General features: G+C 61.0%; 52 protein-coding genes and 5 pseudogenes. 28 read left to right on the top strand and 29 right to left on the bottom strand.

What is annotated here, in order from left to right; genetic code table 11:
- Window positions 1–10: 10 nt before the first annotated feature.
- The 3 genes from AWB68_RS20920 (at window position 11) to AWB68_RS50815 (ending at window position 2,623) form a co-directional block, all read left to right on the top strand.
- The gene (locus AWB68_RS20920) at window positions 11–1,435 is read left to right on the top strand and encodes an aldehyde dehydrogenase family protein (RefSeq protein WP_087646257.1); all 1,425 of its coding nucleotides are present in this window, start codon (window positions 11–13) and stop codon (window positions 1,433–1,435) included.
- Window positions 1,416–2,129, top strand: coding sequence for a trans-sulfuration enzyme family protein (locus AWB68_RS50820; protein ID WP_200828751.1), 714 nt, complete (start codon window positions 1,416–1,418; stop codon window positions 2,127–2,129). The genes AWB68_RS20920 and AWB68_RS50820 overlap by 20 nt, the downstream gene beginning before the upstream one ends.
- Window positions 2,130–2,200: 71 nt before the next feature.
- The gene (locus AWB68_RS50815; RefSeq protein ID WP_268810934.1) at window positions 2,201–2,623 is read left to right on the top strand and encodes a PLP-dependent transferase; all 423 of its coding nucleotides are present in this window, start codon (window positions 2,201–2,203) and stop codon (window positions 2,621–2,623) included.
- A gap of 68 nt (window positions 2,624–2,691) precedes the next feature.
- Here the strand turns inward: AWB68_RS50815 and AWB68_RS20910 are convergent, their stop codons facing one another.
- Window positions 2,692–3,189, bottom strand: coding sequence for an aminotransferase class I/II-fold pyridoxal phosphate-dependent enzyme (locus AWB68_RS20910; RefSeq protein ID WP_087646253.1), 498 nt, complete (start codon window positions 3,187–3,189; stop codon window positions 2,692–2,694).
- A gap of 99 nt (window positions 3,190–3,288) precedes the next feature.
- Here AWB68_RS20910 and AWB68_RS49565 point away from each other — a divergent pair, with 99 nt between their 5' ends.
- The 3 genes from AWB68_RS49565 to tnpB are packed head-to-tail and all read left to right on the top strand — an operon-like array spanning window position 3,289 to window position 3,968.
- Window positions 3,289–3,426, top strand: coding sequence for a hypothetical protein (locus tag AWB68_RS49565; RefSeq protein WP_235028433.1), 138 nt, complete (start codon window positions 3,289–3,291; stop codon window positions 3,424–3,426).
- A 15-nt stretch (window positions 3,427–3,441) separates the two neighbouring features.
- Window positions 3,442–3,816: a hypothetical protein gene (locus AWB68_RS20905; protein ID WP_235028432.1), complete on the top strand. Its 375-nt coding sequence runs from the start codon at window positions 3,442–3,444 to the stop codon at window positions 3,814–3,816.
- Entirely contained in the window at window positions 3,792–3,968 is a 177-nt protein-coding gene (tnpB, locus tag AWB68_RS51450) for an IS66 family insertion sequence element accessory protein TnpB (protein WP_125482984.1), read from the top strand. The genes AWB68_RS20905 and tnpB overlap by 25 nt, the downstream gene beginning before the upstream one ends.
- Here the strand turns inward: tnpB and AWB68_RS20900 are convergent.
- The 5 genes and pseudogenes from AWB68_RS20900 to AWB68_RS20880 form a co-directional block, all read right to left on the bottom strand.
- Window positions 3,914–4,657 carry an SDR family NAD(P)-dependent oxidoreductase gene (locus AWB68_RS20900; protein WP_087646252.1) on the bottom strand — a complete coding sequence of 248 codons (744 nt, stop codon included), beginning with the start codon at window positions 4,655–4,657 and terminating at the stop codon, window positions 3,914–3,916. The genes tnpB and AWB68_RS20900 overlap by 55 nt on opposite strands.
- Before the next feature lie 29 nt (window positions 4,658–4,686).
- The gene (locus tag AWB68_RS20895) at window positions 4,687–5,823 is read right to left on the bottom strand and encodes an amidase (RefSeq protein ID WP_087646251.1); all 1,137 of its coding nucleotides are present in this window, start codon (window positions 5,821–5,823) and stop codon (window positions 4,687–4,689) included.
- Window positions 5,820–6,338 carry a nuclear transport factor 2 family protein gene (locus AWB68_RS20890; protein WP_087646250.1) on the bottom strand — a complete coding sequence of 173 codons (519 nt, stop codon included), beginning with the start codon at window positions 6,336–6,338 and terminating at the stop codon, window positions 5,820–5,822. The genes AWB68_RS20895 and AWB68_RS20890 overlap by 4 nt, the downstream gene beginning before the upstream one ends.
- Before the next feature lie 4 nt (window positions 6,339–6,342).
- Window positions 6,343–6,720, bottom strand: a complete 378-nt coding sequence (locus AWB68_RS20885) for a hypothetical protein (protein WP_087646249.1) — start codon at window positions 6,718–6,720, stop codon at window positions 6,343–6,345.
- Between the two features lie 37 nt (window positions 6,721–6,757).
- A pseudogene (locus AWB68_RS20880) lies at window positions 6,758–7,192 on the bottom strand (flavin-dependent monooxygenase); the annotation flags it as partial.
- Here AWB68_RS20880 and AWB68_RS20875 point away from each other — a divergent pair.
- A pseudogene (locus AWB68_RS20875) lies at window positions 7,189–7,642 on the top strand (sensor histidine kinase); the annotation flags it as partial. The pseudogenes AWB68_RS20880 and AWB68_RS20875 overlap by 4 nt on opposite strands.
- A gap of 29 nt (window positions 7,643–7,671) precedes the next feature.
- On the opposite strand, the gene AWB68_RS20870 reads toward AWB68_RS20875, so the two are convergent.
- From AWB68_RS20870 to AWB68_RS20860, 3 genes are all read right to left on the bottom strand, one after another.
- Window positions 7,672–8,046 (bottom strand): tautomerase family protein, encoded by a 375-nt coding sequence (locus AWB68_RS20870; protein WP_087646248.1) that lies wholly within the window; start codon window positions 8,044–8,046, stop codon window positions 7,672–7,674.
- A gap of 64 nt (window positions 8,047–8,110) precedes the next feature.
- Window positions 8,111–8,611, bottom strand: a complete 501-nt coding sequence (locus AWB68_RS20865) for an aromatic-ring-hydroxylating dioxygenase subunit beta (RefSeq protein WP_087646247.1) — start codon at window positions 8,609–8,611, stop codon at window positions 8,111–8,113.
- Window positions 8,608–9,891, bottom strand: a complete 1,284-nt coding sequence (locus AWB68_RS20860) for an aromatic ring-hydroxylating oxygenase subunit alpha (protein WP_087646246.1) — start codon at window positions 9,889–9,891, stop codon at window positions 8,608–8,610. The genes AWB68_RS20865 and AWB68_RS20860 overlap by 4 nt, the downstream gene beginning before the upstream one ends.
- A 159-nt stretch (window positions 9,892–10,050) precedes the next feature.
- On the opposite strand from AWB68_RS20860, the gene AWB68_RS20855 reads away from it, so the two are divergent.
- Complete coding sequence (locus AWB68_RS20855; RefSeq protein WP_087646245.1) at window positions 10,051–10,971, top strand: LysR family transcriptional regulator; 921 nt, start codon at window positions 10,051–10,053, stop codon at window positions 10,969–10,971.
- A gap of 1 nt (window position 10,972) precedes the next feature.
- On the opposite strand, the gene AWB68_RS20850 is transcribed toward AWB68_RS20855, so the two are convergent.
- From AWB68_RS20850 to AWB68_RS20815, 7 genes are all read right to left on the bottom strand, one after another.
- Window positions 10,973–11,941: a PDR/VanB family oxidoreductase gene (locus AWB68_RS20850; protein WP_087646244.1), complete on the bottom strand. Its 969-nt coding sequence runs from the start codon at window positions 11,939–11,941 to the stop codon at window positions 10,973–10,975.
- Between the two features lie 490 nt (window positions 11,942–12,431).
- Window positions 12,432–13,739, bottom strand: a complete 1,308-nt coding sequence (locus AWB68_RS20840; RefSeq protein ID WP_087646242.1) for an MFS transporter — start codon at window positions 13,737–13,739, stop codon at window positions 12,432–12,434.
- A gap of 132 nt (window positions 13,740–13,871) precedes the next feature.
- The gene (locus AWB68_RS20835) at window positions 13,872–14,789 is read right to left on the bottom strand and encodes a LysR family transcriptional regulator (protein ID WP_087646241.1); all 918 of its coding nucleotides are present in this window, start codon (window positions 14,787–14,789) and stop codon (window positions 13,872–13,874) included.
- Window positions 14,790–14,837: 48 nt separating this feature from the next.
- Complete coding sequence (locus tag AWB68_RS20830) at window positions 14,838–15,539, bottom strand: EthD family reductase (RefSeq protein ID WP_087646240.1); 702 nt, start codon at window positions 15,537–15,539, stop codon at window positions 14,838–14,840.
- Between the two features lie 2 nt (window positions 15,540–15,541).
- The gene (hpaC, locus tag AWB68_RS20825; protein ID WP_087646239.1) at window positions 15,542–16,045 is read right to left on the bottom strand and encodes a 4-hydroxyphenylacetate 3-monooxygenase, reductase component; all 504 of its coding nucleotides are present in this window, start codon (window positions 16,043–16,045) and stop codon (window positions 15,542–15,544) included.
- 19 nt (window positions 16,046–16,064) lie between these two features.
- Window positions 16,065–17,282, bottom strand: coding sequence for an acyl-CoA dehydrogenase family protein (locus AWB68_RS20820; protein WP_087646238.1), 1,218 nt, complete (start codon window positions 17,280–17,282; stop codon window positions 16,065–16,067).
- A 38-nt stretch (window positions 17,283–17,320) separates the two neighbouring features.
- Window positions 17,321–18,643, bottom strand: coding sequence for an MFS transporter (locus AWB68_RS20815; protein ID WP_087646256.1), 1,323 nt, complete (start codon window positions 18,641–18,643; stop codon window positions 17,321–17,323).
- 380 nt (window positions 18,644–19,023) lie between these two features.
- On the opposite strand from AWB68_RS20815, the gene AWB68_RS20810 reads away from it, so the two are divergent.
- The 11 genes from AWB68_RS20810 (at window position 19,024) to AWB68_RS20750 (ending at window position 31,560) form a co-directional block, all read left to right on the top strand.
- Window positions 19,024–20,226, top strand: coding sequence for a porin (locus AWB68_RS20810; RefSeq protein WP_087646237.1), 1,203 nt, complete (start codon window positions 19,024–19,026; stop codon window positions 20,224–20,226).
- Between the two features lie 704 nt (window positions 20,227–20,930).
- Window positions 20,931–22,088, top strand: coding sequence for a muconate/chloromuconate family cycloisomerase (locus tag AWB68_RS20800; protein ID WP_087646236.1), 1,158 nt, complete (start codon window positions 20,931–20,933; stop codon window positions 22,086–22,088).
- Window positions 22,089–22,134: 46 nt separating this feature from the next.
- Window positions 22,135–23,043 carry a catechol 1,2-dioxygenase gene (gene catA / locus AWB68_RS20795; protein WP_087646235.1) on the top strand — a complete coding sequence of 303 codons (909 nt, stop codon included), beginning with the start codon at window positions 22,135–22,137 and terminating at the stop codon, window positions 23,041–23,043.
- A 61-nt stretch (window positions 23,044–23,104) separates the two neighbouring features.
- Window positions 23,105–23,395, top strand: a complete 291-nt coding sequence (gene catC, locus AWB68_RS20790; RefSeq protein WP_087646234.1) for a muconolactone Delta-isomerase — start codon at window positions 23,105–23,107, stop codon at window positions 23,393–23,395.
- A 1,372-nt stretch (window positions 23,396–24,767) separates the two neighbouring features.
- Complete coding sequence (locus tag AWB68_RS20775; protein WP_087646232.1) at window positions 24,768–25,124, top strand: porin family protein; 357 nt, start codon at window positions 24,768–24,770, stop codon at window positions 25,122–25,124.
- Window positions 25,125–25,482: 358 nt separating this feature from the next.
- Window positions 25,483–26,442 (top strand): LysR family transcriptional regulator, encoded by a 960-nt coding sequence (locus AWB68_RS20770; protein ID WP_087646231.1) that lies wholly within the window; start codon window positions 25,483–25,485, stop codon window positions 26,440–26,442.
- A 288-nt stretch (window positions 26,443–26,730) separates the two neighbouring features.
- Entirely contained in the window at window positions 26,731–28,224 is a 1,494-nt protein-coding gene (locus tag AWB68_RS20765) for an amidohydrolase (protein WP_087646230.1), read from the top strand.
- A complete protein-coding gene (locus AWB68_RS20760; protein ID WP_087646229.1) occupies window positions 28,221–29,681 on the top strand; it encodes a M20 family metallopeptidase in 1,461 nt (486 codons plus the stop codon). Before AWB68_RS20765 ends, AWB68_RS20760 begins: the two co-directional genes overlap by 4 nt.
- A 7-nt stretch (window positions 29,682–29,688) precedes the next feature.
- Window positions 29,689–30,237 (top strand): ethyl tert-butyl ether degradation protein EthD, encoded by a 549-nt coding sequence (locus tag AWB68_RS20755; RefSeq protein ID WP_235028431.1) that lies wholly within the window; start codon window positions 29,689–29,691, stop codon window positions 30,235–30,237.
- Complete coding sequence (locus AWB68_RS49555; RefSeq protein ID WP_235028430.1) at window positions 30,234–30,380, top strand: hypothetical protein; 147 nt, start codon at window positions 30,234–30,236, stop codon at window positions 30,378–30,380. Before AWB68_RS20755 ends, AWB68_RS49555 begins: the two co-directional genes overlap by 4 nt.
- A gap of 25 nt (window positions 30,381–30,405) precedes the next feature.
- Window positions 30,406–31,560 carry a porin gene (locus tag AWB68_RS20750; RefSeq protein WP_235028429.1) on the top strand — a complete coding sequence of 385 codons (1,155 nt, stop codon included), beginning with the start codon at window positions 30,406–30,408 and terminating at the stop codon, window positions 31,558–31,560.
- A gap of 88 nt (window positions 31,561–31,648) precedes the next feature.
- Here the strand turns inward: AWB68_RS20750 and AWB68_RS20745 are convergent, their stop codons facing one another.
- Window positions 31,649–33,112, bottom strand: coding sequence for an amidohydrolase (locus tag AWB68_RS20745; RefSeq protein ID WP_087646227.1), 1,464 nt, complete (start codon window positions 33,110–33,112; stop codon window positions 31,649–31,651).
- 624 nt (window positions 33,113–33,736) lie between these two features.
- On the opposite strand from AWB68_RS20745, the gene AWB68_RS20740 reads away from it, so the two are divergent.
- From AWB68_RS20740 to AWB68_RS20725, 3 genes and pseudogenes are all read left to right on the top strand, one after another.
- Window positions 33,737–34,996: an MFS transporter gene (locus AWB68_RS20740; protein WP_087646226.1), complete on the top strand. Its 1,260-nt coding sequence runs from the start codon at window positions 33,737–33,739 to the stop codon at window positions 34,994–34,996.
- A gap of 231 nt (window positions 34,997–35,227) precedes the next feature.
- Window positions 35,228–35,464 (top strand): annotated as a pseudogene (locus AWB68_RS49550) (hypothetical protein); the annotation flags it as partial.
- 704 nt (window positions 35,465–36,168) lie between these two features.
- Entirely contained in the window at window positions 36,169–37,068 is a 900-nt protein-coding gene (locus AWB68_RS20725) for an NADP-dependent oxidoreductase (protein ID WP_235028428.1), read from the top strand.
- A 137-nt stretch (window positions 37,069–37,205) separates the two neighbouring features.
- Here AWB68_RS20725 and AWB68_RS49545 read toward each other — a convergent pair whose 3' ends face one another.
- The 5 genes and pseudogenes from AWB68_RS49545 to ocd all read right to left on the bottom strand — a co-directional run bounded on the left by AWB68_RS49545 (window position 37,206) and on the right by ocd (window position 41,080).
- Window positions 37,206–37,463 carry a hypothetical protein gene (locus AWB68_RS49545; RefSeq protein WP_235028427.1) on the bottom strand — a complete coding sequence of 86 codons (258 nt, stop codon included), beginning with the start codon at window positions 37,461–37,463 and terminating at the stop codon, window positions 37,206–37,208.
- 16 nt (window positions 37,464–37,479) lie between these two features.
- Window positions 37,480–37,620 (bottom strand): annotated as a pseudogene (locus AWB68_RS51445) (LysR family transcriptional regulator); the annotation flags it as partial.
- A 186-nt stretch (window positions 37,621–37,806) separates the two neighbouring features.
- Window positions 37,807–38,952, bottom strand: a complete 1,146-nt coding sequence (locus AWB68_RS20715; RefSeq protein ID WP_087646222.1) for a branched-chain amino acid ABC transporter substrate-binding protein — start codon at window positions 38,950–38,952, stop codon at window positions 37,807–37,809.
- 65 nt (window positions 38,953–39,017) lie between these two features.
- Entirely contained in the window at window positions 39,018–39,947 is a 930-nt protein-coding gene (ctlX, locus tag AWB68_RS20710) for a citrulline utilization hydrolase CtlX (protein ID WP_087646221.1), read from the bottom strand.
- Window positions 39,948–40,003: 56 nt separating this feature from the next.
- Window positions 40,004–41,080, bottom strand: coding sequence for an ornithine cyclodeaminase (ocd, locus tag AWB68_RS20705; protein ID WP_087646220.1), 1,077 nt, complete (start codon window positions 41,078–41,080; stop codon window positions 40,004–40,006).
- 192 nt (window positions 41,081–41,272) lie between these two features.
- Between ocd and AWB68_RS20700 the strand changes: the two genes are divergently transcribed.
- Window positions 41,273–41,704, top strand: a complete 432-nt coding sequence (locus AWB68_RS20700) for an Lrp/AsnC family transcriptional regulator (RefSeq protein WP_087646219.1) — start codon at window positions 41,273–41,275, stop codon at window positions 41,702–41,704.
- A 342-nt stretch (window positions 41,705–42,046) separates the two neighbouring features.
- Window positions 42,047–42,998 (top strand): annotated as a pseudogene (gene ctlX, locus AWB68_RS20695) (citrulline utilization hydrolase CtlX).
- A 96-nt stretch (window positions 42,999–43,094) separates the two neighbouring features.
- Here ctlX (AWB68_RS20695) and AWB68_RS20690 read toward each other — a convergent pair.
- Window positions 43,095–44,036 carry a LysR family transcriptional regulator gene (locus AWB68_RS20690; protein WP_087646218.1) on the bottom strand — a complete coding sequence of 314 codons (942 nt, stop codon included), beginning with the start codon at window positions 44,034–44,036 and terminating at the stop codon, window positions 43,095–43,097.
- Between the two features lie 305 nt (window positions 44,037–44,341).
- Here AWB68_RS20690 and AWB68_RS20685 point away from each other — a divergent pair, with 305 nt between their 5' ends.
- Both AWB68_RS20685 and AWB68_RS20680 read left to right on the top strand, forming a co-directional pair.
- Window positions 44,342–45,103 (top strand): 5-oxoprolinase subunit PxpA, encoded by a 762-nt coding sequence (locus tag AWB68_RS20685; RefSeq protein WP_087646217.1) that lies wholly within the window; start codon window positions 44,342–44,344, stop codon window positions 45,101–45,103.
- A gap of 140 nt (window positions 45,104–45,243) precedes the next feature.
- Window positions 45,244–46,734, top strand: coding sequence for an amidase (locus AWB68_RS20680; protein WP_087646255.1), 1,491 nt, complete (start codon window positions 45,244–45,246; stop codon window positions 46,732–46,734).
- A gap of 54 nt (window positions 46,735–46,788) precedes the next feature.
- On the opposite strand, the gene AWB68_RS20675 is transcribed toward AWB68_RS20680, so the two are convergent.
- On the bottom strand, window positions 46,789–47,712 hold the full coding sequence (locus tag AWB68_RS20675; protein ID WP_087646216.1) for an HpcH/HpaI aldolase/citrate lyase family protein: 924 nt from the start codon (window positions 47,710–47,712) through the stop codon (window positions 46,789–46,791).
- A complete protein-coding gene (locus AWB68_RS20670) occupies window positions 47,709–48,965 on the bottom strand; it encodes a Zn-dependent hydrolase (protein WP_200828752.1) in 1,257 nt (418 codons plus the stop codon). The genes AWB68_RS20675 and AWB68_RS20670 overlap by 4 nt, the downstream gene beginning before the upstream one ends.
- 134 nt (window positions 48,966–49,099) lie before the next feature.
- Between AWB68_RS20670 and AWB68_RS20665 the strand changes: the two genes are divergently transcribed.
- Window positions 49,100–50,059, top strand: a complete 960-nt coding sequence (locus AWB68_RS20665) for a LysR family transcriptional regulator (protein WP_087646214.1) — start codon at window positions 49,100–49,102, stop codon at window positions 50,057–50,059.
- Here the strand turns inward: AWB68_RS20665 and AWB68_RS20660 are convergent, their stop codons facing one another.
- The 4 genes from AWB68_RS20660 to AWB68_RS20645 all read right to left on the bottom strand — a co-directional run bounded on the left by AWB68_RS20660 (window position 50,060) and on the right by AWB68_RS20645 (window position 53,884).
- Window positions 50,060–50,986: a 2-hydroxyacid dehydrogenase gene (locus AWB68_RS20660; RefSeq protein ID WP_235028426.1), complete on the bottom strand. Its 927-nt coding sequence runs from the start codon at window positions 50,984–50,986 to the stop codon at window positions 50,060–50,062. It abuts the gene before it with no gap.
- A gap of 2 nt (window positions 50,987–50,988) precedes the next feature.
- Entirely contained in the window at window positions 50,989–51,780 is a 792-nt protein-coding gene (locus AWB68_RS20655; RefSeq protein ID WP_087646213.1) for a class II aldolase/adducin family protein, read from the bottom strand.
- Between the two features lie 81 nt (window positions 51,781–51,861).
- On the bottom strand, window positions 51,862–52,509 hold the full coding sequence (locus AWB68_RS20650; RefSeq protein ID WP_200828749.1) for an RraA family protein: 648 nt from the start codon (window positions 52,507–52,509) through the stop codon (window positions 51,862–51,864).
- Window positions 52,510–52,531: 22 nt separating this feature from the next.
- A complete protein-coding gene (locus AWB68_RS20645; RefSeq protein ID WP_200828748.1) occupies window positions 52,532–53,884 on the bottom strand; it encodes an MFS transporter in 1,353 nt (450 codons plus the stop codon).
- A gap of 502 nt (window positions 53,885–54,386) precedes the next feature.
- On the opposite strand from AWB68_RS20645, the gene AWB68_RS48270 reads away from it, so the two are divergent.
- Window positions 54,387–54,566 (top strand): hypothetical protein, encoded by a 180-nt coding sequence (locus tag AWB68_RS48270; protein ID WP_160110040.1) that lies wholly within the window; start codon window positions 54,387–54,389, stop codon window positions 54,564–54,566.
- Window positions 54,567–54,616: the final 50 nt, after the last annotated feature.

Here is a 54,616-nt window from a genome sequence, read left to right as displayed (position 1 = left end):
CGCATTCCCCATTGACGTATCGCCCGGCTTCATCTCGATCACCAATCCCTTCGATGGCGTCGAAGTGGGCACTGTGGTGAACATTCCACCTGAAGGCGCGCAGATGCTGATTCAGACCGCAAAGGATGGCGCGCGCGTCTGCCGCAACCTGCCCCGTCATGAACGGGCCCGCCTGCTCGAGACCTGCGCGTCGCTCGTGGAGCGTGATAAGGACGCGTTTGCCGATCTGATCGTCGCGGAAGCGGGCAAGACGATCCGGCAGGCCAGGAAGGAAGTGCTGCGATGCGCGAACACGCTCAAGCTGTCCGCCGATGAGGCGCGTCGTAGCGGAGGTGAAGTCGTGCCATTCGACGCCTATCGAGGATCGGAGAACCGGCGGGGATGGTTCACTCGGGAACCTCTCGGCATCATCGTTGCCATCACGCCGTACAACGATCCGCTGAACCTGGTTGCGCATAAGCTTGGGCCGGCGATTGCCGGCGGCAATGCCGTAGTGCTCAAGCCGTCCGAACTCACGCCGCTCTCAGCGATCCGGCTCGTTGGATATCTGGTGGCGGCTGGATTGCCATCGAACGTCGTATCGGTCGCGACGGGTGGCGCAGCGCTCGGCGAAGCACTCGTCTCATCGCGGGACGTCAGAATGGTTTCCTTTACCGGTGGTTTCGCAACCGGCGAGAAAATAGCCCGGTCGTCAGGCCTGAAAAAGCTCGCGATGGACCTGGGAGGCAACGCACCCGTCATCGTCCTGAGTGACTGCAACCTCGAGGACGCGGTTGCGTCGTCCGTGTCCGGAGCGTACTGGGCAGCGGGCCAGAACTGTATCGGCACGCAACGGATCCTGATCCAGTCATCCATCTATGACGAGTTCAGGAAGCGCTTTGTTGCCCGCACGCGAGCGCTCAAGTCGGGCAATCCCGCGTTGCCCGACACGGACGTTGGACCGATGATTACAACTCAGTCAGCCATCCGGACGAAACGCGTGGTGGATGCCGCGATCGGTCAGGGAGCTACGCTGCTGTGCGGGAATACGCATGACGGTTCGCTTTACGCTCCGACGGTGCTCAAGGACGTCAGCTTCGAATGTGACCTCTGGAAGCAGGAGATATTCAGTCCGGTTGTCGTTCTTCAACGGATCGAGACACTGGATGAGGCGCTTTCGCTTGCCAACAGCCCCGAGTACAGCCTGCATGCCGGCATCTTCACAAACGATCTGCATGCCGCGCTCAAGGCCGCCGACGAGCTGGAAGTCGGCGGGGTCATGATCAACGACTCATCAGACTACAGATTCGACGCGATGCCGTTCGGGGGGTTCAAGTACGGAAGCCTGGGCCGTGAAGGTGTCAGGTTTGCATACGAGGAAATGACTCAACCGAAAGTCGTGTGCATCAGGAAGATCACATATGGCAATCAGGAACATGCAGCAACGGCCGGATAAGGACCAGCCGGCAAGCCTCGCTTTCGACAGTCAGGCAGTGCACGCCGGTAACGTCATTGACGCCACAACGGGCGCGATCCGTACGCCGATCGTGATGGCGAACTCGTACCGGTTGCCGGATGACCCGTCCTCACTCGACTGGTCGGATTCTCAAACGCTGTTTTATACCCGCAATTCAGGCCACAATCAGCTGTGCCTCGAGCGCAAGCTTGCGGCGATGGAGCGCGGTGAGGAAGCGGCCGTGTTCAGCACGGGCGTTGCCGCGTTGCATTCTATATTCTTCACGTTCCTGAAAAGCGGCGACCACGTCGTCGTCAGCGATGTAACGTATGAGGCGGTTTGGCGTCTTTTCAATGAACTGCTTCCGGAACGGTACGGTATCGAAGCGACCTTCGTGGATATCAGCGACCTCGCTGCAGTACGCGAAGCTGTACGCCCGAACACGAAGCTGATCCATGCCGAGACCATTGCCAATCCGACGACGAAGGTGGCAGATGTCCAGGCGATTGCGAAGATCGCACACGATGCCGGCGCCATGGTGTCGATCGATGCGACATTCACGCCCCCGCCGATGTTTCGAGGCCTCGAACATGATGCGGATCTCGTTGTTCATGCCCTGACGAAGTACATCAACGGGCATGGTGATGCGATGGGCGGAGCCGTGATCGGGCGCGCGGAGCTGTCCGCCGTCTGAAGGGCGATGCGCTTGTCGATGTGGGCGGTTCAATCTCACCTTTTAATGCGTGGCTGATCATGCGAGGTTCAGTGACCTTGCCGCTGCGTCTGGCTCAGCACATATCTACCGCGCAGAAGGTGTCCGAATTCCTCGACAAGGATCCAAGAGTCGCCTTCGTCGTTTTCCCGGGACTGCCTTCCCATCCTCAACATGAGCTTGCGTCGCGCCAATTCGGTGGTATGGGGTATGGCGCTGTCATGGCGTTTGCCGTCGAGGGTGAACCGGAGATACAAGATCGCTTCGTGGCTAGCCTGCGTCTCATTACGTCGGCGGTATCGCTTGGCCACGACGAGTCTCTGATCGTGCACGTTGGTAAGGCAGGACGCGGCGGATCGGAGTGTTATCCCGGGGTGTTCCGGGAATACGGTCACCTGCGTCTGTCGATCGGGCTCGAGGACCCTGCCGATCTGATCGCGGATATCAAGGCGGCGCTCGACGAGACGTTCACCTGACTCGCAATACGCTGAGCAACAGCACGACCTCTACCCTCCGAGATGCGATTGAAAAAGCCGATTGTCTTTTAACTGACCCACGTCACTGGCAACGGTGGAGGGAATTTGCGGCAGGCTACTTTCGAGAGTAACGAAGGTCGGTGCCGGGTCGAGAGTGCGAGCTCGCTGATGCAGGCCTTTTCGATGACATACATGGAGGTGGCGAATGAAATCCGGAAAGCGGGCGAGACGCCGTAAGCCGCTCCCTGCACGGTCGCCACCTTGAAGTCGTCCAGCAGGTACATGACAAAGTCGCTATCGTCCTTGATCAGCTTGCCACCAGGTGTTGTCTTTCCAATCTGGGTGGTGCAGGAGACATAGGCATAGAACGCACCGTCGGGTGTCGGGCAATCAAGTCCTGCTCTTCCGTGCAGCAGCGCGACGACCCGATCACGACGCATCTTGTATGTGTTTCGCCATTCGGCGAAGAAAGACAGTGGGCCATTCAGCGCAGCGACCGCGGCTGCCTGACTGACGGCAGCGGGATTACTGGTGCTCTGCGATTGAAGTTTCGATCTTGTGGAAATTTAAGGCCGCGAATGCGCTTCCTGCATCGTACGCGGTCTTTTAACGACACCCTATCAATGAGCGGCAGAAGGTAGGAGGCTAGGTGTCCGCGTGGACACATGTATACCTACCTCATGGCAGAGAATCAAGATCTTCGAAGCAGGCTGGCGATCGGCCGCAAACGTGACGGTCGACGTCAATTTGATGAGGGCGCGATCGAGGAACTGGTCGAGTGGTGTCTGAAGCCAGGCGTGTAGGTCGCACGCACGGCGATGGACCACGACGTCAATCCGAATCAGTTGCGCAGATGGATAACGCGCTATCAGCAGCGGCAACTTGCGCAGGCAGCACGGGTTGATGAGCCCGAGCCCGCCGTGTTCGACGGCGAGCAAATCAACGTCGCTCTGCGACCCGGACCAGCCTTACCGGAAAGAGCCGCTGCGCCTGCCTTCATTCCCGTTGTTGCTGCCTCACCAGCCGCGGCCGCGACCGTACCGTCGCCGCAGACACGATCAGCCGCACTCGCATTGCATGTGCGATTGCCTAACGGCGTGCAGTTTGACGTGGGCGAGGCTCGTGCGGAAGAGCTGATGCCGATAATCCAGATGCTGGGGAGGCTGGCGTGTTCCGCTTCGACGAAGGACTAAAGGTCTATCTGCATCGGCAACCCGTCGATTTCAGGATGGGCATCGGAAGTCTGTCGATCCTGGTCGAACAGGGCATGCGGCGCAATCCGATGGATCGTCAGCGCATGAACAGGCCGCCATTCACATCCCAGCACGCACCATTTGCGAAATAGGCGTCGGCGGAGGCGAGCAGCACGGCGACATCCGCGACATAAGTTGCGGAACCCAGCTTTCCAACGGGAATGCCCGCGATCACCTTCTGCAACTTGTCCGCGGGAACGCTTTCGTGAACGATCGGCAAATCAAGCGGCCCCGGCGATATGGCGTTGACCGTGACGCCATAGGGAGCGAGATCGCGCGCGAATACTTTGGTCAAGGTAATGGCGCCACCTTTCGCGGCGGCATAGTGGGCGCCCGTGGCGGAGCCGCCGTTCTGTCCCGCGAGCGACGCGATATTGACAATGCGTCCCGTGCCACGATCAGCGAAATACTGGCCGAGAACTTGGCAACCGAACAGGACACTGCGCAGATTCACGTCGATCGCCTGATCGAACTGCTCGGGCGTGATTTCCATTACCGGAATGACCTTCGAGGCGCCGGCGTTGTTGACGAGCGCATCGATCGAGCCCCAGCGTTCGAGCAGCGCATCGCGCGCGGCTTCGAAGTCCGCCTTGAACGTCACATCTATTTTGAACGCGCACGCGGTCGATCCATCATGGCTCAGTTCGCGCGCAAGTGCCTGCGCCGGTTCGATTGCGATATCGGCCAACGCGACCTTGTAGCCCGCGTCATGAAAACGCCGGGCGACGACCGCACCCAGCCCGCGCGCGGCGCCTGTAATGAGGACTGTTCTGTCCGACATGGTGCTAATTCCTTTACTATGTTCGGTGTTCATTCGGCAAGCATCGCCTCGACACGCGCGGCGACCGCGCATACCGTTTCATCCTCGCCTTTGCGTCCGACAATCTGCAACCCCGCTTTGAGCGACGAGTATTCGATCGAAACGGGAAGGGTGAGCGCCGGATGTCCGCTGAGATTGAATGGCCGAATGAGCGATGACATGCCGATGACCGACGTTCCCGCGCGCGCCGCTTCAATCGTAATGGGCAGTGCGGGCATGGTGGGCAGCACGAGTACGTCGCACCCTTCGAGTGCGTGGTCCACTTCATTCGTGAACTTGCGTCTCACGTATTCAGCGGCGCTCAGGTCATCGGCGGTCGTATTCGAGGCGGCACGCAGACGCGATTCGATATCGGTCCCGAGCTTGCCCCTGCCGGCAAGATGACCGAACGCACGCCACGTTTCTGCGTTGATGACCGCGAGGCCCGCCGAGAAAGCATCGGTCATGGAGTGCAGGTTCAGATTGCTGCCGGCGAAGCCAGCGCGTCGAATCGCCTCGGTGACCGCGTTGGCAATGTCTTCGTCCGCATCCACGCCAAGAATGCCCACGCGCGTTTTCGACGCGTCTCGACGAGCCTTGACCACCTGAAACGATGGATCAATAGCCAGCATCACGTCGATGATCGTGTTCATGTCGCGCGCGAACGGCCCCACGCAATCCAGCGTTGTCACGTTTGGCGCCACGCCTTGCCGCGAAACGCGTCCGAACGTCGGCTTCAATCCGATGACGCCGCAACATGCGGCGGGTCCACGAATCGAGCCGCCTGTATCGGTGCCGAGCGCGGCGTCGACGAGCTTCAGTCCCACAGCCGAAGCCGAGCCGCTCGACGAGCCACCGGGAATGCGCGTCGCGTCTTGGGGGTTGGGCGGCGTGCCGCAGAAGTCGTTGATGCCCGTCATGCCGAACGCGAGTTCGTGCATGTTCGTCTTGCCGGTGATTCGCCAGCCCGTATCGAGCAGCCGCTGCACGACCTCTGCATGGTGCGGCGCAGGGGGTGCGTCGGCAAGTGCACGGCTTGCAGCGGTCGTCGGATATCCGGCGATATCGATGCTGTCCTTGATGGCGATCGTCGGCGCGTCTGCGCGGACATGTGCGCTGAGATCGAACTTCTGCAGAAACGCGCTCATGTCGGGACTCCTCTCGCCGGATTGACTTGCCACGGTGCATCGAAAAGGCGTTCGGTGCGCAAATGGCGAATCAACCATGCGCTGTCTCGATCGTCGGGCGCAGGCATGAAGTCGACTTCGAGTCGGGCTGCGATCAGCTCCGCTTTTCCGTCGACATAACCGGATGCCTGCAACATGATCCAACGACCCTTGGCCTTGTCGCCTTCGATGTCGATGTGCTCTGAGGTGAGGAAGTGCACATTGGTGGAGAAATGGGGTGAGGGAGGCAGATAGCGCTTGAGCATGGCGACGATCTGCTCCCGACCCATCAAGCGCCCGAACTTGTCCGCATACTGTGGACCGATGCCTTCCCACACGGCGTCCTCGCTGAATAGCCTGGCGAGCGATTCGCCTTCGAGTACCAATGCTGGCACATCGCACAGCGCCATGTATCGCGAGATTGTCTGACGCACTGCGTTGTGCACTTCCAGTGCGCTGACGCGCGCCTGCAACGTTTCGACGATCGATTGATTCATGGCGTCACGCGTTGTTCGTGACAGCGGGCGGGACGGTCAGCGCGCGACCCACGCGTGCTTCGATCTTGCCATAACGCCAAAGGTTGTATTCGCCCGCGGGCGTCGTGCGATACAGATTGCAGACGGCGACGGCAGTGTCGAAGTCGGCGACATCGGCCATGATGTAGAACGTCCATGGCGCACCATCGGCGTTTCCGACGACGAGCCGGTCATCGTCCATCGCGCCGAGCACGCGCACGTTCTCCATGGCCTCGATCGCACTGAGCATCTTGCCGTACGCTTGCCACACGCCGCCGATTTGCTCGCGCGGCAAGTCGAAGAAATTCTGCGAGACGCCACAGCAGAACAGCACACGAAGCGGTAGTTTTCGAGTATCGGTCATGAGTAGTTCGTTCCTATGTTCGATAGATGGGAGGGGCTCATAGATGGCCCGGAATCAGCTGAACGCCGAAGAACACGGCGCCCGCTCCGTCGTAGTCGCCTTCACCAACGAAGGCGTGGTGCGTGACGACATGGCGTCACGCCTGAGGCGCTGCAGCGGATGGTTTCGATAGATCACTATCGTTCCACCCAGGCGATAGGCGCGACTCACCACTTCTGCACCTTCTCGCGCGATCTGCGTTGCCGACAGGCGCAGCAGGCTGACTTGTTCGGGTGTGACGTCGTTGCCCGCGAGAATCGACTGACAGACTTCATCGGTCGACTCGTAGAAAACGCGCGCGCGGAACGCTCCCGCCTTCGCCAGTTTCGATGCGGTAGTAGGCGGGGTCGGCGAGTTGCGGCGCGCCGGTGGTCGTTTTGCGTCCGCCTGCCATGTTGTTGGCGACGTCGAGCGCCGCGCGCGGAGATGCAAGCCGATTTGCGCGACGTGCTCGCGGAGGTCGCGCACTTCATTCAGCTGCGCGCGCGATGAACGCGTGAGCGTGAACATCGAACAATGGCCGCGCCATTGCCGATTCGTTGCGAACGCGTGCTGATCGGCCAGGTGATACTCAATCTGGCCTTCAATGCCGTCGACGCGTTGACCGAAGCGAAGCAAGCCGGACTTACCGTCACGCTCGCCACATGCCGAAGCGATGGCGCTGCCGAGTTTCACGTCATCGACAATGGGCCCTGGGGTGCGCGACGACGCACTCGACCGCCTGTTCGGCGGCCATTGTTCGTCGAAGGCGGGCGGCAACGGCATCGGCTTGTCCTTGTGCAAGAACATCGTCTCGCGGCACGACGGGCGCATCGGGGCGCAGCGCGCGACATCGGGCGGGCTTGACTGCCGCTTTGCGCTGCCGCTTTCGACGCGTCCATGAGTCCATGAGTCCATGAGTCCATTATCGAGTTAGCGGCCGAGCGCGCGGGCCGTCTGGCCGCCGATACCAAAGTCCGTGTTCGGAATGTCATTGATCATGATGCGCGTGGACGCCAAAGGCACTCCGAGGATCGCGGCGCTCGTTTCGGACAGGTGTGCGATCAACGCTTTCTTTTGTGCATCCGTGCGTCCTGCGATCAGTATCGCGATAATCACCGGCAACGCGGATGGCGTGAGCTTGCCGCCAAGGCCGATGTTCGTCGCGGGCAGTTCGAAAAGCAGGACGCGCACGGACTCCGCGGGCGCGCCGATTGCATCGACGGTCGCTCGCGTCAGCCCTTGAATGAGCGATGCCTTGCGTTCGTCCGTATGGCCTTGCGGCAGATAGACTTCAAGTGTCGGCATGATGGCCTTTTCAGATGGACGAGCGCGCATCGGCGGACAACAAGCGCCGTGGCGCGCTTCTGCATCAAAGCAGGAAGCCGATGGCGCTGAGCGCCTCGGTGGAGTCGATCAGACGGATGACCTTCTCGACCAGACGCGGCTCGCCATTCGCCATGCTGATCTTGTGCGAGAGATCGGCGCCGAAGATCGTCGATACACCGCGTTTGTACGCGATGATGACCTGCGACGATTTCACTTCGATCACATCCGCGCTGTCGCTCGACAGCGTAAACCGCGACACGGTGCGCACGGTACGCGCCGCATCCGACGCGGAAGCGGAATAGCCGGACGTCATGCGTTGCACGCGCTTTTCCCGCATGTCGTGATCGTCGTAAGCGTAGTTCAGCGTCGAGGCGTAGTCGGTCGTGTCGGGATCAATCGGCACGACGTAAAAGCCTTTGAGATCCCACAACTCGAGCCATGCGCCATAGTCGCGACGATCGAGCAGTTCGGCTTCGCCCCAGATGAATTCGATTGCGCGCGCGAAGGTCTGGTGGGAAAAGAGTGCGTTGCGGTCGTCCATCATGCTTGCTCCATCATTGCGCGCCATTGCTTGTAGGCTTCGCGCATGCCGGTCTCATCCGTGGCGTGCGCGGTCTTCTCTCCGTTCGATGCGGTCGTTTCGCGGTTGAGGCCGCGATTCACGAGGATTGGAACTTCAGGGCCCGCGTGCGAGCCGCGCTGCACGCGTTCCCAGGCTTCGGCATCGTCGGGGCTGCCGAAACCGAACGGGCCCTGGAAGTGCTCGTGAATGCGCAAACGCACGCGATTGGCTTCCTCGGGACCGCCATCCATCGCGAGCGCGACGTGGCGGATTTCCGTTTCCTCAGCCGAGATCGGCCGCAAGACGCGGAAAAAGGCCATCGACAGCGCAAGGTTCGGAAAGAGGTTCAGGTTGAAGCCGACACCCATCAGCGAGCGCACGATGCGACGCACTTCTTCCGGCGTGTGCTTTTCCGCGAGTTGCGCGGCGAGTTCGTTGAAGCGCTCCGGCGGCGGTGCACCATCGTCCTGGTCGAGATCGACGATCTCCGGAACCAGTACCGCAAGACTATGGCCATTGCCGAGCGAGCGGCAGAACGCCTGATCGCTCGTCATGAAGCTCGTGATCACCGCGGCGGTTTCGTCGTCGATGGATTTCATCCACGATTTGTGAACGACAGGGAAGTGATAGAGGTCCGTCGTGTTCTCGAGCTGAATCTTCCAGTTGCCCTTAAACTTGAACTTGTGCTCGCCGTTGGCCTTAATCGGATAGCCCGCGCCTTGCTTCATGAACAGATCGATCCAGGGCTTTGCACCGCCGAGAAAGTCTTCGAGCGGTTCGATCGCTGCGTTAAAGCTTGCGAACACGAGTCCTTGATAGATCCCGACGCGCAGCTTCTTCAGCGGCAAATCGCCTTTCTCGCACACACCTTCATAACCGTCGCTGTAAGGCAGGGCGCGCAGCGCACCGTCGAGCGCGTAGGACCAACTGTGATACGGGCACGTGAAGCCCTTCGCATTGCCCTTATGCTCCTCGCAGACGGTCGCGCCACGATGGCGGCAGCGGTTTTGCAGGACGTTCACCGCGCCCGTTTTGTCGCGCACGACGATCACCGGCTGCCGGCCGATGGTCGTCGTGATGAAGTCGCCGGGCTTCGGCAATTCGCTTTCATGCGCGACCCAGATCCATGTCTTGTAGAAGATGCGGTCGAGTTCGGCTTCGAACAGATCGGGATCGTAGTAGAGAGAAGGCGCAATGCGATCGGACTCTGCGCGCTTCGCGAGCGCGCTGGTGTCGATGGTTTGGTAGGTTGGCGTACTCATCGTGGTCGTGGGGAGTAGTTGAGTGGGCTAACACGAGGACGGCAACGAACATTGGCGCATCCCCTCGTTGACATCAGTCTCGCTTTCCGAGGATCATGCGTCAAATCGATTAAAAACAGGTCCTCCAATAAGTGCGGCCGATATCTCGGAGTTCCCACAATGACTTCCATCGACCATGTCGACCTTAATCTCTTGCGCGTCTTTCAAGCCATCGTGGAAGAACGCAGCCTCACGAAGGCAGGGGAACGGCTCGCGCTTTCGCAGCCCGCCGTCAGCTATTCGCTGGGGCGCTTGCGAACGCTATTCGACGACACGCTTTTCATTCGCACGCGCGCGGGCATGCAGCCTACGCCCGTCGCGCTCGAACTCGCGGAGATCGTGGGACGCGCGCTCGATACAGTGCGCCAGGCGTTGCGCTATGCCGAGCGCTTCGATCCGGCAACGAGCACGCGCACGTTTCGCCTTTCTCTCTCGGATGCTGGCGAAATGGCGTTTCTGCCTGCCATCTGCGCGGCGCTGCAGAAAGCCGCGCCACGCGCGAAGCTGTTGGTCGAGCCCTTGCCTGTGGAAGACATCGAAGAGGCGTTGCGCTCGAGCCGGCTCGACTTCGCGATCGGAAACCTGCCTTCCCTGCTGCCGCACACGCGCCATAGCCTGCTGTTCGAAGAGTCATACGTATGCATGACGCGCAAACGCCGTGACTTGCCGACAGGGAACACGCTGAAGCTCGACCAGTTTCTTGGCGCGTCACACGTGCAGGTGCGCTCGCTCGAACACAGTCACCATGCGCTCGACGACGCGCTGCGAGCGCAGGGCGTCGGACGCAATATCGCGCTGGCACTGCCGCACTTCGTTGCCGTGCCAGGCGTGCTCGCTGCAACAGATTTCCTCGCCACGCTGCCCGAGCGGCTCGCGCATATCCTTAATCGAGGCAATGCGTTCCGCATCTATGCGCTGCCGGTGCAGTTGCCGAAGGCCGCGGTCACGATGCACTGGCACGAGCACTTTGACAAAGATGAAGGCATCGCCTGGATGCGCGGCCTCATGGCCGACGTCCTGGCGAACTTCGAGAAGATGTGACTCAGAGGTCGAGCACCAGCACGGGCGAGCGCGAACGTGATACGCAGCAGCAGATCACGCTGTTGCTCGCGCGCTCAGCCTTGCTCAGACAGTGGTCGCGATGTTCCGGCTCGCCGTTCACGACGTCGACCATGCAGGTCCCGCACACGCCTTCCCCGCACGAGGTATCCACTTCGATGCCAATCGAAGCGAGCGCATCCACGATCGAGGTCTTCGCATCCACGCGCACGGTTTGGCCCGTGCTCGCGAGTTGCACGTCGAAGCTATCGAGCAGGTTGTCGCTTGCGGGCGCCGGTTCGGCTTTGAAGCGCTCGAGATGGATGGCCTCCGCCGGCAGGCGCGCCTGCGCTCTGTCGACCACCAGATCCATGAAAGGCGCCGGGCCGCATGTGTAGACGTGCGCGTTCAGACCCGCTTCACGCAGGCATGCATCGAGTTCCGCCGGAAGGCCTTCGCGCTGCACGCCGAAATGCAGCTTGACGTGCTGATCGAATGGCGCGCGCGCGAGGAGCGTCATGAATGCGGCATGTGTTTCGCTACGTGCGAAGTAGTGCAGCGTGAAGCGCGCTTGCCGGGCCGCGAGCCGATAAGCCATCGAGAGCAGCGGCGTGACGCCGATGCCCGCGCCGATCAGGATGTGCTCGCTCGCCCTTTCCTCCAGCCGGAACAGATTTCGCGGTGCGCCGATGGACAGTTCAGTGCCGACGCTCACTTCCTCGTGCAGCGAGCGCGAGCCGCCGCGCGATTCAGCCTCTTTTTTCACGGCGAAGATGTGAGATTCGAGACATTCCGGATCGCCGCACAGCGAATACTGACGCGTAATGCCAGAGGGACTCGTGACGTCGATATGCGCGCCCGGCTCATAGCGGTCGAACGGCAGCCCATCGAGGCGCGAGATGCTGAATGACCGGACGCTATGCGCTTCCTCGCGCAAAGCGTCCACCCGAACTTTCAGTGTCTGAGCTTGCATGGTCAATTGCCTTAGAATGTGTCTTGGGGACGATGTGTCGAGGTTAGCGCCGTCAAACGAATAAGACAAATCGATTAAAAAGCTTTAGATGCATCAGCCGGATTTATTTTTGTGCCGCTTGTCACGTCGATGTCCCGATGCCTCTGCAGTCCCGCTCGATTGAAGCGCCTCGTGTTCGAGGCTCGCGCGGCAGTGTTTGCATCCACGTAAAAGCAGGGCTGCCGCGGGCGCGGTCGCGACGGCGTCGATGAGCGTCATCGACGGCCCGACCGCGAGCGGCGAGCCCAGCATTTTGTCGGCGATGAGCGCGAAAGACGTCGTGCCGAGGCCCAGCCCGATGAGTTCGACAGGAGCACGTATCGGTGAGATGCAGGTCGCGCTTGATCGGCTCGATCATCAACGCGAGCACTTGTCGATCGAGGAAGGAAAAGATGTACGCCAGCCACGCGAATGCAGATCGATGCGTGTTCGGTGGGAAAGGGAGGCCGCGTTACTTCTTATGCGTTTCGTGCGTAAATTTCAACGTTACGACGGTGATCAGACTGAGCGCGATCAGAAACACGGAGACAGGCCAGTAAGCGTGGTAACGCGAGAGCAGCGCTATAGCGATGAGAGGCGACAGGCCGCCCGCGAAAATCGACGCGACTTCATGACCGAGCGCGACGCCGGAATAGCGCACCTCGGTGTCGAACAGCTCGCCGACGAGGGCGGGCAGCGTGCCGATCATCGCGCCGTGACACACGGCCGTGCCGAGCACGAGCGCGAGCCACACAAGCGGAGTGGAACGCGTGTCGAGCAGCCAGAAGAAGGGAAACGCCATCAGTGCGAGCGAGATCGCGCCGATCATGTAGACGGGCTTGCGTCCGATGCGGTCCGAGAGCTTGCCCCATGCGAGCATCGCCCCCATTTCGATCACCATCCCGAGCATGACGCCGATGAGCATCGTCGAGTTGGGAACGCCTGCGAACTTGCCGTAGACGAGCGAGAACGCGAGGAAGATGTAGGCGCCGCCGTTTTCCGCAACACGCAAGCCCATCGCCATCAGAATCTCTTTGGGATGCCGGCGGATTGCCTCGAGCACCGGCATGTGCGAGGTGGTCCCCGCTTTCTCCGCGCTCTCGAACTCACGGCTTTCGGGCAGGCTGCGGCGGATGTACACGCCGATGGCGAAGATCAGGATGCTGGCGAGAAACGGCAGACGCCATCCCCACGAAATGAACTGATCGTGCGGAAGTGCCTGCACAACGAGAAAGGCGGCCGATGAAAGCACGAAGCCGCCGCCCACGCCCAGTTGACTCCACGCCGCGTAATAGCCGCGCTTCTCGGGCGGTGCGCTTTCGCTGATCATCAGCACGCCGCCGCCCCATTCGCCGCCGGATGCGACGCCTTGCAGCAATCGCAATGCGACCAGCGCGGCAGGCGCCCACAGACCGACACGGTCATAGGTCGGCAACAGGCCGATGCCGAACGTCGCAAAGCCCATGATGAGCAGCGTCCACACGAGCGAGGCGCGGCGCCCGTAGCGGTCGCCGATATGCCCGAATGCGACGCCGCCGAGCGGCCGCGCGATAAAGCCCATCGCGAACGCGGCGAACGCGCCGAGTGTGCCGATCAGCGGGTCCGCGTTGGCGGGAAAAAACAACTGCCCGAACACGAGCGCGGCGGCCGTGCCGTACACGAAGAAGTCGTACCACTCCATCGCGTTGCCCGCGACAGACGCCACGACGATACGCCTGAGGGCGCGATCCGGGGTCGCCGTGGCGCGCCTGGCGTTGGCGGAGGATTGAACCGTCGACATCTTTGCTCGCATTGGAAGAAATGGGGCATACGGCCTTTCAGAAGGCTTTGCATGTCACGCAGTGTCGAGTTGACAGATATCGGCGTCAAATTGGCCAAAAAGACCTTCGGATATCAGTGCGGCAAATATGCGCTAGGTGAGTTGATGAAACATCGTGTGGATGGTTTCGCGCAGCCAGGCAAGGCCCGCGTCCGCCGCGAATTGCGTATGCGAGTGCAGCTGAATTTCGATTGGCGGCAGCGCGAACGGCAGCGGCAGTATGCGAAACGCCTTGCCGCGATTGAAGCGCCGCGCGATGCTCTTAGGGAAAATAACGGCGAGATCGGTGTTCAGCACGATTTCCGGCGCGACGACGAAATGTGGCAGCCTGAGCACGACATCGCGCTTGAGGTTGAGCTCGTCGAGCCACTGTTCAACCATACGATGACCAGTTGCATTGGTGCTCGCGTACACATAGCGCAACGCGGAGAGGTCTTCGCGGCTCGGTTTTGCCTTGCGCAGCGGATGACCCGCGCGCACCACGCACACGTGCTCATCGAGGAAGAGCGTCTGGCTCACGCAGCCGGCGTCGAGACCGGGAACATAGCCGAGCGCGAGATCGATCTCACCGGTGCGCATGGCCGCGCTCACCGATTCGATTGGAACATTTGCTATGTCGATGCGAATGCCGCGCGCCTCGCGATCGAGCAGCGCGATGAGCGGGGGCAGGAAGTAGAACTCCGACATGTCCGACATCGATACGCGAAATACGCGCTGAGCGGTCGCCGGATCGAACTTCGCGAGTTGCTGCATCGCTTCGTTGATAATCGCAAAGGCTTGGGCGAGTGGCGGATAGAGACGAAACGCGGCATCGGTCGGCACCATGCCGTTTGGCGTGCGCACGAACAACGGGTCTTCGAAGAGATTGCGCAAGCGGCGAAGCGCGTGGCTCACCGCGGGCTGCGTGAGACCCAGACGATCCCCGGCGGCGGTGAGGCTGCGCAGGTCCCAGATGGCAAGGAACACGCGCAGCAGGTTCAGATCGGCGATGCCGAGATTCGGCTTGTTCATGCGCTTCTCTCGCGAACGAAGGCACATCGCGTCACGCGCGACGGCCGGTCAGTATGTCGCGAGATTAACGTATGTGCTGCGCATTGCATAATGCGGAGTTGCACCGCCGTGGGGCGGTAGCGCGTGAAAGTCGCGCCGCATCGCATCCCGCACGGGGGAAGCGAGTGCGTCGGCAAGCGCGCTGAAGTCGTCGAAAACGACTTTGTTGCGCTGCATGGCTAATGCTTGCCCGAACGGCAAGCCGCTCGTGCTGTCGATGTGCGTGTAGATTTCCAGTTCGCGCAACCCGGGCAATTGCAGCATAAGCGGCGGATGATGCCGCAGATAATGCGCGAGCCACGCATTGAAGTCATCGGCAGGGCCTTCGTAAGCGACGAGGTATGTGCAGCGTTTGATGTGCTCGCGATTCGGGGCGGCGTGCGGCGGCGCCAGCGTGCGCACGGCCATGATCTGTTGCGTGAAGGATGACGCGCTCAGTGCCTCGTGCGCCGCAGAATGCAACGCACGGTGTATCGCACCATCGGCTTCGAGTGCGGCCTCAAGCGGCGCGAGTTCTTCGAAGTACCATTGCAGTACGTACGACGGCGCATCTTGTTTCTGCGCGATACGCGGATCGACCTCGCCGGCGATCGGCTCATGCACGATCAGCCGACGCAGGCCGTTGATTCGAGCCGCATCCTCCTGCAATGCGGACATGTCGAACAAGGCCGCGGCGTCGCGCTCGCCGAAGAGAAAGAGACAAGCTTGCATGATCAGGCGGCCTCGCGAGCGAGTTGATGAAACTGTCTGCCGAAGTAGACGAGTCCATCGCCGTCATCGCGCGTCGCGATGCTTTCGATCTGCACGAAAATTACCGAGTGAGATCCGACAGTCTTGCTGTCGACGATGCTGCCTTCGAGACTTGTTATTGCGTCGTCGAGGACGGGAACGCCGAGCTGGCCGCTTTGCCACGCGCTTCCGTCGAACCGCTCTTCCATCGAGCAGCCGGTCATGCCAGCAAACACGCGCGCCAGTTCCTGAGAGCGCGCACCGAGCACGTTGATGCAGACATGCCCGTTGCCGTGCAGTACATCGTGCACATAGCTCGATTGATTGATGCACACGAGCATGGTCGGCGGCGTATCGGTCACGGAGCAGACCGCGCTCGCCGTGATGCCGCAGCGGCCGTGCGAGCCGTCCGTCGTGATTACATTGACAGCCGCCCCGAGAGATGCCATTGCGTTTCGAAACTGCGTGCGTGTGTCGTCGCGGTTCATGACAGTTGCTCCTAGTCGATCAGGGATAGGGCGTCACCGGCGCAATGCCGACGAATAGTGCGCCCGAAGCGTCATACGTGCCTTCGCCGAGAAACGCATGCTGCGTGACGACGATCGAATCACGCACGAGCCGTTGCATGCGGCTCTCGCGATAGATGGCGCCGATGCCCGCCATCTTGTACGCTTGCATGACGACCTCGGCGCATGTGTGCGCGGCATGCGTGGCGGAGAGACGAAGGAGATTGGCTTCGTCGGGCATGACGGGATCTCCATTCAGCACCGTGCGCCACGACGTTTCCGCGGATTCGAAGAAGAACGCCCGCGCGCTGCGCAGATTCGCTTCGGCTTGCGCGAGGCCGGCGCGGTAGTACGCCCGGTCGGCGAGACGCGGCGCGCCCGTTGTGGTTTTGGTTACGCCGGACATGCCGGTAAGCAGGTTGAGCGCCGCACGCGCGAGGCCGATGTTCACCGCTGCATGCACCTGCGCCTGGTAGGCGACGGCGGGATAGCGATAGAGCGGCTCATCGATCAACGGCGCACCGCCCCGGACGAACGTCCATTGCTCGTCGACGAACTTGTTCGCGAGGCGCAGATCGTGGCTGCCCGTGCCCTGCATGCCAACCACGTTCCAGTTGTCGACGATCTCCACTTCGCTCGCGGGAAAGACTGCGGTGAATGGCTTACCCGCATTTGAATCGCCGGCGTTGCCCGGCGCTCCGCCGATGCCCACGCCGATCCAGTCCGCGCCTTTGCAGCCGCTGGCAAAGCGCCATTGCCCGGAGACCAGGAATCCGCCGGACGCACGCTCCGCTTTTTGCAGCGGATACAGGCCGCCTGAGAAGACCTGGTCCGGCCCGGATGCATAGATGCGCGCCTGGGTTTCGACCGGCAGCGAGGCGAGATACGTGTTCGCGGAACCGAATGCGGCGACCCATGCGGCCGAGCCATCGGCGATCGCGATACGTTCGAGCATTTCCAGAAAGCGCGGCGGCGGCAGGGCATCGCCACCAAAACGCTTCGGCGTGCTCGCGCGAAAAATCCCCGCCCGCTTCATCTTCGCGACCATGTCACGCGGCACGTGCGAGAGTCGATCGAATTCGTCGCGGCGACGCTCGACTTCGACGACGAGTTCGTCCAGAGAGAGCGGGCCCGCGTACTCGGGATAGTCGTCCTGGATATCGATGATTCGTGCGTTGGCGGCGCAAGCGCCGGCGCTTGCGGTATGAACGGCGTTCATGCGCGTTACCTCTTGTTGGTGAATGGGAGTGGGCGATGTCATTTGGAAGCCTGGCGATCTTCGAGACGCATCGATTTCGGATACGTCTCGCGGGCGAGCAGCGTGGCGACGACGGTGATGAGGCCGAGCGCGCCCAGATACAGCGCCACCGGAACGGCACTGCGATAATGCGCGAGCAGCGCGGTGGCGATCATCGGCGAGAGGCCGCCGCCCAGCACCGATGAAATCTCCCGCCCGACGCCGAGTCCCGAGAAGCGCAGATGCACCGGCAGCATCTCGCTGATGAAGGCAGGTTGCGCGCCTTCGAGAATGCCGAGCGTGATGCTGTTGGCGAGCACGAGCGCGGCGACGATCTTCCAGTATTCGCCGGAGCCGATAAGCGCAAAGTAAGGCCATGCGACGAGCACCATCGCGATCGCGCCGGCCAGGTAGACGGGCTTGCGTCCTACCTTGTCCGTCAGGTAACCGAAGAGCAAAGAGACCGGGATCATCAGCAGCATCGAAAGCGTGAGTCCACTGAGTATCCAGCTCGATTTGATGCCGAGAAACTGGCCGTATGCGATCGAGAACGCGAAGAAGAGGTACGACGCGCCGCCTTCGCCGAAACGCAGGCCAAAGATGGTCGCGACTTCACGGGGGCATTGCCGCAATACTTCGATAACCGGCATGCGGCTTTCATGGCGCGTCGCCTTCACTTCAGCGAATGCGGTGCTTTCGCCCACCGAACGGCGCATCCACAATCCGAGCGCGACCAGTGCGACGCTGCAGAGGAACGGAACGCGCCAGCCCCAGCTCAAGAAGTCAACGGACGAAAGATTCTGAACCAGCAGAAACGCGCCTGTCGAAAGCACAAAACCGAGCGCTGCGCCGCATGGACTCCACGCGGTGAGCGCGCCGCGTTTCGATCGGGGCGCATTTTCATGAATGAGCAGGATGCTGCCGCTCCATTCGCCGCCCGCGGCAAGTCCCTGAAGGACGCGCAGCAACACCAGCAGGACGGGCGCTGCGATCCCGATCTGCTGATACGTGGGTAGCACGCCCATCAGCGCGGTGGCAGTGCCCATCGTGAGGAGCGTGAGCATCATCACGACCTTGCGCCCGTATCGGTCGCCGATATGCCCGCACAGAACACCGCCGATCGGCCGGGCGATGAACCCTACGGTGAACCCGCCGAACGCGGCGATGGTTCCGGTCAGCGGATCGCTCCCGACAGGAAAGAACAGCTTGCCGAATACGAGCGCAGCGGCGGTTCCATAAAGAAAAAAGTCATACCACTCGAGTATCTGCCCGAGCACGGCAGTGGTGACCGCGCGCCGTACATTGCTCGTGGAAGGAACGGATCGTTGTGACACGAGCGGCATGCTCAGATCGGAATTCAAGGCGTCAGGATTCATGGAATTGGGGAGCGCAAAGTTTGGGTTCCCGCTTCACGACGAGCCTGGAGGAGCGGGGCGAATCACATCGACACGACATGGCCGAACGATATGATCCACGCCGACGCCAGTCAAATTCGAGCCAAAAATCCGCGATATGAATCTCGTGCATGGGCCGCGCGCGTTAACCCCTACATGAGTACCTGCGTTGGACGTCGCATCAGCGGCGCTTATCGATGGATACGCTTTTGGCTGATTTGCCGCGTTCAATATGGGATCGCAGACTTCGGTGCAAAGAGCTTTCATCCCCGCAATGGTCTTTCATTGCGTCACTTCAACGAAGGACTCGGTAGAAGGACATGGCACGTATGAGACTCACCTTGAGCGCATCGCTCGCGCTGTTGGCCGTGGCAGGCACAGCCCAGGCACAGAGCGCGGTCACGTTGTATGGCATCGTCGACGACGGCTTGAACTGGACCTCCAATGCCGGCGGCCACAATCTCTACAACATGTCGAGCGGTGTCCTCCAGGCGAGCCGCTGGGGCTTGCGCGGCAAGGAGGATCTCGGCGGCGGTCTGGCAGCGGTGTTCGTGCTGGAGAACGGCTTCGACCCGAACAACGGTTCGCTCGCACAAAAGAATCGCGGCAGTACGCAAGGCCTGATGTTCGGCCGTCAGGCTTACGTGGGATTGTCGAGCGGATATGGCTCCGTGCTGCTCGGGCGTCAATACGATTCCGTGGTCGACTATGTCGGTCCGTTCGAGTCGGGCACGCAGTGGGCCGGCTACATTGGTGCGCATCCGGGCGATCTGGACAACCTCAACAACGCGTATCGCGTGAACAACGCCATCAAGTACACAAGCAAGCCCTATAACGGCTTAAATTTCGGCGGCGTGTATAGCCTTGGCGGCGTGGCGGGCGACGTCTCGCGCAACCAGCTTTGGTCGCTGGGCGCGGCGTATGCGAACGGTCCGCTCACGCTAGGCGTCGGTTATCTGAACGCGCGCAATCCGAACGTCGGCTTCTTCGGCGACAACGGAGCAAGCACCGCGGCAACGGCCAGCGCAAACTTCATTTCGTCGCCGGTTTATAGCGGATTCGCATCGGCGCACACTTACCAGGTGATGGCGGCGGGTGCGGCTTACGTGTTTGGCCAAGCAACGATCGGCGCGACGTATTCGAATGTACAGTTCAAGGGTCTCGGCGACACGGTTGCTTCGGGACCTAATCCGCGTGGCTATCGCGGCAACGCGAATTTCAATAACGCCGAAATCAACTTCAAGTATCAGTTCACACCTGCATTGATACTCGGAGCCACATTTGACTACACGAAGGGCAGCGACGTGGATTCGTCCACCGGCGTCAACCCGGGCGCGAAGTATTATCAGGGCGCGATCGGCGCGGATTATTACCTGTCCAAACGCACGGACGTTTATCTGATCGGTGTCTATCAGAAGGCTTCGGGAACCGATTCGACCGGCGCCACAGCGGTGGCCGCCATCAACAACCTCACGCCGTCGACGAGCGATCGTCAGAGTACGGTGCGCGTGGGCATTCGGCACAAGTTCTGAAGCACGAGGCAAGCGCGAGCGAGTTTCTTGCACGCTCGCGCGAAAACTTCAATCGTGCGTTTCGGGGACTGCCAGACCCGAACTGCCTGGAAACACTCCTGGGGCCTGACGCCTTGAATTTATAAAAACCTGCGCGTCGATACAACACAATCCCCATCAATGCAACGCAACGAGGAGCGCGCATGTACGTCAACCATGAAACATTCGAAGATGCGGAGCGGCACTCGCATGCGCTCCCGGGCTGGGTATCTCGACCGGCTATTTCGGCGACTTCGCCTGCTCGAACGCATCGGCGCTGTATTGCCAGCAGCAGAACGGGACAGCATTGGAGGCCTATGGCGCAGGTGCATTGTATGCAATCGGGCCTGCCACGATCTCGCTGACCTGCGCGTAAAGCCGTCTGGAGCACGGACAGTATTTCGCCGTGCCGCAAACGCGCAAGGCCGCAACATCGCGTTCAATATCGGCGAGGTGAACGTCACGTATGTGGGGGCGCCTTTCCTGCAATTTGGTCTGCCCAATACGCTTGCAGGGCTTTTGCGCTTGTGCAGTCGCGCATGCGCCAATCAACGTGATGAATGACAGAGGCCATATATGATTGATTTGACGGGTAAGACGGCGTCCGCTAATTTTGTCCAAACGCAGGGACGCACGGTTTAGCAAGCTTGAGCGTCACGCATCAACGAACCCCGGAGACGCATCTCGTGCATGCCTCACACGTCTCGATCGAAGCGATCGAAACCATTCTCGTCGATGTCCCGACCATTCGCCCGCATCGCCTGTCCGTGGCGACGATGAACTGCCAGACGCTCGTGCTCGTGCGCGTGCGTTGCGCGGACGGCATCGTCGGCGTCGGCGAAGGCACGACTATTGGCGGACTTGCTTATGGCGAGGAAAGCCCGGAGAGCATCAAGGTCAACATCGATACGTATTTCGCGCCCTTGCTGAAAGGCATGGACGCAACGCGGCCTGGCGCGGCCATGTCGAAGCTGCGCGAGTTGTTCCAGGGCAACCGGTTCGCCAAATGCGCGGTGGAGACCGCGCTTTTCGACGCACAGGCGCAGCGCATGAACGTGCCCCTCTCGGAGCTCTTCGGTGGTCGCGTGAGGGATTCGGTCGATGTCGCGTGGACCCTCGCGAGCGGCGATACGAAACGCGATATTGAGGAAGCCGAAGAGATGCTGGAGAAGAAGCGTCATCGCGTGTTCAAGCTGAAGATCGGCTCGCGAGCGCTTGCGGCGGATGTCGCCCATGTCATCGCTATCAAGCACGCGCTCGGCGATCGCTGCGAAGTGCGCGTCGACGTAAATCAGGCATGGAGCGAATGCGACACCGTGTGGGCCGCGAAGCGCTTAGCCGATGCAGGCGTCGGCCTGATTGAACAGCCGATCGATGCGACGAATTACGCGGGTCTGAAGCGTCTGACGGAACTGGCGCTCGTGCCCATCATGGCGGACGAAGCGCTGCACGGTCCCGCAGATGCCTTCGCGCTGGCAAGCGCGCGCGCCGCGAATGTGTTTGCTGTGAAGATCGCGCAGTCCGGAGGGCTGACGGGCGCGGCGAGCGTCGCGGCCATCGCGCGGGCGGCGAACATCGATCTCTATGGCGGCACGATGCTCGAAGGCGCAATCGGCACCGTTGCTTCGGCGCAACTCTTCAGCACTTTCGATGAGCTCAAGTGGGGAACCGAGCTGTTCGGCCCGCTGCTACTGACCGACGAGATCCTGACTGAACCGCTGCGCTACGAAGACTTTGCACTGCATTTGCCGCAAGGCCCGGGTCTGGGCGTCACGCTCGACTGGGAACGCATCGGGCGCTTGCGGCGCGATACGAAGCGCGGCGCGACCGTCGCAATGAATTGAGTCGTCTTACCCCGCCCCACATACACAGATTCACGGAGACATTGACATGAACAAGGAAGCCATCGACGCGCTGCTGCAAAAGATCAACGACAGCGCAACGAGGGAAGGCAATGCGCGCACGAAGACCATCGTCAATCGCATCGTGCGCGATTTGTTTTATACGATCGAAGATCTCGACGTCACGCCGAGCGAGTTCTGGACCGCGCTGAATTATCTGGGCGAAACGGGACAGAGCGGCGAGTTCGGGCTACTTGCGGCGGGCTTGGGCTTTGAACATTTTCTCGATGCGCGTCTCGACGAAAAGGAAGCGAAGGCCGGTCTCGAAGGCGGCACGCCTCGCACGATCGAAGGGCCGCTCTATGTGGCGGGCGCGCCGGAATCCATTGGTCACGCGCGCCTCGACGATGGCACCGATCCCGGCGAAACGCTCGTGATGCGCGGTCGCGTGCTGAACGATGACGGCAAGCCGCTCGCGAACGCGCTAGTCGAAGTGTGGCACGCAAACCATCTCGGCAATTACTCCCACTTCGACAGGTCGCAGCCCGTGTTCAACCTGCGTCGCTCGATCCGCACCGGTGCCGACGGCAAATACGCGTTCACGAGCGTGGTGCCGGTGGGTTATAGCGTACCGCCGGGCGGCAAGACGCAACAACTGCTGGATCAACTGGGCCGTCATGGACATCGGCCGGCGCATATCCATTTCTTCGTGTCGGCGCCGGGTTATCGCAAGCTGACGACCCAGATTAACATCGACGGCGACCCGTATCTTTGGGACGACTTCGCGTTCGCGACGCGTGAAGGTTTGGTGCCCGAAGTGAAGAAGGCAGAAGGTGCGGATGGCAAGCCCTACGGCGTGCAGGGAAACTTTGCGCTGATCGACTTCGACTTCGCGCTCGTCAGCGAACGCAGCGACGTGCCGACGACCGAAGTGGATCGCGCGCGCGCCGCGGCCTGACCGATACCGAGGATCCCGCCTCCGCTTTCACTGCGGAGGCGTTCACTTTCGAGGAGTACCGATGTTGTTTCATGTCGAGATGACGGTCAATCTGCCGCCGCAGTTGGACGCCGCGCGCGCGGCAGCGCTGAAAGAAGAGGAGAAGGCCATGTCGCAGCAATTGCAACGGGAGGGCGTCTGGAGGCATTTGTGGCGTATCGCGGGGCGATATGCAAATGTCAGCGTTTTCGATGTCGAAAGTCCGGCGCATCTCCATGACGTCTTGAGTCGTTTGCCGCTTTTTCAGTATATGACGATGGAGGTGACGGCCCTCTGCCGTCACGGATCGTCGATTCGAGCGAACGACCAGTAGCGAATTATGGTCTTCTGAACCGTGTTGAGATCTTTAAAGTTGCGGCGCCTTACGCTGACGCGCAAGAAGCCTCACAGCTGGCAAGGAATGACAAGAGCACCGGTGTCGCTCACCGTCTAATCGGCCACTGGAATTGAGCTACCGCTTTACAGATTAAAGCCGCCATGTCTAGGTTTCGCCGACGAATGGCGGCTTGGGGTTGCGGATCCAACCGGTCGATGCAACACAATGGACGCTGCGTGAGCGGCGGGAGTGTTGCATATGAAGCAGAGACCTCGGATCGATTGCAGCGAAAACCAGAAGGCACAGATGTAGGAGAGGTGGTGCAAAGGCGATACGCTTCATCAAATTGGCCAATTGTTCAATCGCAACCACTCGTCGGTGCAAGGAGTTCTGGCGCGGACGGGAGGGATTCGGCCTGCCCTGACGCTACGCCAGCGCAATCTCGCGGGAAATCTGCAACGTCCCAGACTATCGCGACGGATGCGTTAAAGCGACCACTTGCGGCCTGCGTCAACGACGCTTGACAAACGATAACGAAAGCCCGTCGCGGCGATCGAGCAGGCGCGCTTCGATACGGGCGTTGGGAACGGTTCCAAGTGTTCGCGGTTGCACTGAAACGCGTCAGTGCGCTTCTCGAGTCGCGAGCACAGGCACAGGCACAGGCCATTTCGCATCAAAGCGCATCGGTTTGCACGCCAGCGGCTCGCTCGGTAAGGTAACGGGCGCCGAGTCCATCTCGGACCGGCTCTAACTTTCAAGACGTCACCATGAACAAACAGGAACTCGTTGACGCGGCTGCGGCGAAGCAGGCGTCGGCAAGAGCACGGCCGCCGAGACGATCGATGCGGTGCTGGCCGCGACTTCGTAGTTTCGCAGGTCAAGTAAATTTCGAATGCCGGCAGTTTCGCAACGGCAGGCGTACTGTTAAGTCGAATAGCGTGGAGCTTGTCGAATGAGCGCTACGGGTGCGTTACCCTGGGTCGCCAGTGGGACCTGACCAACGAGGTGTTCACGCCGAACGTAAATAGGGCGGTTCAGTATCAGTAATTTATCTCGCCTATCATCCGGGCAATATCGACAACACCGCGGTCACGCCGCTCAGCAATACGATCAGTTACGCGAGCCGAGTATGGGACCGCATGTCCGCGCACGTGATGTACGGGTTCGCGGACTCGTCGACGGGGTAGGGACGCTACTTCGGCACGGATGTTTTCTATGCGTCGGGACCTTTGAAGTTGTCCGCCGTGTACAACGGACACACGCAACAAGGCCTATGCGTTCAACACGACACTCGGTCATCCGTCGTTTCTTGGTCAGAACCTCGCGGGCGGCAGCGCGTTTTCGCGCGAGCAGTACGCGGATCGCAGGCATGGCGGGCTCGCGGACGCCGAGCCTCACGTGCGCCGTGCATGGCATATTGAACACGGTGCGAATCTCGAATGCGGCAGAGGCGGCGCATGCTACGACTGCGGAGCTGGGCGTCAACTGGAGCATGACGCCATTCAATGCGGTCGTCGCGGGTGGTTCGACGACCTGGTTCAACGGCCACGCCTACACCACGGTCGCGCTGTCGAATCTGTTCCATCTTTCAGTGCGCACCATGCTTTACGCCGAAGCGACATATCAACATGCTAGCGGCGGCGCCAAGGCGGCCCTGCCGTCGCTCGCTCCTTCGCCGGGCGGTTCGCAGGCCTCGCTGCGCTTCGGTCTGCAGCACTTCTTTTGATGCGGCGCGAGCACGTCGCCTGGAGGACCGGCGCTGCGATGCCAGCGGCGTCTTCTTTCCGGCATTCATCATCGCCAGGTGCGTTTCCCCGCCTGTCTGCGCTCGTGTCAATTCACTCCACGCGTCGTGCGGCCTGTCGATCTGGCCGCGCTTTTCGCTTTATTGACGCGGCAGACTGCATTACCTTTGCACCATGTTCCATGACGTGTTCCGACACCCGAGGACGATACCTCCCATCGGCACGAAAGGAACCTTCACCCGTTCGCATGCGCACCAGGCGAGAAGGGCTGCGGCGGGCATCATTGGAAGTAAGCCCGTTCACTTTTGGTTGCGAACTGGATGTGGAGAAACCACCCTCATGAAGATCCATCAACTGCGAACGCTCGTCGCGATTTCCGATACGGGAAGCATTCGCAACGCCGCGAAGGCGCTTGAACTTTCACCGGCAGCGGTCACCAAGGCGATGCGCGAACTCGAAGCCCAGGTTGGCGTGGCGTTGATCGTCCGCGAGGCCTCCGGGATCAGTCTGACTGAAGCTGGGCGCGCTTTGCTGGCGCACGCGCGTCTGATGATTCAGCAGTTGCGACGCGCACAAGACGAGATGGACCGCTTCTCCGGAGCAGGCAGGGAGCGGCTGACGGTTGCGCTGCCGACGTGGGTCGCCATCGCGCTGCTTGGCGGCATCATGAAGCGCTTCGAACAGGTAATGCCCGATACTCGGATCGTCTTCTATGAGAGCCTGCTGAGCGTCGCCGTGCCGAAACTGCGTGACGGCACGCTCGACCTCTCGGTGAATCGTGCCTGTCCGCCTTCATGCCGGGACGAATTCCAGCAAGTGCCGCTCTTCCTCGTGAGTTACGCGGTAGTGGGACGCGCGGGGCATCCGCTCGCGAAATGCCGCACGTTGTCGCAACTGAAGGGCGCGAGTTGGGTATTGAACCGCGACTTCACGGAGAGCGACGCCGAAGGCGACGGCCCGTTCGGAGAGTACTTTCGCCGCTACAAGCCACGCGTGCACGTCGCGCATTCCTCGTCGATGATGATCGGCCTGATCTGTAACACCGACATCCTCTCGATCATGCCCTGGCCACTCGCGGAACTGCTCGTCGCGAAAGAGGGGCTGTGCGTGCTGCCCGTGACGGAGACCATCCCCGAAGTGGAAGTGAACCTGATGTATCGACGCGGAACCCCGCTAAGCGCGGCGGCGAAGGTCTTCATTCAAAGCCTGAAGGACACCATTCTTGACGAGGCCAATGCAACTGACCCAATGAGCAGACGTGTCTTTCAGGCGGTCGAATGCGTGGTCAGCCAACCCTAGCAATGCACCAGCCGCAGCGCAAAGCAAAACCCGGGCCACAGCAATTTGATGCGCGTTCCATGCGCGTTTTTTTTTCGCGGTTTGACCTGTCAACGAATAAACATAACCATTTCTCAAGCCGATGACAGTGCACCGGCCTTTGTTTTGAAGAGATGGTGTGCCGCGATCTTCTTCCTCGACCAAGCGAAGTGTCCACCGCGCAGCACCAACCTACCCCGCAAGTCATCGATCCTCGATCTTGCAGAGCAATCTCGCGCTGCACTGAAACACCTTTTAATCAGTCACATTATGTTGAATCTCAACGACGCAGAACGGGACGTGGTCGCTCGCGTCGAGTTTCATCGCGCGCTGTGCACGCACCTGAGCGACAGGCTCTGGGACCTTGCGGAGACCGCTTACTCGGAACACGTGTCCGCCGACCTTCAGACAAGGGAGCTGACGCGTGAAGGCTTTCGGGTGACACAAGGCCTTGCGGGCATTCCGACCGCGTTCGTTGCGGAATGGGGCGCGGGCGGACCAACGATCGGCCTGCTGGGCGAGTACGATGCATTGCCCCAGTTGAGTCAGGTCGCGGGCTCCACGACGCGCGCGCCGGTCGTGAATGCTGGCAACGGTCATGGTTGCGGCCACAATCTTTTGGGCGGCGCAGCGTTGCTCGCCGCGCTGGCCGTTCGCGATCAGTTGCGCGACACAGGTGTCGAGGGTCGCATCCGCTATTACGGTTGCCCCGCGGAGGAAGGCGGCGCGGGCAAGACGTTCATGACGCGTGCCGGGGTGTTCGACGACGTCGACGCCGCGCTGACGTGGCATCCGTCCAGCGTCTATGCGATCGACGCAATGTCGACGCTCGCCACACTGCACACGCGCTTCACTTTTTCCGGCCGGGCCGCGCATGCGGCAGCCGCGCCGCATCTCGGACGAAGCGCGCTTGACGCGGTCGCATTAATGAACGTGGCGGCCAATTACTTGCGCGAGCACATTCCGTCTGACGCGCGCCTGCACTACGCGATTCACGATACAGGCGGCCGCGCGCCGAACGTCGTGCAGGCTCGCGCGGAGGTCGTCTACCAGATACGTGCGCCCGAGCTTGAAGTCGTGCAGTCGATCCATGCGCGTCTGCTACGGATCGCCGAGGGCGCCGCGATGATGTCCGAGACGGCGATGCATGTGCGCGTCGAGAAGGCGATGTCGAATATGCGCCCGAATCCCGTGCTATCGGATCTGATGTATGCGCGCATGCAGGCACTCGGACCCGTCCCGTTCGACGACGACGACCGGGCTTTCGCGCGCCGGATGCAGCAAGCCATTTCGAAGGAAGAAGCGCACGCGAGCCTCGCCATATTCGGTGCTGCGCATCTGAAGGGCGAACTCCACCACGCTGTCTTGCCAGCGGACCTGATGCCGCCCGTGCTGGCCGCTTCGACCGACGTGGGCGACGTCAGTTGGGTGGTGCCGACGGCCCGTTGCCTCGTGCCATGCTTCGCGCTTGGCACGCCGTTCCATTCATGGCAACTGGTCGCGCAGGGCAAGTCGTCGCTTGCCCACAAGGGAATGACGCATACCGCCAAGGTGCTGGCCGTCACGGCGGCAGCGCTGTATCACGATCCGGCCACGCTCGCCGCCGCGAAACGGGCGCTACAGGAGCAGTTGGCCGACGCGGCGTACCAGTGTCCCATTCCGTCCGATGTCGAGCCGCCCGTCGCCGCAGCCGCCGGTGATACGCGCCGGCGTGGCACGTTGCGCGGCGCCTTTCCATCGCAATACGCAGGAGTGCAATCGTGAGTCAGTTGTCGAATGAGCGCGTGGCGGAAATAGCGGCTCTCGTTGATGCGAAGAAGGATGGTTTGATCCGGCTCTCTGACGAGATATGGGGGCTCGCCGAAACACGCTGGCAGGAGTTTCAATCCGTTACAGAGCAGCTCGCCGTGCTTGAGCGCGAAGGATTCCATGTGACGCGCAATGTCGGCGGCATTCCGACGGCGTTCAGCGCACAGTGCGGAGAGGGTGGTCCCATCATCGGCTTTCTCGGTGAATACGATGCGCTTTCTGAGATGAGCCAGGTCGCAGGAGCGGTCGAGCCGATGCCGGCTTGTGAGGGCGCGAATGGTCACGGGTGCGGCCACCACCTGCTCGGCGCCGGCGCGATGCTGGCGGCGATCGCGACGCGCGATTATCTCGCGCGCCACCAGTTGCCTGGCATCGTGCGCTATTACGGGTGTCCCGCCGAAGAGGGGGGTGCGGGCAAGACCTACATGGCGCGTGCAAATGCATTCGACGACCTCGACGCGGCACTGTCCTGGCATCCGGGTCCCTATTCAGGCGTATTCAAGTACAAGTCCCTTGCCGTCATTCAGATGGCGTTCCGTTTCGCGGGGATCGCGTCTCATGCGGCCGCGTCTCCGCATCTCGGCCGCAGCGCGCTGGACGCCGTCGAACTCATGAACGTCGGCGTGAACTTCATGCGCGAGCACATGCCGTCGGATGCGCGGGTGCATTACGCGATCACCGATGCTGGCGGATACGCGCCGAACGTGGTGCAGGCTAATGCCGAAGTGTTGTACGTCGTGCGGTCTCCCGATCTCGACGACACCCGCCAACTGGCGGCCCGTGTCGAGCAGATTGGACGCGCCGCGGCGCTGATGACCGATACGCAGGTCAGGATCGAATTCGATCGCGCATGTTCGAGCGTGCTGCGCAACGGCGTGATCGAGCGATTGATGATGGAGACGCTCGCAACGCTCGGGCCACCGCCTTTCGACGAAGTCGACCAGGCATTCGCGAGCGAACTGACAGAGCGGATTACCGACGCCGATCTGCACGAGTGCATCGAGTCGTATCGCGGCGATCCGAACGAACGTGGCCTGAGCGTGCGCGCACTTGTGCTGCACGATGAGCCTGGCACGCTGACGGGTTCGAGCGACGTCGGCGATGTGAGCTGGATCGTGCCGACGGCGCAGTATCTCGGCGCGTGCTACGCAATCGGCACGAACATGCACACGTGGCAGCTCGTCGCGCAGGGCAAGCTGCCGGCTGCGCACAAGGGCATGGTGCACGCCGCGAAGGTCATGGCAGACACGGCGGTCCAGTTGTGTCTCGACCCCGCGCATCTCGGGGCCGCGAAGGCTGAGCTAGTACTTCATACGGACGGGCGTTCCTACGTCAGCCCGATTCCTCCCGGCGTGCAGGCACCGCCCGTGCGAAAGGCGAAGCAGCCGTCAACCGAACATCGGAAGGTCTAACGTAACCATGATTTCCTACTTCCTGACCGCCCGGGAACACACGTCGCCGGCGGAGGCCGACGCTTTTGCCGAGTTCCGCGCGGAGCTCGCGCGGATTCCGCTTCTGCGCTGCGCCGAATTGCACAGGCCGGCGGCCGTCGAAACTTATCATCGCGACGGCGCCGCGCCGCGCGCCGCGATGAGACTCGTATTAGATTCGATCGAGGCGCTGGAGTCGCCATTGATGCCCGGAGGCCGACTGCTCAATTTCGCCGGCTCCGCGTTGTGGCGGCATGTTGCGGGTGAGCAGATGACGCAGCAGGCCATGCTCACGCGGACTTACCGGCCGCTCGGCCACTTGCCGCCACACGCCGATAGCGAGGAAACATACAGCTACCTCGTGCACTACCCCGCGCAGGCGGAGGACTTCAATGCATGGCTGCGTTACTACGTCAGCCACCATCCGCAAATCATGCTCGACTATCCCGACGTGATGCAGGTGCAGGTCTTCACCCGTCTTGACTGGTGCGACGCGATGCCTTTCGAGCGCGTCTCGTACATGCAGCGCAACAATTGACGTTCCCTTCGATCGACGCGTTGATGCGCGCGCTCGAGTCGCCCGTGCGCGCGCGGATGCGGGCGGATAACCAGAACTTTCCCGCGTTCTTCGGTGGCGCGAAGCACTTTGCGATGCGCACGTCCTTCGTGAACGGGATCTGATTGGCTGCGGGAAAGTTTGTTTCAAGTGATTGTTTATCTTTCAATTTGTTTGGACTACGTAAAAATGAAAAAATTCAGAAGGGCCATCGCCGCATTAGTCGTCGCGGAACTGCTTTGCGCATCCCATGCATGGGCCGGTGAGTCATTTCAGATTCTTGTGCCAGATGCGTTCGTGGGGACGAGCGGGACGATGCTGTATGGCGTCGCCGATGCCGGCCTGCAATACAGCCATGCGGGTAGCAAGGAAGTTCTGGGCATGGAAAGTGGCGCAGGGGCGACGTCGCGATTCGGTTTTCTTGGTGTCGAGCAACTAGGCGGCGGACTCTACGTGCGCTTTAACCTGGAGTCGGCCCTCAAGCTGACGAACGGCACGGCGGGTAGCACCACGGCGCAGAACGAGAGTACGTTCTTCAGTCGGGAAGCGAATATCTCACTCATTTCGAACGACTGGGGGCGCATCAAAATGGGCCGCCAGTATCCGACCGAGCTCTCTCTTTCGCTCGATCCGTTCTACGCCGTCGGCGCGTTTTCTCCATATGCCTCGCTGGCGTCGCTCAGCCTGGACCTCGGCACCGCGGCGACGATCGGTGACTCCCGGATCAGCAATGCGGTCGCGTATATGACGCCGGTCATTGGCGGCTTCCAGTTCGAAGTAATGGGCGCGCCGCGCGGCGTCACGACCCCGGGCTATCCGGAAAGCTACTTTCAGGGCGCCCAATTGGAATACCTGAACGGGCCGCTGTATCTCGGTGTGTTCTACGATGTCATCCACACGGACCCGACGGCGGCATTGCCTTCGGTGAAGAACAAGTGGCTCGGCGCCGGCGCAATGTACGACTTTGGCGCCGTTAGGCTGTCGTACGAGTTCAATATGACAGTCCCGGATTACGCGCACTATTACGTTGCCACGACGCACATGATCGGCGTGAATGCGCGGCAGGGGACCAATGACATCAAGTTCTCCGCCGTCTATCGCAATGTCGCGGGCAGGTCCGCATCGAACTCTTTGGCACTTGGGCTTGGTTACGACTACAACCTGTCGAAAGTGACGGCCCTCTATGTGCGCCTCGGCTATGTCGTCAACCAGAAGAATGCAATCGCCACGCTGGCGAACGGCTCGTTGAGCCAACCAGGCGATGATCAAAGCGTGGTTGCGATCGGTATCCGCAAGCGCTTCTAATCGAGCCACGAGCGTTCTGAACAGAGCATCGCCCCACGCGTTCGCGTGAGGCAAGCTATCCAATTGAGCAATCGACTGTGAAGTGATCTCAGGCGGTCACGTCTTGCGATACATGTGCAGGTGTGCCCGCAGCGCGTGCCGGCGGCGGAGTGACGTCGCCGGGTATCGGACATTGATACGGCTTCATGCCGCGTTTGTGATGCAGTTCTTCACGGGCAGCGCGCAAGATCTCGGGTTGTCCCGCGAGGTCGATGCCGGTGGCGGCAAGCGTTTTCGCGGCGAGCAGCATGCCCTTGTGAGCCAGCGAAAGCTTTCCCTGCGAAACCATCTGCCATGAATGAAAGCCCGTACCCCATGCATAGCAGGCTGTCAGACATTGCGTCGTCGGCGCCGCCCAGCTCACGTCGCCGACGTCCGTCGAGCCCGTAACGGGCCGTTCCGCATCTGGGCGATACGGCAGAATCTCGGGAATGATGGGGCGAGGATCGCGCAGCGCCGCCGCGAAATGCCGCGACGCATTCGCAAGATCGTCCGGATTGATGGTCTTCTGAATCTCCGTGGCAAAAGCGACTTCGTTCGCCGTCACGTTCATGCCACCGATAGCTTGCATGTTCCGATCCAGCACCGTGTCGAGCGTGTCGTTGTGGAGCACGTTGGAGCAGGCCTTATCGAACAACATCTCGACGCGCGTGCCTGTCATCAGTGCGGCCCCCTCGGCGATCTGCTTCACGCGCTCGAACAGTTCGATCGCTTCGGGGCTCGTTCGCGCGCGGATCGTATAAAGCGTCTCTGCAAGAGCCGGCACGACATTCGTCGATATGCCGCCGGAGTTGATGTAGGCGAAATGGACACGAGCCTGATCGGGCATGTGCTCACGGAGATAATTGACGCCGATATTCATCAGCTCGGCTGCATCGAGCGCACTGCGGCCAAGGTGCGGCGCGAGCGCGGCATGAGATGCCTTTCCGTGAAATCGGAAATATGCCTGAACATTGGCCAGCGTCGCGTTCATGAAGACGGAGTTGGCCACTGACGGATGCCAGCACAACGCGACATCCAGATCGTCGAAGAGACCGGCGCGGGCCATGAAGGTCTTGCCCGCCGCGGCTTCTTCCGCGGGGCAGCCGTAGAAACGAACGGTGGCCTCGATGCCATGCGCCGCGAAGTAGTCGCGCGCCACGACGGCGGCCAGATGCGATGCGGCGCCGAGCAGATGGTGGCCGCAACCGTGGCCGTTGCCGTTCGCCGCGTCCGCGGCTGGCCGGCACGCCGTGGCGCCGCTCTCCTGATTCAGGCCCGCGAGCGCGTCGTATTCGCCGAGAAAGCCGATCACGGGGCCACTGCTGCCGGCTTGCGCCATGAATGCCGTCGGCATGCCGGCGACGCCACGCGTGACAGTAAAGCCGGCCGCCTCGATCGCTGACGCGTGCCGTTCCGCCGATTCGAATTCGGCATAACGCATTTCGGCAAGTGACCATATGTCGTTGGCCAGCGCGATGTAGTCGTCCTTCTTCGACTCGACGAGTTCCACCACTTTTGCAATATGTTTCACTACGGCTCCTGGGATTGTTGCACGCGCCCACAGCACATGCGATGAGGGAAATGGACGGGTTGTCGACGCCGCCTGTTTCTAGCGTATTGCGTGATGATGACAAGAGGAAGGACTGTTTCGGTGGTGCTGTTCACTTTCAGTTGTGCGTGAAACAATCGGCTCGCGGCGTAATTGGCGTGACGTATCAGGAGAGTACAGAGGAGCGCTACTCGCGACGTGATCTAACAGATGCGTGACGGTGCGTCCAGTGAACTTCAACGTCCGTCGCGCGATGGCGGGAGAGCATCGCTGAATCGAACGTGATTGCCCACAATCACATATAGAAAGACGTTCGCTCGCAACCGGCGCTGTGCGGCACAGGCCGGTCACATGGATCGCGAGGCGCTCCGCCAATTCACACTGACAGCCACCTTCGCCTCACTATGCAAGAGTTGCGCCATAGTCTCGTTTTCGTGAGGAATTTTGGCGTTGCGTTGACAGTATCCATGCCGAATATCACTATTTTCACGCGGACGGCACGGGTCGTCAGCACTTCGAGAAAATAGGAGACAGTTTGTGCCGCAACTTTCCGCTGGTACCCAGGCAGCGCCCGTGGGGCGATCCGAGGTTCGCGCTTCGCCATCCATGCGTGATGTCGCGGCAGTTGTCGCCGGCAACGCGCTAGAGTTCTACGATTTCACTGTCTACGCATTCTTCTCGGTATTCATCGGTCGTGCGTTCTTTCCGTCGTTTTCGCCGGCGACACAAGTCATTGCGTCCGTTGCCGTGTTCGGCGTCGGCTTCATCGCACGTCCGCTTGGTGGGGTGGTTATCGGCGCGTATGCCGACCGGCGGGGGCGCAAAGCGGCGCTGACGTTGACGTTTGGCCTGATGGCTTTGGGCACCGCGATCATCGCGTTCACGCCGACCTATGCGCACATCGGCATCTTCGCGCCCTTGCTCGTTGTCGCTGGGCGTCTGCTGCAAGGACTTTCCGCCGGAGGCGAAGCAGGCCCCGCCACGTCCTATCTGTTCGAAACCGCGGCGGCGGGCCGCCGCGGCCTCTATACGAGCTGGCAACTCGCGACGCAGGGCATCGCCGCGCTGATGGGCGGACTGGTGGGCTACACGGTGTCATCGGTGTTGTCTGCGGACGCACTGAATGCATGGGGTTGGCGCGTTCCGTTCATGCTCGGACTGCTGATCGCGCCGCTCGGCATCTACATCCGCAGCCGGCTGCATGAGACGCTCAATGCCGAGCACGCGGTGAAGAGCAATCGGGAACTGCTGCGCGGCATCGTCGATGCGCACCTATCGGAACTGGTGCTCGCCTGTTGCGTGCTGATCGGCCCGACCATCACCGTGTATGTGATCGGCCACTACATGACCACGTATGGCATGCGCGTGCTGCATCTGCCGACTTCGACGTCGATGCTCGTGGGCTTTGTCACGGGCGGCGTTGGCATTGTCGCGTCGCTGAGCGCGGGGATTTATTTCGACCGATTTCCCCGCAGCCGAATGCTGGTCGTTCCACAGTTCTTGTCGATTCTCGCAGTGCTGCCCATGTTCGCCTGGGTGTTGCACGCGGGCACTGGCAGCGTCTTTCTCGGCATGGTCGCGTTTCTGACCTTGCTGCGCGTGCTGATGTCGCCGTTTCACCTTTGCGTAATTCCCGAAATTTTTCCGCAGGCCGTGCGCAGCACGTGCGTGTCGATTTGCTACAGCGTGCCGACGACGATTTTCGGGGGCACGGCGCAACTGGTGGTGGCCTGGTTGGCGACGATCACGCCCAACCCGATGGCGCCTGCGTGGTACTTGCTAGGGGCCAACGTGATCTCGTTTGCTGCAGTGTTCGTGCTCGATCGGCGTCGCCGCGCGCGGCTCGCTGACGGTGCTTCGCAGTAGTCGCACGTTGGATGTGAGCGTGGGCGCAACCTGACGCGCTTTTGCCACAGACCGGTTGGGTAGCGGTCACGCGTTGCTGCGCCGCCGCCAGACCGTATGCGCGAGTTTCCCCGCACTGTGTGTGCTCATCCGCATGCTGTGCGGAATGTTTAGCTTGCCCATGTGTAGGGCAGCATCACGATCTCAGTGTTCGTGCCATTGAGGGTGAACCGCAGCATGTTGTCAAGACTTCGCTGGAGTGCGTCAATCGGGATCGATGACCCCGCTTACGGCACGCACACCATGCGTCATGTGAAGGCGTCGCTGATCCTCAGGCTGACGAAGAATCTGCGAGCGATGGGCGTGGTCGCTTTCTGCTCGTCAGCTCAGGTGCTCTGGCGCAGCGTTTCGAGGCCGTCCCTGGCGATGCAGACAGACTGCTCGTATTCGGCGGTGGGTCTCGTTCTATACTGCAAAAGCCGTGAGTGACCGTCTTGGCCTCCCGATAATCGCTGTGCCGGCGAATTTCTCCGGCTTGGAGGTCACGTGGAATTTCGGACTGACGGCTAATTGCGGGTACTGTTGAAAAAGTCGCTGTCCGTCTCTGTCGGGAGGTCTTTCAGGGGCCTTCTTACCCTTGACAGGTGTTCGCGAGCGGTTCGTAGGCCGATCTGAGAGGTCGATTTTCTTGCGACCGAGTTCAAAAATCCACGGAGCGACTTTTTCAACCGTATCCGCCATGAACGGACTGTCGCAGAATCGAACTGAACAAGCGCATCTCGAGTCTTTGGGGCCATTTCCGAAAACTTGCTAGTTTAACCTGGCCGTCTCACTCGATCAGTCATGCCCATACTTCGCCAGGCCTCGTCCAGACTAAGGCCTTGTTGCAAATCGATACGGATGAGCCTTTCCTTATTTGTAGGGAACGTCTTGTCGGGACGCCTCCCGGATTGCAAACAATGTTGCGGTGTTAGCTGGCTGTGTCGCATCGCCCCTTCCACTTCGGAGGGCTTTTATTCTGAAGGAAAACGGCAAGACGAGGCCGCTCGGCATACCCGTGATGAAATGCCGCGCCGTGCACGCGTTGAAAGATCAGGGGCCGGTAGCCACGGCGAATCTTTCAGAAGTAACTATTTATTGGCGAAAAATCACTCATGCAGACCATACAGTATTCTCGATATGGAGGTCCCGATGTGCTCGAGCGCGTGACGCATCCTGATCCAGTCGTCGGGCCAGGCGATGTCCGGGTCAGGATGCGGGCGGCAGGGGTCGCGCCTCTCGATACCAAGCTCAGGGCCGGATTGCTCCAGCAACATTTCACGCTCGCGTTCCCGATGATTCCCGGACGGGACGGTATCGGAGTCGTCGATCAGGTGGGCGAAGGGGTGCGTGAACTGGTGGTCGGCGACGTCGTCTGCGTACTGGCTGATCTGACTCGCGGCGGTACTTGCGCGGAAATGATCGTTTGCTCCGCGGCACGCGCGGTGCTGAAACCCGCAAATTTGTCGGATCACCAGGCGGCGGTGCTGTTACAGCCCGGCATTAGCGCATGGAGTGCGGTGGTGCGAGCGGCGCATGTCACGCGCGATGCGCATGTGTTGATTCACGGCGGGGCGGGCGCAGTCGGAAGCTTGATGGTGCAGCTCGCGCGACATCTGGGGGCTCACGTGAGCGCCACGTGCCGGGCCGACAACGTCGACTACGTGCTGGGTCTGGGTGCGCATCGGGCGATTGCCTATGATCGCGACGATTTCAGCGCGCTGCGCGACCAGGATATGGTATTCGACCTGATCGGCGGCGCCGTGCATGCGCGCTCCTATCCTATCTTGCGACGTGGCGGAAACCTTGTGTATTTGACCGCGGATTCCATAGTGGACCGGGGGGTGGAATTCGGCGTGACGGTCACACGCGCGACAGTAGACGATCAGCGCGAGGCTCTGCTCGCGGTCGCGCAACTTGCGGAGCAGGGGATATTTCGGCCCGCGATTGCCGGTGTGTTCCCCATTGCCGATACGGCAGCAGCGCACCGCGCACTCGAAACTAAGCAGGTCACCCGTGGCCGACTCGTGCTGGAAGTGGACTTCGATTCCTGATCGCGGGTTGGCCGCGCGTACCGCCTACAGCAGGCACGGCGCTTGAAAGGATCGTCGGACGTCATGGAGGTGCGGATCACGCTGGTCAGGCACTCCACAAAGCATTTCGCCGCGGTGCTAAGCGGTGCGGCGCGCCGCTAGATGAGGCTGATCTCCGCTTCCGCAATGGAGTCGACGAGCGGGAAGACGGATAACCGTTCCCTGCTCACGAGCAGTTCGGCGAGCGGCCAGGGCATGAGCGTCAACATATATGTGTTGGCGACCAGCCCGAGCGCGATTCCGCTGGAATGCGATATATAGATACGCGGTTCGGAGGCCCGGCAGTATTCGGCGTACGCGTTGTCCGAAGCGAGGTCGTCGACGGAAGAGTCGCGATTCAAGGACCCATTCGGCATCCTTTAGTTCCTGCAGCGAGCGGCCGCCAGCCAGGCGATGGCCTGCACGGCCGACTATCGCATAACCGGTACGAAACAGTGGTACACGGTTGAATTCGTCCGTCTTCGTCCTCGGGCTGGCTCGCCCAATCGAGAGATCGAGTGTTCCATCGCGCAAACGGGGTATAGATACCGTCGCCAATCCTTCACAGAATTCTATCCTTACCTAGGGCATACGCGCCTGGAACCGGTCGACAACTTCGCCAAGCAGCGTTAGCCCAACCTACGACACCGCTGCAATTGACCGAGCGGGCGCCGTCGGCTTGCGCTTGGGTCTGAAGCATTCAGCTCGGCGTTCACATCTTCAGACGTCGAGTAGGCTCTGCTTTCCGTCAACATACTCGTAGAGCGAGATCGCGCTTTGTTTGAGGTCGCCATGGGCATCGAACTGCGTCGTGCCGATGATGCCCGTGTACGAGGTGGATGGCATCGCCCTGAGAATATCTTTGGATTGAACCGATCCCGAGCGTTTCATCGCGTCCGCGATAATGTACACCGCGTCATAGGTGAACGGCGCGTAGACTTCGATGCGCTGATTGAAGCGCGCAACATACCGCTTCTCGAAATCCTTGCCGCGCTCCATCTTTTCAAGCGGCAAACCAGCGATTGAGCAAATGATATTTTTGCTCGCGGAGCCCGCGAGCCCTGCCACTTTGGGTGTGCAAACCCCGTCGCCTGCGAGCACCTTTGCGGGGATTGCCAGCTGGGCCGCCTGTTTGGCGAGCGGACCGCCCGTCGCGTCCATACCTCCGTACATGATGACGTCCTGGCGCTGACCCTTGATCTTTGTCAGAATGCCGCGGAAGTCAATCGACTTGTCGGTTGCGGCATCGTGCGAGACAACGCTGATGCCAACCGCTTTCGCGCGCTTCTCGAACTCGTTTGCGAGTCCTTGTCCATACGCGGTGGAGTCGTCGATGATCGCAACGGCTTTTGCTTTTAGTACCTTCGATGCATAGTCGGCGAGGGCAGGGCCTTGCTGTGCATCGGTTGCAACCAACCGGTAGGTGGTCTTGAAGCCTTGCTGTGTATAAATTGGATTGGTTGCCGAGGGCGATATCTCGACGATGTTCGCGTCGTTATAGATTCGAGAGGCGGGAATGGAGTTGCCGGAATTCAAATGGCCGATGACGGCAACGACCTTGTCATCAACCAGCTTCTGTGCAACCTGAGTCGCTTGGCGCGGATCGCCCGCATCGTCCTCGGACACGAGTTGAAGCGTGACGCGCTTGCCGCCGACTGTCAGACCCGCGGCATTGATCTCTTCGATCGCCAGGCGTGCACCGTTTTCATCGTCCTTTCCCAAGTGCGCGCTACCGCCGGTCAGTGGGGCAGCATGCCCGATCTTTACTACGATGTCGTCCTGGCCAGCCAGTGCGGCGCACGGCAATGTGACACAAAGCGCGGCAGCGATCGTGAATTGGACACGTCCGTTAAGCGAAAATCGCATTTGTCTCTCTCCAGTCATCGGATGTTGTAGGTGAAGTGTTGATTGAGGCGGATCGATCACTCGTGTTAGCGTCGTGCGAGATGGATGCCGGCGAGCATGCAGCGCACTGAGCCACCAGCCATTTCAATGGTGGGGACCCGAAGAGGAAGCAGGCGCGCGGATCGCTCGATCTGTGTGCGTTGTTGCTGCGTCAGACTTTCAGCCGCGCGTTCGGACAACGCGAGCACTCGACCGTTGTTGCCCGTGAGTTCGAGCGCGTTGCCTGCGAAGTTGTCGATCTGTTTGTGATCGAGCGCAATTACGGCCCGCCCACTTTCATGAAGTCGTTGTTCAACTTCCGCGCGGCGAGCCCCATTAGTGATCAAATCGAGGCCTACGAGCGCAAACTCGGTGCCGATGCTCATCATTACGTTGGTGTGATATACGGCACGGCCCGAATGGTCAGCGGTGTCGAAACACATCGGCTCGAAGTTGAAATGCGTACAGAAGCGCTCCAAGGCAGCGGGGTCGGCGCGACGCGAACGACCGGTGTAGGCAACGCGTGCGACATGGTCGAGCACCATGGCACCGGTGCCCTCCAGGAAAACCCCGTCGTACTCGAGACCTGAGTAATCAATCACGTCCTGAACACGATATTGCGCTTTCAGCATCTCGACGACATCGGTACGTCGTTCGCGCCGGCGGTTCGCGCAGTGCATCGGATACAGCGCGATATGACCGCCTGCATGGGTTGAGAACCAGTTGTTCGGAAACACGGAGTCGGGGGTCTGATTTTCGCCGTGATCGTCGAAGACGTGGGTGCGTACTCCCGCCCGCTCCAAAGCCGCCGCAGCGTCCGAAACCTCGTTCCGCGCCGCGGCCGCAAGCGCCGCAGTATTCTGCTTGCGGTCTGTGGCCTGAAAAGTGTTGTCAGCCGCAGTTTCGGGATTGGGATGGAAGCAGTGCGGCCGGATGACGACTACAGCGCTGGGTGCCTGAATCGAAATAGTGCTCATGTAAGTCAGATAGAACAGCGTATTGGATGGTTGTCGTTCTTGGGTATCGGCGACGCTTATTGGCCCAGCGCCATGGCCTCGCAATCGACCTCAATCGCGCCTCCCGTGGTTGTGTGCAATGTTGCCAACTCGTCGAATAGGTTTTTGGGATCGCGAGCAGGCGGGATCAAGGCGACTTGAATACCGGCCTTCCGGGCCTGCGTGAGACCATGCAGATAGCGCAGTGCAGAGTAGTCTTCGAGCGCGAAGCCCACCGAGTCGAACACCGTGATCTGGTCGGCGCGTACCCGGCCAGTTGCCTCGCCGCGCAGCACGCGCCAGAGTTCGGTTACCGGAAAGTCGCCCGGCAGTTGCTGGATGTCGCCTTCGATGCGGGTCTGCGGCTCAAACTCCACAAAGACGGTCGCCATGCGCAGCACGTCGGCGTGCAGCTCCGTTTTTCCCGGGCAGTCGCCTCCGACTGCGTTGAGGTGCATGCCGGGCTCGATCATCTCGGGCGTGACGATGGTCGCGTACGCCTTGTCCGCAGTGACGGTTGTGACGATGTCGGAACCGCGCACGGCTTCCGCGGTCGAGCTTGCCCGCACGACTCGCAACCGTGGGAATCCCGCGAGATTCGCGATCAGCTTGTCGGTGGCGCGAGGATCGACGTCGAACACGCGAATCTCTTCGATGCCGAGCATCGTGTGAAAGGCTATCGCCTGGAATTCGCTCTGCGCCCCATTCCCGATCAGAGCCATGGTGCGGCAATCGGGGCGGGCGAGCGCCTTGGCAGCCATCGCCGACGTAGCGGCCGTGCGCAGTGCGGTCGTCAAGGTAAGTTCGGACAGGAAAATAGGATAGCCCGTGTGGACGTCCGCCAATGCGCCAAATGCCATCACGGTATGGATGCCGCGATCGGCGTTGATGGGATGGCCGTTCACGTACTTGAAGGCGAACAGGTTTGAATCCGCGACGGGCATCAACTCAATCACGCCAACCGACGAGTGGCAGGCAAGGCGTGGTGACTTGTCAAAGTCGGGCCACCGAAGGTAATCGGTATGAATCGTGTCGGCGAGTTCCTTCAAGAATCGCGGGACGCCGATGTCCGCGACGAGTCGATAGGTTGCGGGTACGTCCAGGAAGCAAGTCATTACCGGATCTCCAGGCTGTTGTTGGCTGCGGTGTCGAAAGCGCTGGAGAGATTATTCACGTTCTTCGAGCCAACAAAAAGCTAGCAAAGGTTGCAGTTTTGCTGGGCTGAGTAGCAGAATGACAGCCACGACTGACTTTATGCCAATCCGGGCGGTAGAAAGCGGCGCCGCTGGCTTCATATCGGTGGGAATGTGACTAATCTCGACGATGTCGACAAGCAATTGATTTCGCTGCTGCGCGACGACGCCCGGATGTCGGTGGTGACGCTGGCAAAGCACTTGCGCGTTGCGCGGGCAACGGTCCAAAACCGTCTAACTCGCCTCGAAAAAACCGGGGTAATCGTTGGATACACCGTGCGACTGAAACCGGCGGCCGAGCCGCATCAGATCCGCGCGTTAATGACGATTGCCGTTGAAGGTAATCGAGCGAAAGACGTGATGAAGGTGCTTCGCGGACATCCGAACGTGGCGACCATCCATAGCACCAATGGACGCTGGGACATGATCGCGGAGTTGCGAGCCGATACGTTGGAGAACTTCGACCGCGTGCTTGGAGCAATCCGTCTGATTGACGGAATCGCCGGCACGGAGACCAGCATCCTCCTCTCGACGCACAAGCTGTGAGCACGACGGGGATCGAAGGCGGTGCGGTGGACGAATAGATCCCGCGGCTCGTCCGTTTCACTGACTGACCGGATGGCGGCCTAGCTGGGTTCAACCGACAGAATGCCACGTCTTTGGAAGCACTATGCGCAAGCTCGCCGCGAGTTTGCACAATCTGCGATCTTTCTGTTGGCTCGAGGGCGCAGGACAATAGGCTTTTGCTAGACCGAGGACCCGCTCGATGAGGCAAGTTCACGAAGCTCGCTGAACTCCCCGCATCCCAACTGCCGGATTTGCCTGCTTAAGCGGTTACCGAGCGGCTTGCAATCATTCCTAGGTCCCAACTTCGCCAATCGAAATTGTATGAGCTCCCACTCGTGTCAGGCGCCCGCCGCCGTAGTACTGATCCGTCCAAGCAGGTTCTATCCGAACCCGGAAACTGCGATCGATAACGTCTTCCAGCGTACGACTAACCTGCAGAATTCCGCGGAAATGGCTGCCATTGCAGAAGCTGCGAATATCGAGGTAATGCGGGCTGCTGACGCGCTCGAGCGAGCAGGCGTGCGAACTCATGTGTTTGATGATGATGGCGAACGCGGCACGCCGGATTCCGTATTTCCAAGCAACTGGTTCTCGACCCACCATGGTGGGCGGATTGTGTTGTACCCGATGAAGTCAATCAACCGCCGGCGCGAGCGACGCCCAGACGTCGTCGAGATGCTGAAGAGCGAGTACCGGCTCCGAGAGGTATTTGACTATTCGGGTTTCGAATACGAGAGGGTCTACCTCGAAGGGACCGGCGCAATGGTTCTAGACCATGTCGCGCGCATCGCTTACTGCGCATGCTCGCGGCGCTCCGATCCGATCGCGATGCAGCGCTTTTGCGCACATTTCAACTTTGAGCCCGTAACGTTCAGTACGCTGCACCAATAGGGCTGCGCCATTTATCACACGAACGTGATGATGAGTATTGCGACCGAGTTTTCGCTTGTGTGCCTTGATCTTATGAAGGTGATCGAAACCGAAGGAAAATAGGCGAGCGCATGGAAGAGGGCGGTAGGAAGGTGATAAAGCTGGACGCGGAGCAGATCGCCAACTTCGCAGGGGCGGCGCTGGAGCTTTCAGGAAGCGAAGGACGCGTGCTCGCGATGTCGGGCGTGGCGTGGCGTCCCTCACGCCGCGACAACGCTCTGTTATCGAGGATTCGGTACGGCTCGTGCCACTTCGGGTGCCGACGATCGAGATGGCGGGGGGATCGGTGAGCTGCATGCTCGCCGGTATTCATCTCACTGCGCGACACGAAGGCTTTCAGTAGCAGAAATCCTCAGTTCCTGCAATCGCGCTGGGTTGATAACAGGAAATCCTGACAGGGCACCGCGGAGGTTGCATTGCCCCGAAAGCGCCACTAACGCTATCGTGACCCAGACCGTCCCTGGCGCAGCGCGGCGGATGGAAGATGGGGCGAACTGAACGTCTGTCGAAAATACTCCAGAAACAATTGCATCGGCGTACTCGGTTCAACTCTGCCCGACCAAGCGACGCCTCCCGTCATGGCCGGTACTGCGTTTTTCAGCGTGACCGTTTCGATACGCTTGCCCTCCAATGACCACGGCCGGTACACCATGTCGGACAGAATCGCGACCCCGCTACCGTTCGCAACCATGCTCCGTACTGCCTCGACAGAGGACGTACGCAATATCACATGTGGCTGGAAGTTCGTGTCCTGCCAGTAACGCGCGGCCGTTTGCGCCGCTTCGTCGACGGTCAACATGATGAAAGGCTCTTTCGCCACATCAGCGAATGTCACGGCTCGCTTCTGAAGCAACGGATGTTGTGCGGGCACCCAGAGCCGCCGCGTCGACGCGAACAGCCGTTCGACCGAGAGTTCAGGGTTCGTCACGTTGTCGGCCAATAACACTCCCATGTCATACCGGTTATTCAACAGCCCTTCTTCGATTTCGTCCCGTCTCGCTTCGTAAAGGCGGATCGAAATGCGTGGATAAAGCGTTGCCAGTCGTTGCAGGTGGTAGGGCAGAAAATAGCCGAGCAACGTGTAGCTTGCCGCAAGGCTGAGCGTTCCCTCGATCGTGCTTTCGATGTCAGGCACCTTGAGTGCCTCGTCGACGCTCGCGAGTATCGCGTACGCATGACTGAGGAAACGTCGGCCCACGTCGGTCAGTTCGACGCCCTGGGCGGTACGGTTCAGCAGCCTTGCCCCGAGCGTCTCCTCGAGTTCCCGAATCGCGACGGTGATCGCCGACTGGCTGATGTTCAGCTCCACCGCGGCGCGTGACAGCTGCCCTAGTTCGGCAGCCGCAACGAAGTACCGGAGTTGACGAAACGACAGCGACATTTGTTACCTCCAAGGTTCAACATTGGCGCGTGATAAGGGCCCGGATCAACGGTGTGAAGAAATTTGGCCCCTTGTGATTATCTGATAAACGAATACCGCGGAGGGTTGATTTTCGGTTTAGATAAGCCCCGATCCATAGCCAAGGTGTCGTGACGGCTTACCGTGGAAAGTAACGGCGGACTTCTTCCTGCCCCGGATATAAATAAATCAGATATGCGGATATATAAAGAAAGAACTTCTTCAATGTGGCGTCAGCATCTATCGTTACTGGGTGCGACGGCTAATGCTAGGAACGGAGACTGAAAGTGAAGAAGCAATGGATCGACCTGAACTCTGATATGGGAGAAGGGTTTGGGGCATGGTCGATCGGCGGAGGCGTCGACGAGGACATCATGCCGCTGATCAGTTCGGCCAATATCGCCACGGGTTTTCACGCGGGCGACCCCAACATCATGGCGAGCACTGTGGCGCTGGCGAAGCGCCATGACGTCGGCGTGGGTGCGCATCCGGGCTACCGCGATCTCGTTGGGTTCGGGCGCAGAAACATTCGGGCTTCAGCACAGGAACTGGTTCATGACGTCATCTATCAGGTCGGTGCGCTGCGCGAATTCGCACATTTTCACGACGTCGCACTCACGCACGTCAAATTGCACGGCGCACTGTATATGCACGCAGCCGCCGACCAGCAGTTTGCCGAGTCGCTCATAGCGGCAATGAGGCGGCTCGATCCGGAGCTTCCTGTATTTTGCATGAGCGGAACGCATATTCATCGATGCGCCCTCGACGCTGGCCAGCCGGTCGCTTGCGAGTTCTTCGCCGACCGGGATTACGACGATTCCGGGTCGATCGTCTTTACCCGGCAGGTAGGTGTCATGGACTCGCAGCGCGTTGCTGAAAAAGTCATTCGGGCATGTGTCGACGGTGTCGTCGAAACCGTGTCTGGTCACGACATCGAGATCGACTTCGCAACGGTTTGCGTGCACAGCGACACGCCGGGAGCGCTGGAACTCCTGAAGGCGGTTCGTGCCGAGCTGTCGAATCATGGAATTGCCGTGCGACGGGGGTAATGGCGAGCGACCGGCGCTGAAGCGGCGCTTCCTTCCAGACACATGCCGTCCGGCGCTCTCGTGCATCGATGCGCGCTTTGACGAACTCTGCACCAATTCAGTTGACGGAATTGACCATCCATTTTGAGGAAACCATCGCCATGTCCACATTCCTGTTGCAAGAGGCCACGATCGAGTCAGTGCAAACCGCGTTCCGTGATGGATCGTTGACCGCCGTGGCACTGGTCGAAGCGTATCTGGGTCGAATCGAGGCGATCGACCGCAACGGGCCGAAGCTCAATGCCATCGTGACGATCAATCCAAACGTACTCGACGAGGCACGCGCGCTCGATAGTGCATTCGGGCAGACCGGGAGACTGCAAGGCCCACTTCACGGCGTGCCTGTGCTTGTCAAGGACCAGATCGAAACCGCGGGTATCGAGACGTCGTTCGGCTCCGTGGCCATGCAGGGCTACATTCCTGAAAACGACGCGACCGCCATCACACAACTCAAGGCTGCCGGCGCGCTGATTCTCGGGAAAACTGCGATGCCCGATTTCGCGACGTCCTGGTTCGGCTTCTCGTCGCGCAGCGGGGAAACCCGAAATCCGTACGATATCGAACACGATTGCGGAGGCTCCAGCGGCGGCACGGCCGCCGCGGTCGCGGCGAATCTGGGACTCGTCGGAATAGGCGAAGACACTGGCGGTTCGATCAGGTTGCCGGCAAGTTTCAATAACCTGGTTGGCGTACGCGTCACGCCGGGCCTCATCAGCCGCGATGGCATGTCGCCTCTCGTCGTCTTCCAGGATACGGCCGGGCCCATTACTCGCACGGTGAGGGATGCAGCGATCGTGCTCGATAGCCTTGTCGGTTACGATCCTGCTGACGAGTACACGGTGGCGCACACAATCGCCGCGCACAAGGGCAGCTATACCGACCACCTCGATGCAGCGGGCCTTGAAGGGGTAAGAATCGGGATTCTGACGCAGGCCTTTGGGGACGACTCCAATCCTGAATGCGCCCAGGTAAACGCGGTCGTTCGACGCGCACTGGACGACATGCGCCGCGCGGGCGCGCAAACAGTCGACGTGTTCGTGCCTGACCTGCTCGAGCGCATTCTCGAGACGTCGTTGTATCTGACGCACTCGCGCGCCGATATCAGCACGTTCCTCGCCGAGCGCGAGACGATGCCTTATCGGTCGCTCGAAGCAATTCGGCGGGACGGAAAATTCCATCCGGTACTGGATCTCTTGCAGGCGGTTTTCGAAGGCCCGGAACATCCCGAGGACGACGCCAACTATTACCGCAAGCTCGCCGCGCGGGACAGGTTTCAGCGCCTGGTCGTGAAGGTGATGGCCGACGCCAATGTCCAGGCGCTGTGCTATCCAACGGTGCAGGTTCTACCCCCAAAGAAGGACGACGTGCGGGCTGGCAAGACGAATACCCTCACATTTCCGACCAATACATTGATAGCGTCGCAAACCTGGATGCCGTCCATTTGCGTGCCTGCGGGGTTCGCGCAATCCGGTCTGCCGGTCGGAATGGAACTGGTCGTGCTCCCTTACCACGAGCCTGACCTGTTTCGGTTCGGTTTCGCATTTGAACAAGCATCGCGCGCGCGGCGAGCGCCCGATCTGGATGCGTCGTAGTCGCGAACGGGGGGCATGGCTGCCGACAAAATCGCGTCCCTCGCCGATGCGCTGTCAGTAGCGTGGATTGTCAGATTGGGCAGCCTTGATCGCTTCATCGAACGTCCGGATGGCCGCATGGCGCTTGAGCAGGCGCGTTGCGTTGTTTTTGTCCGGCGCGTCGATCCACGGTGCCACGTCGATCGGCCGGCCCGACATCTGCGCCTCGTAAGCGGCGATCAGACCGCCGGCCGCCGTAGCGTCGTCGTCTGAAGGCGTCAGCGCCCGATTGATCGCATCGACCTGTCCAGCGGACACGGCGCACTTCGACGTGAAGCCGAGCTGAGTCGATATGTCGAGGTCGGCCGCGAGTACAGTCGCCGAGCGATACGTGCAGGGCAAGTCGATCGGCACGCAGTCCGCCGCGATGCACTCGATCAAAAAGCGGCTACGCGCATGGAGCAATTCCTGACCGCGCGGCGTGCGGCGAGCGCCCAGGTTCGCCGCGAGATCTTCGACCGCCAACATGCAGCAGCGAATGCGCGGACTCGACTTCAGTAGCGCCCCGAGAGCGACCAGACCTTTTGCGGATTCGATAGTCGGGACAATCTCCGTCGTTCCTTCCTGGATGCCGTGAGTACGTTCCAGGCTGGCGATCGCTTCATCCAGCGCGACAAGCTGCGCCGCGGATTCGGCATGGGGCAGGAACACGGCACGCGGTGCGCCGGACATGATGCCTTGCAGGTCGGCATGGCCGTCGTTCTCCAGCTTGTTGATGCGCACCGCACCGATGAGCCCGCGCCGTTCGGCTTCTCGCAGCATCGAGATGATCAGCGCGCGTGCCGAAGGTCGATCAGCGGCGGCGGTCATTTCCTCCAGATCCGCGACGATCGCGTCCGCGCCGCTAGCGAGCGCTTGCGCGTGGCTGGCGGCGTCGGCGCCGGGGACAAAGAGCCACGCCCGTCGCAGTGCGGGCGGGCGCAAGGGAAGACGACTCATCGTCCGATCTCCACATTCGACTGGCCCGCGCGCTCCAGCATCGCGTGCAGAAGCACGTCCGCACCACGCTTGACGTCCTCCGGCAACGCATCTTCCGCTTCGTTGTGGCTCAGGCCGCCCACGCACGGAATGAAGATCATCGCAGTAGGGCAGTACCGCGCCATGTGAATCGCGTCGTGTCCGGCACCGCTCACGATCCGCTGATGCGGATAGTCGAGCGCGTCGACCGCGCGCGCGACCGCCGCGACGCAACCGTCATCGAAGGGCGTCGCGGGGCTGACCCAATGGCGCGCGATCTCGACCGTCAGCACACGCTTTCTCGCGATCGCCGCGACGCGCTCGCGCAACGCGCTTTCCATCGCCTCGATACGCGCATCGTCGGGATGACGCAGATCGACGGTGAACGACAGATCAGCGGCGATCGTATTGCGCGACGAGTTGCGGATCGACAACTCGCCGATCGTCACGAGCCCTTGCGGCGCGAATTCGACGGCTATGGCCTCGAGCGCGGCCGCCATTTCCGCGCTGCCGAAGAGCGCATCGCGCCGGAAAGGCATCGGCGTGGTGCCGGCGTGAGCTGCCTGCCCAAGCACGCGCACGTCGAGCCAGCGGATCGCCTGGCCACCGATCACGACACCGATCGGCACGCCGCTTTCCTCGAGCACCGGCCCTTGTTCGATATGTGCTTCGAAGTAGGCGTCGAAAACAGTGCCCGGAATGGCTCTTTGTCCTTCGTACGCGGTGGCCTTCAGCGCGTCCGCTACCGAGACGCCTTGCAGGTCGCTCGCGTCAAGCGCTGCATCGAGGGACATCGCCCCCGTGAAGGCCGCCGAGCCGAGCATCGCCGGCGTGAAGCGCGCACCTTCCTCGTTGGTCCATACGACGATCTCGATGGGCTTGTCCGTTTCGATTCCGTTGTCGTTCAGCGTCCGCACGACCTCGAGGGCCGCCAGCACGCCATAGACGCCGTCGAAACGCCCGCCTTCGGGCTGCGTGTCGAGGTGGCTGCCGCTTGCCACAGCAGCTTGCGAATCGAACCGGCCCGCACGGCGCGCGAACAGGTTGCCGACCCGGTCGACGCTCAACGTAAGCCCCGCGTCGACGCACCATTGACAAAACAGCGCGCGGCCCGCCGCATCTTCCTGCGTGAGCGCCAGGCGCCGCACGCCCCCTTTTGCCGTCGCGCCGACCGTCGCCATTTCCATCAGGCTCGACCAGAGCCGCTTTCCGTCGATCTTCAACATCGCTTTGATTCCCGAGTTTTGAGTTGCCGCACCACGCGGCGACGCATGACGTCTTTATCGGGAATTCAAAATCATTAGTCCAATTTCGAATGCTAATTTTCAGTATAAACTCGGCGAATGATGACACCTGCCCAAGGCGCGCGATGAGCAAGGAAAGGCCCGCGACTTATCTCAACGACCGGCTCGACTGGAATCTCCTGCGCACCTTCCTCGCCATCGCACGCGAGAAGAGCGTGAGCCGCGCGGCCACGCGCCTGCATCTCACGCAACCGGCGGTGAGCCAGGCGCTTAAGCGGCTTGAGGATCAGCTCGGCATGCGGCTCGTCGACCGGCACGGGCCGCGCATCGAAGTGACGCAGGCGGGCATCGAAGTGCAGCAGATCGCCGAGGACGTGTACGGGACGATCTCGCGGCTGTCGCTCGCGGAGGTGGACCGCGATCACGACATCTCCGGCATGGTGCGCCTCTCCACCGTGAGCGGCATCGACTTTCCCGCCTATGATGACTTCCTCGCAGGCTTCCATCGCAGTTATCCGCGCATCGAGCTGGAGAGCCAGGAGATGCGCGCCGCCGACGTGGTCGTGAGTCTGCAGCAGAAGTCCGCGACGCTCGGACTCACGCCGAGGCGCACCGTCCCGAAGAAGATCGAAAGCCGCCTGTTCCTGCGCCAGCGGTATGCGCTCTTTTGCGGGCAGCATCATCCACTCTTCGGGCGAACCGATCTGAAGACATCAGACCTGGTCAGCGAGAAGTTCGTGTCGTTCACCGGCGACAAGGTGGGCGACCACATGTCGCCGCTGACCTTCTTTCGCGACGAGATGGGTTTCACGGAGCGCGTCGTGGGTTCGTCGTCCAGCATGTCGGAGGTCCGGCGCTTCATCTTCGCGGGCTTCGGCATCGGCTGCCTGCCTGAGCACGTGGTGCGCGAGGATGTCGCGAACGGACGCTTCCAGCGGCTGCCACCGGAAGACGGTGTGGCCGATCTGGACATCTACCTGTTATGGTCGGTGGACCGCAAGTTCAGCGCGGCGGAGAGCGCCTTCCTCGATGCGCTGCATGCCTTCATCGACGAACAGGAGGCCGGGCACGCTGCTCCGGTGTGATCAGTAGCCGCGCGCCACGTCGATGACGTTGAGCAGCGGCTCGCCGTTCACGAGCCGTCGAACGTTCTGCGCGACCTGCATGCCGATCGTGTCCGAACTCGCGACCGACGCCATATGCGGCGTGACGATCATGTTCGGCGCACTCCAGAACGGGTCGCTTGCGGGCAATGGCTCGTTCGGGAAGACATCGACAATCGCGCCCGTCAGACGTTCTTCTTTTAGCGCGCTTAAAAGAGCGCAGGGCACCAGGTGTTCGCCTCGTCCGACATGGATCAGCTTCGCGCCGCGGGGCAACATGGCAAGCGTCCGCGCCCCGAGAATGGCGCGCGTTTCATCCGTGAGCGGCAACAGGCACACGAGGATATCGGTGCCGCGCAGGAACGGCTCGAGTCCCTGCGCGCCCGCGAACGTCTCGATGCCGGCAAGGTCTTTCGCGCGACGCGCCCAGCCACGCACGGCGAAGCCGAGACGATGAAGGTCGCCCGCCACGCGGCTGCCGATCTCGCCGAGCCCCATCACGCCGACCGAACACGTCGACGGAGCCTGCTGGTCGTATCGGAGCCAGACGCCGTTGCGCTGGTTCTCCATCACACGGTCGATCTGCCGATGAAAATGCAGGACGCCCCACGTCACGAACTCACTCATGCCGCGCGCGTGCTGCGGATCAACGACACGGCACAGCGGCACGCGCGGCAGGCTCGGATCGCACAGGATGTTGTCGACCCCCGCAGCTATGCTGTGCACGAGCCTGAGCTTCGGCAACGCGGCCACGGCGCCTTCTGGAGGATTCCAGCAGACCGCGACATCGGCATCGGCGGCGTCGCGGCTGCCGTGCACGGCGACATCGAGTTCGGGCGCCGCGCGCAGGATCGACGGCACGAGGTGCGACATGTCGTAGTCGCGGCTGATTAGTACGAGCTTGGTCATGTTCAGGAGCGGTAGTCGGATGCGCTGTCGTCAATCAGCCGCAATGCGGCGTTCCAGGCCATTTCCATGATCTCTGCAGACTCGTCGCGATCGAACTGGCTCGCCGTCAGACGGCAGACTTCGACGGACGGAATTCGCAGCGTTGAACCGCCGGCCAGCGCCTGCACCTGGGCCTGACACGCGCGTTCGAGAAAATAGATTTCGTGGAAGGCTTCGGCCGCGGTGGCGCCTGCGGCAAGCAACCCGTGATTGCGCAGGATCATCGCCTTGTGTGAACCAAGGTCTCGCACGAGTCGTTCGCGCTCGGCATGATTCAAGGCAATGCCCTCATAGTCGTGATAGCCGAGCTTCTCGAAGAACTTGAGCGCGTGTTGGGTGATCGGCAGCAACCCATGCTCCTGCGCCGACACTCCGGTCCCCGCGGCCGTGTGCGTGTGAATCACGAAGTGCAGGTCCTCGCGCGCCATGTGGATAGCCGAGTGGATCGTGAAGCCTGCCGCATTCACGCGAAATGCCGCGGGATCGGCGGCCGCTCGCTCGTCGATGACGTTGCCGAGGTGATCGATCTTCACCAGATCGGAGGCACGCATCTCATGGAAGAGCACGCCATAGCGGTTGATCAGGAACGTCGGTGTGATGCCTGGCAGACGCGCTGAAATGTGCGTGTCGATCATGTCCGTCATGCGAAAGTGTGCGACGAGGCGGTACAGCGCGGCGAGTTCGCGGCGGTACTTCCATTCGTCGCCACCGGATTTCGTGGCGCTCACGGGATGCGCTTCCAGTATTGCTTTCATGCTCAGTATCTCTCCATGATGGGCACGTAGTGTTCGTCGACGGCGAGTTGTTCGTCAAATCGCGTGTGCTTATCCTGATCATCAATTGCGCGGATGCTCGCCCGAGGCGGCGAACGACAACACTTCGCGAAGCGGCTCGCCCGCGCGCAGCCGGGCAAGCAACGTGGGCTCCGCGCGATCAGATGCAAGCGCCTTGTCGATCACTTCGGCGGCGGTGCCGGCGTCGAGAAAGAGCACGCCGTTGTCATCGGCGAGGACGAGATCGCCAGGCTGCACGAACACGCCGCCGCACAGCACTGGCTCACCGAAAATGGCGTCGCCCGCATCGAGACGCTTGGTGGTCAAAAGGCTCGTGCCTCGCGCAAAAACCGGAAGGCCGGTCGCGCGCAATTCCAGCACGTCAGTAACGACGCCATCGACGACGATTGCCTTCGCGCCCGCAACGAGTGCCGCGCACGCGGTCACGGCGCCCACCGGCGCGTGTGCGTGGTCCCCGTTCATGTCGATGACGAGCACGTCGCCATCGACCAGTTCCGCCAGCGCGCGATTCACGGCGATGGCATCGGGGCTGGGGAGTTTCAGCGTCACCGCGCGGCCGACGACTTTCACGCTTGCAACCTGCGCGCGAATGCCGTGGTCGGCGAATCCGTGTTCGAGGTAGTGGCCGAGCGTGGGGAAGCTGACGGCTTCCAATGCACGTACGAGGTCCTGATCCAAAGTCCGAGTCATGATGGTTCGTGAGAAGAGGTAATCAGGAAAGCCCGACTTCGGCGTTCGGCGTGTAGGCCTTCGCGGACAGATCGCGCTTGAGCGTTTCCGCAAGGAGCAGCAGCGCGACGACAGATAGCGCCGCCGATCCGATCATGTACCACGCGACCGAGGAACCCTTGCCCGTAGCGGAGAGCAGGGCCGTCGTGATGATCGGCGTCGCAGCGCTGCCGAGGAGGCCCGACAGCATGTAGCTGATCGACAGGCCCGAATAGCGCACCTGCGTGCCGAACAACTCGGCGAGGAAGGTGGCGATAGGACCATAGTTCGCGGCGAACGCGGTCATCATCAACAGGTAGCCGAGGAGCGCGAAGGGGAATTCGCGCATGTCGAGGAGCCAGAAGAGGGGAAACGCAAGCAACGCTTCCGCAACGATGCCCCCGACGATCACCGGCTTGCGTCCGACGACATCGGAGAGACGCCCGAACGCAGGCAACAACACGATGCAGACGGCGCACGAGATCAGCGCGATGGCGAGCATCGCGTTGCGGGTGAAGCCGAGCGTCTGCGTGCCGTAGGTCAGGCCGAAGGCGACGATGAGGTTGAAGGACGTACCGGTCGACATCGTCGCGATGCCGCCGAGCAGCACCTGCTTCCAGTTCTTCGTGAGCACTTCGACGAGCGGCACCTTGACTTGTGCCGCGGCCTCCTTGACTTTGCTGAACGACGGCGTTTCGGACGTATTCAGGCGAATATAGAGACCCACACCGACGAGCAGTGCGCTTGCAAGGAACGGAATGCGCCAGCCCCACGACAGGAGCGCTTCGGTGGACATGACGGCATTGCTGATCAGGAAGACGAGATTGGCGATCAGCGTGCCGGCGGGAACACCCACCTGCACCCACGAGCCGTACAGTCCGCGCTTGCTGGGGGGCGCGTGTTCGACCGCCATCAGCACGGCGCCGCCCCATTCGCCACCGAGCGCAAGGCCCTGAATGACCCGAAGCGCGAGCAGCAGCACCGGTGCCCAGATGCCGATGCTCGAATAATTCGGCAAAAGGCCGATGGCGAAGGTGGCGACACCCATCGTGATGAGCGAGACGAGCAGCATCGACTTGCGGCCGAGCCGGTCGCCGAAGTGGCCGAACAGCGCCGCGCCGACGATGCGCGCCAGATACGCGGACGCAAATGTGCCGAAGGCGAGCAGCGTGCCGATCAGCGGAACGAATCCCGGAAAGAAAACCTTGTTGAACACGAGCGCCGAAGCGGTAGCGAACACGAACAGGTCATACCACTCGACCGTCGTGCCAATGACACTCGCCACGGCGATCTTTTTCATGTTGGGAGGCGTGCTTTCGGCGTGGGGCAGCACGCCAGCGGAGCGGACTTCGGACATGGGGCTCTCCATGAGGACGGTCGGTTTGATGTCGGTGCGAGCAGTCGCAACGCATGCCGTCTTTATCGAGAGCCAAAAACAATAAGTCCAAGTGTGATTCCTAATGCTCTTTATTAATGGCGCGAATGATGAGATCGAGGTGGCGCGATCTTGGCGGGACCGACGAAGCGCAAAGCAAACCGCCTCGTACTCGAATTGAACGATGAATAATTTAGTGACAAGCCGTCCGGATATTTGCCCCCGTTTCGGGACGCGGTGCTAGCTTCGGGTTTTCGTGTTCGGTGAAACTACACACAAAACGCTGGCAAGGTGCCGCGATACAACTCGCCTACATCAACCATGAGCTGTTTCAGGGCGACAAGGGAAGGGTGGTCGGCTACGACAACGCGCACTGCTTCCACCACCGGCACTACATCGGCCAAGTGGAAGGCAGTCGAGTTCGTCAGCTTCGAAGACATCGAGGACCAGTTCGCTCGCGATTGGACGGCGTTCCGGAGGGGAAATGAACCCTGCAGTGATCGAGACCGGAGCGGGAACCGAAGAGAGCTTCTTCGCCCGAGGCCGGCACATCGCGCAACAAGCTAACCGTGGAAAGTCGATCCCGGAAGGTCACGTGGTGCCATTTGAGCGTCCGGCCGATCTGGCACGCCTATTACTAGGAGTGTGCGCGGCAGAAATCTGATGTCATCGGACTGGGCGGTGCAAGCGTTGTTAGCAGATGAGAACAAGCTA

Origin of the sequence: Caballeronia choica, assembly GCF_001544535.1 — a bacterium.
Taxonomy (GTDB): Bacteria; Pseudomonadota; Gammaproteobacteria; order Burkholderiales; family Burkholderiaceae; genus Caballeronia; species Caballeronia choica.
Note: the sequence above shows the minus strand (reverse complement) of the source record. Positions and strands in the feature narration are given on the sequence as shown.

Excerpts from the sequence above, each read along its gene's own strand:
- AWB68_RS20835 (WP_087646241.1), bottom strand. The coding sequence starts at position 14,789 with ATGAACAAGCCGAATCTCGGCATCGCCGATCTGAACCTGCTGCGCGTG.
- AWB68_RS20840 (WP_087646242.1), bottom strand. The coding sequence starts at position 13,739 with ATGTCGACGGTTCAATCCTCCGCCAACGCCAGGCGCGCCACGGCGACC.
- catA (WP_087646235.1), top strand. The coding sequence starts at position 22,135 with ATGAACAAGGAAGCCATCGACGCGCTGCTGCAAAAGATCAACGACAGC.
- AWB68_RS20665 (WP_087646214.1), top strand. The coding sequence starts at position 49,100 with ATGAGCAAGGAAAGGCCCGCGACTTATCTCAACGACCGGCTCGACTGG.
- AWB68_RS20885 (WP_087646249.1), bottom strand. The coding sequence starts at position 6,720 with ATGACCGATACTCGAAAACTACCGCTTCGTGTGCTGTTCTGCTGTGGC.
- AWB68_RS48270 (WP_160110040.1), top strand. The coding sequence starts at position 54,387 with ATGAACCCTGCAGTGATCGAGACCGGAGCGGGAACCGAAGAGAGCTTC.
- AWB68_RS20655 (WP_087646213.1), bottom strand. The coding sequence starts at position 51,780 with ATGAAAGCAATACTGGAAGCGCATCCCGTGAGCGCCACGAAATCCGGT.
- AWB68_RS20830 (WP_087646240.1), bottom strand. The coding sequence starts at position 15,539 with ATGCAAGCTTGTCTCTTTCTCTTCGGCGAGCGCGACGCCGCGGCCTTG.
- AWB68_RS20870 (WP_087646248.1), bottom strand. The coding sequence starts at position 8,046 with ATGCCGACACTTGAAGTCTATCTGCCGCAAGGCCATACGGACGAACGC.
- ocd (WP_087646220.1), bottom strand. The coding sequence starts at position 41,080 with ATGACTTGCTTCCTGGACGTACCCGCAACCTATCGACTCGTCGCGGAC.
- ctlX (WP_087646221.1), bottom strand. The coding sequence starts at position 39,947 with ATGAGCACTATTTCGATTCAGGCACCCAGCGCTGTAGTCGTCATCCGG.
- AWB68_RS20715 (WP_087646222.1), bottom strand. The coding sequence starts at position 38,952 with ATGCGATTTTCGCTTAACGGACGTGTCCAATTCACGATCGCTGCCGCG.
- AWB68_RS20900 (WP_087646252.1), bottom strand. The coding sequence starts at position 4,657 with ATGTCGGACAGAACAGTCCTCATTACAGGCGCCGCGCGCGGGCTGGGT.
- hpaC (WP_087646239.1), bottom strand. The coding sequence starts at position 16,045 with ATGAACCGCGACGACACACGCACGCAGTTTCGAAACGCAATGGCATCT.
- AWB68_RS20815 (WP_087646256.1), bottom strand. The coding sequence starts at position 18,643 with ATGCCGCTCGTGTCACAACGATCCGTTCCTTCCACGAGCAATGTACGG.
- AWB68_RS20865 (WP_087646247.1), bottom strand. The coding sequence starts at position 8,611 with ATGATGGACGACCGCAACGCACTCTTTTCCCACCAGACCTTCGCGCGC.
- AWB68_RS20660 (WP_235028426.1), bottom strand. The coding sequence starts at position 50,986 with ATGACCAAGCTCGTACTAATCAGCCGCGACTACGACATGTCGCACCTC.
- AWB68_RS20650 (WP_200828749.1), bottom strand. The coding sequence starts at position 52,509 with ATGACTCGGACTTTGGATCAGGACCTCGTACGTGCATTGGAAGCCGTC.
- AWB68_RS20740 (WP_087646226.1), top strand. The coding sequence starts at position 33,737 with ATGCGTGATGTCGCGGCAGTTGTCGCCGGCAACGCGCTAGAGTTCTAC.
- AWB68_RS20820 (WP_087646238.1), bottom strand. The coding sequence starts at position 17,282 with ATGAACGCCGTTCATACCGCAAGCGCCGGCGCTTGCGCCGCCAACGCA.
- AWB68_RS20855 (WP_087646245.1), top strand. The coding sequence starts at position 10,051 with ATGACTTCCATCGACCATGTCGACCTTAATCTCTTGCGCGTCTTTCAA.
- AWB68_RS20680 (WP_087646255.1), top strand. The coding sequence starts at position 45,244 with ATGTCCACATTCCTGTTGCAAGAGGCCACGATCGAGTCAGTGCAAACC.
- AWB68_RS20860 (WP_087646246.1), bottom strand. The coding sequence starts at position 9,891 with ATGAGTACGCCAACCTACCAAACCATCGACACCAGCGCGCTCGCGAAG.
- AWB68_RS49565 (WP_235028433.1), top strand. The coding sequence starts at position 3,289 with ATGTATACCTACCTCATGGCAGAGAATCAAGATCTTCGAAGCAGGCTG.
- AWB68_RS20775 (WP_087646232.1), top strand. The coding sequence starts at position 24,768 with ATGGCGGGCTCGCGGACGCCGAGCCTCACGTGCGCCGTGCATGGCATA.
- AWB68_RS20890 (WP_087646250.1), bottom strand. The coding sequence starts at position 6,338 with ATGAATCAATCGATCGTCGAAACGTTGCAGGCGCGCGTCAGCGCACTG.
- AWB68_RS20755 (WP_235028431.1), top strand. The coding sequence starts at position 29,689 with ATGATTTCCTACTTCCTGACCGCCCGGGAACACACGTCGCCGGCGGAG.
- AWB68_RS20765 (WP_087646230.1), top strand. The coding sequence starts at position 26,731 with ATGTTGAATCTCAACGACGCAGAACGGGACGTGGTCGCTCGCGTCGAG.
- AWB68_RS20850 (WP_087646244.1), bottom strand. The coding sequence starts at position 11,941 with ATGCAAGCTCAGACACTGAAAGTTCGGGTGGACGCTTTGCGCGAGGAA.
- AWB68_RS50820 (WP_200828751.1), top strand. The coding sequence starts at position 1,416 with ATGCAGCAACGGCCGGATAAGGACCAGCCGGCAAGCCTCGCTTTCGAC.
- AWB68_RS20770 (WP_087646231.1), top strand. The coding sequence starts at position 25,483 with ATGAAGATCCATCAACTGCGAACGCTCGTCGCGATTTCCGATACGGGA.
- catC (WP_087646234.1), top strand. The coding sequence starts at position 23,105 with ATGTTGTTTCATGTCGAGATGACGGTCAATCTGCCGCCGCAGTTGGAC.
- AWB68_RS20895 (WP_087646251.1), bottom strand. The coding sequence starts at position 5,823 with ATGAGCGCGTTTCTGCAGAAGTTCGATCTCAGCGCACATGTCCGCGCA.
- AWB68_RS20645 (WP_200828748.1), bottom strand. The coding sequence starts at position 53,884 with ATGTCCGAAGTCCGCTCCGCTGGCGTGCTGCCCCACGCCGAAAGCACG.
- AWB68_RS20905 (WP_235028432.1), top strand. The coding sequence starts at position 3,442 with ATGGACCACGACGTCAATCCGAATCAGTTGCGCAGATGGATAACGCGC.
- AWB68_RS20675 (WP_087646216.1), bottom strand. The coding sequence starts at position 47,712 with ATGAGTCGTCTTCCCTTGCGCCCGCCCGCACTGCGACGGGCGTGGCTC.
- AWB68_RS20810 (WP_087646237.1), top strand. The coding sequence starts at position 19,024 with ATGAGACTCACCTTGAGCGCATCGCTCGCGCTGTTGGCCGTGGCAGGC.
- AWB68_RS49545 (WP_235028427.1), bottom strand. The coding sequence starts at position 37,463 with ATGCCGAATGGGTCCTTGAATCGCGACTCTTCCGTCGACGACCTCGCT.
- AWB68_RS20690 (WP_087646218.1), bottom strand. The coding sequence starts at position 44,036 with ATGTCGCTGTCGTTTCGTCAACTCCGGTACTTCGTTGCGGCTGCCGAA.